62 protein-coding genes (1 of these 62 cut by a window edge) are annotated in these 54,736 nt (G+C 64.5%); 40 read left to right on the forward strand and 22 right to left on the reverse strand.

The window, feature by feature from the left end:
- The 7 genes from L630_RS21295 to guaA all read left to right on the forward strand — a co-directional run.
- Window positions 1-417, forward strand: a 417-nt coding sequence (locus tag L630_RS21295; protein WP_024849578.1) for a transposase, incomplete at its 5' end; no start/stop codon positions are given.
- Between the two features lie 250 nt (window positions 418-667).
- The gene (locus tag L630_RS0110150) at window positions 668-1,285 is read left to right on the forward strand and encodes a L,D-transpeptidase (protein WP_024848144.1); all 618 of its coding nucleotides are present in this window, start codon (window positions 668-670) and stop codon (window positions 1,283-1,285) included.
- Window positions 1,286-1,363: 78 nt separating this feature from the next.
- On the forward strand, window positions 1,364-2,650 hold the full coding sequence (locus tag L630_RS0110155) for an RsmB/NOP family class I SAM-dependent RNA methyltransferase (RefSeq protein ID WP_024848145.1): 1,287 nt from the start codon (window positions 1,364-1,366) through the stop codon (window positions 2,648-2,650).
- Between the two features lie 56 nt (window positions 2,651-2,706).
- Window positions 2,707-3,159, forward strand: a complete 453-nt coding sequence (locus tag L630_RS0110160; RefSeq protein ID WP_024848146.1) for a TspO/MBR family protein — start codon at window positions 2,707-2,709, stop codon at window positions 3,157-3,159.
- Between the two features lie 66 nt (window positions 3,160-3,225).
- Complete coding sequence (locus L630_RS0110165; RefSeq protein WP_024848147.1) at window positions 3,226-3,684, forward strand: PaaI family thioesterase; 459 nt, start codon at window positions 3,226-3,228, stop codon at window positions 3,682-3,684.
- A complete protein-coding gene (locus L630_RS0110170) occupies window positions 3,668-4,315 on the forward strand; it encodes a 5'-methylthioadenosine/S-adenosylhomocysteine nucleosidase (protein WP_024848148.1) in 648 nt (215 codons plus the stop codon). The genes L630_RS0110165 and L630_RS0110170 overlap by 17 nt, the downstream gene beginning before the upstream one ends.
- Before the next feature lie 39 nt (window positions 4,316-4,354).
- Entirely contained in the window at window positions 4,355-5,929 is a 1,575-nt protein-coding gene (gene guaA, locus L630_RS0110175; RefSeq protein ID WP_024848149.1) for a glutamine-hydrolyzing GMP synthase, read from the forward strand.
- Window positions 5,930-6,004: 75 nt separating this feature from the next.
- On the opposite strand, the gene L630_RS0110180 is transcribed toward guaA, so the two are convergent.
- The 8 genes from L630_RS0110180 to L630_RS0110215 all read right to left on the reverse strand — a co-directional run bounded on the left by L630_RS0110180 (window position 6,005) and on the right by L630_RS0110215 (window position 13,228).
- Complete coding sequence (locus tag L630_RS0110180) at window positions 6,005-7,516, reverse strand: altronate dehydratase family protein (RefSeq protein WP_024848150.1); 1,512 nt, start codon at window positions 7,514-7,516, stop codon at window positions 6,005-6,007.
- 14 nt (window positions 7,517-7,530) lie between these two features.
- Window positions 7,531-7,878 carry a cupin domain-containing protein gene (locus L630_RS0110185; RefSeq protein ID WP_024848151.1) on the reverse strand — a complete coding sequence of 116 codons (348 nt, stop codon included), beginning with the start codon at window positions 7,876-7,878 and terminating at the stop codon, window positions 7,531-7,533.
- Window positions 7,879-7,880: 2 nt separating this feature from the next.
- Window positions 7,881-8,642 (reverse strand): 2-dehydro-3-deoxy-D-gluconate 5-dehydrogenase KduD, encoded by a 762-nt coding sequence (gene kduD, locus L630_RS0110190; RefSeq protein ID WP_024848152.1) that lies wholly within the window; start codon window positions 8,640-8,642, stop codon window positions 7,881-7,883.
- Entirely contained in the window at window positions 8,639-9,472 is an 834-nt protein-coding gene (gene kduI / locus L630_RS0110195; RefSeq protein WP_024848153.1) for a 5-dehydro-4-deoxy-D-glucuronate isomerase, read from the reverse strand. The genes kduD and kduI overlap by 4 nt, the downstream gene beginning before the upstream one ends.
- Window positions 9,473-9,492: 20 nt before the next feature.
- A complete protein-coding gene (locus L630_RS0110200; protein ID WP_034329921.1) occupies window positions 9,493-10,275 on the reverse strand; it encodes a FadR/GntR family transcriptional regulator in 783 nt (260 codons plus the stop codon).
- Window positions 10,276-10,285: 10 nt separating this feature from the next.
- Entirely contained in the window at window positions 10,286-11,566 is a 1,281-nt protein-coding gene (locus L630_RS0110205; protein ID WP_024848155.1) for a TRAP transporter large permease, read from the reverse strand.
- A 3-nt stretch (window positions 11,567-11,569) separates the two neighbouring features.
- On the reverse strand, window positions 11,570-12,184 hold the full coding sequence (locus tag L630_RS0110210; RefSeq protein WP_024848156.1) for a TRAP transporter small permease: 615 nt from the start codon (window positions 12,182-12,184) through the stop codon (window positions 11,570-11,572).
- Between the two features lie 66 nt (window positions 12,185-12,250).
- Window positions 12,251-13,228: a TRAP transporter substrate-binding protein gene (locus L630_RS0110215; RefSeq protein ID WP_024848157.1), complete on the reverse strand. Its 978-nt coding sequence runs from the start codon at window positions 13,226-13,228 to the stop codon at window positions 12,251-12,253.
- A gap of 342 nt (window positions 13,229-13,570) precedes the next feature.
- On the opposite strand from L630_RS0110215, the gene L630_RS0110220 reads away from it, so the two are divergent.
- From L630_RS0110220 to L630_RS0110270, 11 genes are all read left to right on the forward strand, one after another.
- On the forward strand, window positions 13,571-14,611 hold the full coding sequence (locus L630_RS0110220; protein ID WP_034329948.1) for a Gfo/Idh/MocA family oxidoreductase: 1,041 nt from the start codon (window positions 13,571-13,573) through the stop codon (window positions 14,609-14,611).
- Window positions 14,612-14,699: 88 nt separating this feature from the next.
- Window positions 14,700-15,056 (forward strand): ArsC family reductase, encoded by a 357-nt coding sequence (locus tag L630_RS0110225; protein WP_024848159.1) that lies wholly within the window; start codon window positions 14,700-14,702, stop codon window positions 15,054-15,056.
- A 16-nt stretch (window positions 15,057-15,072) separates the two neighbouring features.
- Window positions 15,073-16,221, forward strand: a complete 1,149-nt coding sequence (locus L630_RS0110230; protein WP_024848160.1) for a YbfB/YjiJ family MFS transporter — start codon at window positions 15,073-15,075, stop codon at window positions 16,219-16,221.
- Between the two features lie 115 nt (window positions 16,222-16,336).
- Window positions 16,337-17,002, forward strand: coding sequence for a tetratricopeptide repeat protein (locus L630_RS0110235; RefSeq protein WP_024848161.1), 666 nt, complete (start codon window positions 16,337-16,339; stop codon window positions 17,000-17,002).
- Window positions 17,003-17,022: 20 nt separating this feature from the next.
- Window positions 17,023-18,459 carry a ribosome biogenesis GTPase Der gene (gene der / locus L630_RS0110240; protein ID WP_024848162.1) on the forward strand — a complete coding sequence of 479 codons (1,437 nt, stop codon included), beginning with the start codon at window positions 17,023-17,025 and terminating at the stop codon, window positions 18,457-18,459.
- Between the two features lie 190 nt (window positions 18,460-18,649).
- Window positions 18,650-19,828 (forward strand): cell wall hydrolase, encoded by a 1,179-nt coding sequence (locus L630_RS0110245; RefSeq protein WP_024848163.1) that lies wholly within the window; start codon window positions 18,650-18,652, stop codon window positions 19,826-19,828.
- Window positions 19,829-20,032: 204 nt separating this feature from the next.
- Window positions 20,033-20,434, forward strand: a complete 402-nt coding sequence (locus L630_RS0110250; RefSeq protein WP_024848164.1) for an AtpZ/AtpI family protein — start codon at window positions 20,033-20,035, stop codon at window positions 20,432-20,434.
- 36 nt (window positions 20,435-20,470) lie between these two features.
- Complete coding sequence (locus L630_RS0110255) at window positions 20,471-21,220, forward strand: F0F1 ATP synthase subunit A (protein ID WP_024848165.1); 750 nt, start codon at window positions 20,471-20,473, stop codon at window positions 21,218-21,220.
- Between the two features lie 65 nt (window positions 21,221-21,285).
- The gene (locus L630_RS0110260; protein WP_024848166.1) at window positions 21,286-21,513 is read left to right on the forward strand and encodes a F0F1 ATP synthase subunit C; all 228 of its coding nucleotides are present in this window, start codon (window positions 21,286-21,288) and stop codon (window positions 21,511-21,513) included.
- Window positions 21,514-21,578: 65 nt separating this feature from the next.
- On the forward strand, window positions 21,579-22,154 hold the full coding sequence (locus tag L630_RS0110265; RefSeq protein ID WP_024848167.1) for a F0F1 ATP synthase subunit B: 576 nt from the start codon (window positions 21,579-21,581) through the stop codon (window positions 22,152-22,154).
- 4 nt (window positions 22,155-22,158) lie between these two features.
- Window positions 22,159-22,638, forward strand: a complete 480-nt coding sequence (locus L630_RS0110270; RefSeq protein ID WP_024848168.1) for a F0F1 ATP synthase subunit B — start codon at window positions 22,159-22,161, stop codon at window positions 22,636-22,638.
- Window positions 22,639-22,971: 333 nt separating this feature from the next.
- Here L630_RS0110270 and L630_RS0110275 read toward each other — a convergent pair whose 3' ends face one another.
- Window positions 22,972-23,649, reverse strand: a complete 678-nt coding sequence (locus tag L630_RS0110275; protein WP_024848169.1) for a ribonuclease HII — start codon at window positions 23,647-23,649, stop codon at window positions 22,972-22,974.
- 138 nt (window positions 23,650-23,787) lie between these two features.
- Window positions 23,788-24,942: a PA0069 family radical SAM protein gene (locus L630_RS0110280; RefSeq protein WP_024848170.1), complete on the reverse strand. Its 1,155-nt coding sequence runs from the start codon at window positions 24,940-24,942 to the stop codon at window positions 23,788-23,790.
- Window positions 24,943-25,085: 143 nt separating this feature from the next.
- On the opposite strand from L630_RS0110280, the gene L630_RS0110285 reads away from it, so the two are divergent.
- A complete protein-coding gene (locus tag L630_RS0110285; RefSeq protein WP_024848171.1) occupies window positions 25,086-25,586 on the forward strand; it encodes a glycosyltransferase in 501 nt (166 codons plus the stop codon).
- On the opposite strand, the gene moaB is transcribed toward L630_RS0110285, so the two are convergent.
- The 6 genes from moaB to L630_RS0110315 form a co-directional block, all read right to left on the reverse strand.
- Window positions 25,583-26,140 (reverse strand): molybdenum cofactor biosynthesis protein B, encoded by a 558-nt coding sequence (moaB, locus tag L630_RS0110290; RefSeq protein ID WP_024848172.1) that lies wholly within the window; start codon window positions 26,138-26,140, stop codon window positions 25,583-25,585. The genes L630_RS0110285 and moaB overlap by 4 nt on opposite strands.
- Window positions 26,141-26,151: 11 nt before the next feature.
- Complete coding sequence (locus L630_RS0110295) at window positions 26,152-27,018, reverse strand: 4-(cytidine 5'-diphospho)-2-C-methyl-D-erythritol kinase (RefSeq protein WP_034329927.1); 867 nt, start codon at window positions 27,016-27,018, stop codon at window positions 26,152-26,154.
- A 12-nt stretch (window positions 27,019-27,030) separates the two neighbouring features.
- Window positions 27,031-27,216: a hypothetical protein gene (locus L630_RS0110300; protein WP_024848174.1), complete on the reverse strand. Its 186-nt coding sequence runs from the start codon at window positions 27,214-27,216 to the stop codon at window positions 27,031-27,033.
- Between the two features lie 76 nt (window positions 27,217-27,292).
- Complete coding sequence (locus tag L630_RS0110305; protein WP_024848175.1) at window positions 27,293-28,150, reverse strand: S49 family peptidase; 858 nt, start codon at window positions 28,148-28,150, stop codon at window positions 27,293-27,295.
- A gap of 111 nt (window positions 28,151-28,261) precedes the next feature.
- Window positions 28,262-29,065 carry a methyltransferase gene (locus L630_RS0110310; protein WP_024848176.1) on the reverse strand — a complete coding sequence of 268 codons (804 nt, stop codon included), beginning with the start codon at window positions 29,063-29,065 and terminating at the stop codon, window positions 28,262-28,264.
- Complete coding sequence (locus tag L630_RS0110315; protein ID WP_024848177.1) at window positions 29,062-29,286, reverse strand: DUF2007 domain-containing protein; 225 nt, start codon at window positions 29,284-29,286, stop codon at window positions 29,062-29,064. The genes L630_RS0110310 and L630_RS0110315 overlap by 4 nt, the downstream gene beginning before the upstream one ends.
- A 155-nt stretch (window positions 29,287-29,441) precedes the next feature.
- Here L630_RS0110315 and L630_RS0110320 point away from each other — a divergent pair, with 155 nt between their 5' ends.
- The 4 genes from L630_RS0110320 (at window position 29,442) to glyS (ending at window position 35,726) form a co-directional block, all read left to right on the forward strand.
- A complete protein-coding gene (locus tag L630_RS0110320; protein ID WP_024848178.1) occupies window positions 29,442-30,458 on the forward strand; it encodes a polyprenyl synthetase family protein in 1,017 nt (338 codons plus the stop codon).
- Between the two features lie 127 nt (window positions 30,459-30,585).
- A complete protein-coding gene (locus L630_RS0110325) occupies window positions 30,586-32,571 on the forward strand; it encodes a tetratricopeptide repeat protein (protein ID WP_024848179.1) in 1,986 nt (661 codons plus the stop codon).
- Between the two features lie 103 nt (window positions 32,572-32,674).
- On the forward strand, window positions 32,675-33,604 hold the full coding sequence (locus tag L630_RS0110330; RefSeq protein ID WP_034329930.1) for a glycine--tRNA ligase subunit alpha: 930 nt from the start codon (window positions 32,675-32,677) through the stop codon (window positions 33,602-33,604).
- Between the two features lies 1 nt (window position 33,605).
- Window positions 33,606-35,726: a glycine--tRNA ligase subunit beta gene (gene glyS, locus L630_RS0110335; protein WP_024848181.1), complete on the forward strand. Its 2,121-nt coding sequence runs from the start codon at window positions 33,606-33,608 to the stop codon at window positions 35,724-35,726.
- 397 nt (window positions 35,727-36,123) lie between these two features.
- On the opposite strand, the gene L630_RS0110340 is transcribed toward glyS, so the two are convergent.
- Window positions 36,124-36,537 carry a hypothetical protein gene (locus L630_RS0110340; protein WP_024848182.1) on the reverse strand — a complete coding sequence of 138 codons (414 nt, stop codon included), beginning with the start codon at window positions 36,535-36,537 and terminating at the stop codon, window positions 36,124-36,126.
- A 74-nt stretch (window positions 36,538-36,611) separates the two neighbouring features.
- Complete coding sequence (locus L630_RS0110345) at window positions 36,612-37,031, reverse strand: hypothetical protein (protein WP_024848183.1); 420 nt, start codon at window positions 37,029-37,031, stop codon at window positions 36,612-36,614.
- A gap of 121 nt (window positions 37,032-37,152) precedes the next feature.
- Here L630_RS0110345 and L630_RS0110350 point away from each other — a divergent pair, with 121 nt between their 5' ends.
- The 3 genes from L630_RS0110350 (at window position 37,153) to L630_RS0110360 (ending at window position 40,314) form a co-directional block, all read left to right on the forward strand.
- Window positions 37,153-38,136, forward strand: a complete 984-nt coding sequence (locus L630_RS0110350; RefSeq protein WP_024848184.1) for an L-threonylcarbamoyladenylate synthase — start codon at window positions 37,153-37,155, stop codon at window positions 38,134-38,136.
- Window positions 38,136-39,545: an FAD-binding oxidoreductase gene (locus L630_RS0110355; RefSeq protein ID WP_024848185.1), complete on the forward strand. Its 1,410-nt coding sequence runs from the start codon at window positions 38,136-38,138 to the stop codon at window positions 39,543-39,545. Before L630_RS0110350 ends, L630_RS0110355 begins: the two co-directional genes overlap by 1 nt.
- 202 nt (window positions 39,546-39,747) lie before the next feature.
- The gene (locus tag L630_RS0110360) at window positions 39,748-40,314 is read left to right on the forward strand and encodes a DUF6101 family protein (RefSeq protein WP_024848186.1); all 567 of its coding nucleotides are present in this window, start codon (window positions 39,748-39,750) and stop codon (window positions 40,312-40,314) included.
- 36 nt (window positions 40,315-40,350) lie between these two features.
- Here the strand turns inward: L630_RS0110360 and ubiA are convergent, their stop codons facing one another.
- Window positions 40,351-41,334, reverse strand: a complete 984-nt coding sequence (gene ubiA / locus L630_RS0110365; RefSeq protein WP_024848187.1) for a 4-hydroxybenzoate octaprenyltransferase — start codon at window positions 41,332-41,334, stop codon at window positions 40,351-40,353.
- Window positions 41,335-41,450: 116 nt separating this feature from the next.
- On the opposite strand from ubiA, the gene purD reads away from it, so the two are divergent.
- Window positions 41,451-42,734: a phosphoribosylamine--glycine ligase gene (gene purD, locus L630_RS0110370; protein WP_024848188.1), complete on the forward strand. Its 1,284-nt coding sequence runs from the start codon at window positions 41,451-41,453 to the stop codon at window positions 42,732-42,734.
- On the opposite strand, the gene L630_RS0110375 is transcribed toward purD, so the two are convergent.
- Window positions 42,735-42,971, reverse strand: a complete 237-nt coding sequence (locus L630_RS0110375) for a hypothetical protein (RefSeq protein WP_024848189.1) — start codon at window positions 42,969-42,971, stop codon at window positions 42,735-42,737.
- Between the two features lie 178 nt (window positions 42,972-43,149).
- Here L630_RS0110375 and L630_RS0110380 point away from each other — a divergent pair, with 178 nt between their 5' ends.
- Both L630_RS0110380 and L630_RS0110385 read left to right on the forward strand, forming a co-directional pair.
- Complete coding sequence (locus L630_RS0110380; protein WP_024848190.1) at window positions 43,150-44,925, forward strand: acyl-CoA dehydrogenase; 1,776 nt, start codon at window positions 43,150-43,152, stop codon at window positions 44,923-44,925.
- Window positions 44,926-44,951: 26 nt separating this feature from the next.
- Window positions 44,952-45,704 carry a crotonase/enoyl-CoA hydratase family protein gene (locus L630_RS0110385; protein WP_024848191.1) on the forward strand — a complete coding sequence of 251 codons (753 nt, stop codon included), beginning with the start codon at window positions 44,952-44,954 and terminating at the stop codon, window positions 45,702-45,704.
- Window positions 45,705-45,707: 3 nt separating this feature from the next.
- Here the strand turns inward: L630_RS0110385 and pdxH are convergent, their stop codons facing one another.
- Entirely contained in the window at window positions 45,708-46,322 is a 615-nt protein-coding gene (pdxH, locus tag L630_RS0110390) for a pyridoxamine 5'-phosphate oxidase (protein ID WP_024848192.1), read from the reverse strand.
- A 110-nt stretch (window positions 46,323-46,432) separates the two neighbouring features.
- Here pdxH and L630_RS0110395 point away from each other — a divergent pair, with 110 nt between their 5' ends.
- From L630_RS0110395 to L630_RS0110410, 4 genes are all read left to right on the forward strand, one after another.
- Window positions 46,433-46,798: an RT0821/Lpp0805 family surface protein gene (locus L630_RS0110395; RefSeq protein ID WP_024848193.1), complete on the forward strand. Its 366-nt coding sequence runs from the start codon at window positions 46,433-46,435 to the stop codon at window positions 46,796-46,798.
- An 87-nt stretch (window positions 46,799-46,885) separates the two neighbouring features.
- Complete coding sequence (locus L630_RS0110400; RefSeq protein ID WP_024848194.1) at window positions 46,886-47,842, forward strand: J domain-containing protein; 957 nt, start codon at window positions 46,886-46,888, stop codon at window positions 47,840-47,842.
- A 63-nt stretch (window positions 47,843-47,905) separates the two neighbouring features.
- A complete protein-coding gene (fabI, locus tag L630_RS0110405; protein ID WP_024848195.1) occupies window positions 47,906-48,724 on the forward strand; it encodes an enoyl-ACP reductase FabI in 819 nt (272 codons plus the stop codon).
- The gene (locus L630_RS0110410) at window positions 48,721-49,311 is read left to right on the forward strand and encodes a histidine phosphatase family protein (protein WP_024848196.1); all 591 of its coding nucleotides are present in this window, start codon (window positions 48,721-48,723) and stop codon (window positions 49,309-49,311) included. The genes fabI and L630_RS0110410 overlap by 4 nt, the downstream gene beginning before the upstream one ends.
- Before the next feature lie 3 nt (window positions 49,312-49,314).
- Here L630_RS0110410 and L630_RS0110415 read toward each other — a convergent pair whose 3' ends face one another.
- A complete protein-coding gene (locus L630_RS0110415) occupies window positions 49,315-49,581 on the reverse strand; it encodes a DUF1344 domain-containing protein (protein ID WP_024848197.1) in 267 nt (88 codons plus the stop codon).
- A 189-nt stretch (window positions 49,582-49,770) separates the two neighbouring features.
- Here L630_RS0110415 and aroC point away from each other — a divergent pair, with 189 nt between their 5' ends.
- The 7 genes from aroC to L630_RS0110450 all read left to right on the forward strand — a co-directional run.
- On the forward strand, window positions 49,771-50,868 hold the full coding sequence (aroC, locus tag L630_RS0110420; protein ID WP_024848198.1) for a chorismate synthase: 1,098 nt from the start codon (window positions 49,771-49,773) through the stop codon (window positions 50,866-50,868).
- Between the two features lie 25 nt (window positions 50,869-50,893).
- Window positions 50,894-51,994 carry a 3,4-dihydroxy-2-butanone-4-phosphate synthase gene (gene ribB / locus L630_RS0110425; protein ID WP_024848199.1) on the forward strand — a complete coding sequence of 367 codons (1,101 nt, stop codon included), beginning with the start codon at window positions 50,894-50,896 and terminating at the stop codon, window positions 51,992-51,994.
- 77 nt (window positions 51,995-52,071) lie between these two features.
- On the forward strand, window positions 52,072-53,007 hold the full coding sequence (locus L630_RS0110430) for a hypothetical protein (protein WP_024848200.1): 936 nt from the start codon (window positions 52,072-52,074) through the stop codon (window positions 53,005-53,007).
- A 71-nt stretch (window positions 53,008-53,078) separates the two neighbouring features.
- Window positions 53,079-54,008 (forward strand): histone deacetylase family protein, encoded by a 930-nt coding sequence (locus L630_RS0110435; RefSeq protein ID WP_024848201.1) that lies wholly within the window; start codon window positions 53,079-53,081, stop codon window positions 54,006-54,008.
- A 3-nt stretch (window positions 54,009-54,011) separates the two neighbouring features.
- Complete coding sequence (locus L630_RS0110440; RefSeq protein ID WP_024848202.1) at window positions 54,012-54,266, forward strand: exodeoxyribonuclease VII small subunit; 255 nt, start codon at window positions 54,012-54,014, stop codon at window positions 54,264-54,266.
- A gap of 67 nt (window positions 54,267-54,333) precedes the next feature.
- Window positions 54,334-54,591 carry a type II toxin-antitoxin system Phd/YefM family antitoxin gene (locus L630_RS0110445; RefSeq protein WP_024848203.1) on the forward strand — a complete coding sequence of 86 codons (258 nt, stop codon included), beginning with the start codon at window positions 54,334-54,336 and terminating at the stop codon, window positions 54,589-54,591.
- Window positions 54,592-54,671: 80 nt separating this feature from the next.
- On the forward strand, window positions 54,672-54,736 hold the beginning of the coding sequence (locus tag L630_RS0110450) for a pirin family protein (RefSeq protein WP_024848204.1). It continues 856 nt past the right edge of the window; 65 of the gene's 921 nt are visible here — the first part of the coding sequence; the start codon lies at window positions 54,672-54,674; its stop codon lies off the right edge, out of view.

The following is a 54,736-nucleotide window of genomic DNA, read 5'->3' on the forward strand; positions in this document are numbered from 1 at the left end:
AAGGAAGCCGACGGCTATCGCTGCCCTGAAGGTCAACTACTCGGCTATGCCACCACCGGCCGCAACGGCTACCGGCACTACCGGTCCGACCCGGCACAGTGCAGGACCTGTCCGCTGCTGGCCTCCTGCACGTCGAACGCCAAGGCGGTCCGCACCATCACCCTGCATGTGTGGGCGGACGCCCGCGAACGGACGGACAGTTACCGCAAAACGGCGTGGGGCAAGGCGATCTACAAGCGACGCAAGGAGACGGTGGAGCGCTCGTTTGCCGACGCCAAACAGCTGCACGGGCACCGTTATGCGCGCTTGCGGGGGCTGATGAAGGTGACCTGGCAATGTCTGCTGGCGGCGGCCAGCCAGAACATAAAGAAGATCGCGCTGGCGCTCACCCGCCAGCCACGCCTGGCGGGGGCATGAGGCCCTCTCGCCCCTTCATTATCTTCACTTCGTCAGGCACCGGCAGCGCCCCCGCGCTCTGTCATCCCGCCCAAACGAAAAACCCGCCAAAAAATCGGCGGGTTTGTCAGTGGTCTGAGGGCGCGGAGAAATCCGCGCCCTTTTCCTTTCGAGAATGTGACTACATCCGGGCCCGCCAACCTATCGCGGCTGGAAAGATTTGGTTAACCATAAGTCTTTACCAGTTGCCGCAAAGGAATGGAGGGGACGGATGGCAATTTCACGCAGAGGTTTCTTGATCGGGCTGCCGCTGTTTGCGGCTGGCTGCTCGGTTACCGAGTACAGTGCCGATATTCGAAACTATGCTGCGGTTCCGCACCCGCAATTCCCGCTCGCGGCTCTTTCGCCCGAGAAGATCAAGCCTGAACTTCGCCGCCGCGTCGTTGACTACAAGACGAGCCACAAGGCCGGTACCATCGTCGTCAACACCCCGGAACGCCGCCTTTACTACGTGTTGGGCGACGGCAAGGCGATGCGTTACGGCATTGGCGTCGGCCGCGAGGGCCTCGCGCTGAGTGGCAATGCCTATGTCGGCCGCAAGGCCGAGTGGCCGAGCTGGACGCCGACCGGCAATATGATCGCGCGCGACCCGCGCAATCGCCAGTACGCCGGCGGTCTGCCGGGTGGCCTCAACAATCCGCTTGGCGCCCGCGCGCTCTATCTCTACCGCGGCGGCAGGGACACGATGTTCCGCATCCACGGCACCAACCAGCCGAATTCCATCGGTCTTGCCGTATCGAGCGGTTGCGTGCGCATGCTCAACCACGACGTTATCGACCTCTACGAGCGCGTGGCTGTTGGCACGAACGTGGTGGTCATCCAGGCCTGAGACGACCCTTCGCTTGTCTTCACCGCCGGGTCCCGGTAGCAAGGGCTATTCGGGACAACCGGCGTGAAGGCGTGACACATGCGACTGGGCGGAAGACTTGCGGCAGCCATCGAGGTTCTGGGCGACATCGAGAGCCGCCACCGCCCGGCAGCTGACGCGCTAAAGGACTGGGGCCAGTCCCACCGCTTCGCCGGCTCCGGCGACCGCGCCGTAATCGGTAACATCGTCTACGACGCGCTGCGCAGAAAGCGCTCCGCCGCCTGGCTGTTCGATTCCAACGAGCCGCGCGCACTCGCAATCGGCGCGCTCATGCTCCAGTGGGGCATGAGCGCCGATGAGGTGAACGCGACCCTTGACGGCGACCGCTTCGCGCCCGAGCCGCTGAGCGCGGCAGAGCTCTCCGCCATTGCCTCCCGCAACCTTGCCGATGCGCCTGCGGCGGTCCAGGCCGACTGCCCGGACTGGTGCGCGCCGCTCGCTGAGGAAGCATTTGGCGACGAGTGGATTTCGGAACTGCAGGCGCTTTCGGGCCGCCCGCCGCTCGACCTTCGAGTCAACACGCTGCATTCCTCGCGCGAGCAGGTGCTTGAAGCGCTGGCGGACGCCGGCGCTGCTCCTGCCGATTATCCTCCCGATGCTGTTCGCATTCCGCCGATTGACGGCGACGGCCGACACCCGAACGTCCAGGCGTCCGATGCATTCAAGGAAGGCTGGTTCGAGGTGCAGGACGTTGGCTCGCAGATGGTCGCCGCCATGGCTGGCGTAACGCAGGGCATGCAGGTGCTCGACTACTGCGCCGGTGCGGGTGGCAAGACGCTCGCGCTGTCGGCCGCGATGAAGAACACCGGCCAGATCTTCGCGCACGATGCCGAGCGCCAGCGTCTCAATCCGATCTTCGAGCGCCTGCGCCGCGCGGGCTGCCGCAATGTCCAGGCGGTTGCCGGCGAAGAGGGCTTGCGTCCGCTAGAAGGCCAGATGGATCTCGTGCTGGTCGATGCGCCTTGCACGGGCTCCGGCACCTGGCGCCGACGCCCTGACGCAAAATGGCGGCTCACCGAGAAGCAGCTCGAAACGCGCGTCGGCGAGCAGACGGCGATCCTTGAGGACGTGAAGCGGTTCCGGAAGCCCGGCGGCAGGATCGTCTACATCACCTGCTCGTTCCTCCCGCAGGAAAACAGCCACCGCATCGCCGGCTTCATCGAAGCCAACCCCGAGTTCGAGGTCATCTCGCCGGAAAAGCTCTGGCAGGACACGTTCGGCGCGAGCCTCGACAGGGCCCGGTTCGGCACGCATGGCGTGACGCTCAGCCCCGCGCGCACCGCAACTGACGGCTTCTTCTTCTCGGCGCTGCAACGGAAGGCCTGACAGGAACCATGCGACCCCGGCTCCGTTCTACCGGAGCTTGCATTTGAAGGGGTCACATGAAACGCATTCTTCCGATCATTCTGTTTCTCATCCTCGTCGTCGGCGGTGGCTGGCTCATCGGCATGGAGACCGCGCCGGGCGAATGGTACGAGTCGCTGAACAAGCCTGCCTTCAACCCGCCGGGATGGCTGTTCGGGCCGGTCTGGTCGATCCTCTATATCCTGATTGCCATCGCCGGCTGGCGCACCTGGATACGCCGCGACACGCATGGCGCGATGACGATCTGGTGGGTGCAGCTTGCGCTTAACTTCCTCTGGTCGCCGCTGTTCTTCTCGCTGCAGTCGCCGGTTGCGGCACTTGTCGTCATCATCGCGCTGCTGCTTTCAATCATCCTGTTCATGCGCACGGTGTGGAACGAAGACCGCGTCGCTGCCTGGCTATTCGCGCCCTATCTTGCGTGGGTCGCCTTCGCGACGCTGCTCAATGCGTCGATCGTCGTTCTGAACTGACTTTCCCGCACTGCACAAATCTGCGATTGCTAATCCCTGGCGTTCTGGAAGGGAGCAGGGATCTGGATGTCAGTCAGGTTTGAGCCTTTCGGCGACTATGAATCGCGCGTGCGGGCTTCCTATGCCCGCCAGAAGATCATGGGTGCCATTGGCGCGGAGCTTACGCGGGTCGAGGCGGGCACCGTCGAGATCGAGATGGACTATCGTCCGGAGCTGACCCAGCAGCACGGTTTCCTGCATGCGGGCATCATCTCGACGGCGCTGGATTCGGCCTGCGGCTACGCGGCCTATTCGCTGATGCCGGAAGACGCGGCGGTCCTCACCATCGAGTTCAAGGTGAACCTGTTGTCGCCCGGCCGCGGCACCCGCTTCCTGTTCCGCGGCTCGGTGACCAAGCCCGGCCGGACCATCATCGTCGCCGATGGCCAGGCCTATGCATATGACGCCGACGGCGACGCCAAGCTGATTGCAACCATGACCGCGACTATCATGGCCGTGAGCGGACGAGATGACATTGCCGGTTGAACCCGTCACCAGCCTCGGCGGCAGGCGCGTCCTGTTCGTCATGGCTGCCGAGCCCGAATATGGCCCGCACCTCAAGGCCCGCTTCCAGCCGCTGATGACCGGCGTCGGCCCGGTCGAGTCGGCAATCGTCGTTTCGGCGGCGCTGACGCGGCTCGAGGCGAAGGCCAGCGTGCCCGATCTCGTCGTCTCGCTGGGCTCGGCCGGAAGCCGGGTACTCGAACAGGCGGAGGTCTATCAGGTCGCCTCGGTTTCCTACCGCGACATGGATGCTTCGGCCCTCGGCTTCCCGAAGGGACAGACGCCGTTCCTCGATCTGCCGGTGACGATCGAGCTGTCACACCGGATCGACGGCATACCCGCCGCGAGCCTGTCGACGGGAGCGAACATCGTTTCGGGCGCAGCATATGACCGCATCGACGCCGAGATGGTCGATATGGAGACCTTCGCGGTGCTGCGCGCCTGCCAGCGCTTCAACGTTCCGCTGATCGGCCTGCGCGGCATCTCGGACGGGGCGGAGGAGCTGCGCCATGTCAGCGACTGGACCGAGTATCTGCACGTCATCGACGAAAAGCTCGCAAATGCGGTGGATATGCTCGCCATTCAGCTGGAACAGGGCAGCCTTGCATTCTGACAGCTTGCACAATCGCTCCAGTTTCTTTATGCGCTCGCCATGAACTCCACCGCTCATCCCGACACAATCCTTATCATCGATTTCGGCAGCCAGGTGACGCAGCTCATTGCGCGCCGGGTACGCGAGGCTGGCGTTTATTCCGAGATCGTCCCGTTCCAGAATGCCGAAGATGCGTTCCATCGCATCCAGCCGAAGGCGGTGATCCTGTCGGGCAGCCCGGCATCGACCATCGACATCGGCAGCCCGCGCGCGCCGCAGGTGGTGTTCGAGGCCGGCATTCCGGTCCTTGGCATCTGCTATGGCGAGCAGACCATGTGCGCCCAGCTGGGCGGCAAGGTCGAAGCCGGCCATCACCGCGAGTTCGGCCGCGCCTTCCTGGAGATCCAGGAAGACAGCCCGCTGTTTGAAGGCATCTGGGCGAAAGGCACCCGTCACCAGGTGTGGATGAGCCACGGCGACCGCGTCACCGCGCTCCCGGAAGGTTTCAAGGTCATTGGCACCTCGACCGGCGCGCCGTTCGCGGCCATCGCGGACGAGAAGCGCCGCTTCTACGCGGTCCAGTTCCACCCGGAAGTCGTGCACACGCCGGACGGCGCGAAGCTGCTGTCGAACTTCGTCCACCGTATCGCCGGCCTTGCCGGCGACTGGACGATGGCTGCCTATCGCGAGCAGGCGATCGAAGCGATCCGCAAGCAGGTCGGCGATGGCCGCGTGATCTGCGCCCTTTCGGGCGGCGTCGACTCCTCCGTTGCAGCCGTCCTGATCCACGAGGCGATCGGTGATCGCCTGACCTGTATTTTCGTCGACCACGGCCTGATGCGTAAGGGCGAGGGCGAGCAGGTCGTCTCCATGTACCGCGAGCACTACAATATCCCGCTGGTGCATGTGCAGGCGCAGGACCTGTTCCTGTCGCAGCTCGAGGGTGTCTCCGACCCCGAGGTCAAGCGCAAGACGATTGGCCGCCTGTTCATCGAAGTGTTCGAGGAAGAGGCCAGGAAGCTGGCGGATGCCGGCAAGCCGGCCGACTTCCTGGCTCAGGGCACGCTCTATCCGGACGTCATCGAGAGCGTCTCCTTCACCGGCGGCCCTTCGGTAACGATCAAGTCGCACCACAATGTCGGCGGCCTGCCCGAGCGCATGAAGATGAAGCTCGTCGAGCCGCTGCGCGAACTGTTCAAGGACGAGGTCCGCGCGCTCGGCAAGGAACTCGGCCTGCCGGATCACTTCATCGAGCGCCACCCGTTCCCGGGTCCGGGCCTCGCCATCCGCTGCCCGGGCGTCATCACCCGCGAGAAGCTGGAGATCCTGCGCGAGGCGGATGCGATCTACCTCGATGAGATCCGCAAGGCTGGCCTCTACAACACCATCTGGCAGGCGTTCGCCGTGCTGCTTCCGGTCCAGACCGTAGGCGTGATGGGCGACGGCCGCACCTACGAGTTCGTCTGCGCCCTGCGCGCGGTGACCTCGGTCGACGGCATGACCGCCGACTTCTACCACTTCGACATGGAATTCCTCGGCCGCGCCGCGACCCGCATCATCAACGAGGTGCGCGGCATCAACCGTGTCGTCTACGACGTCACGTCGAAGCCGCCCGGGACCATCGAGTGGGAGTAATCCCGGTCATCGGGATTCTCTGAACGGAATTCTGGCAGCCGCTTCGGACAGATGCGGCTGCCGGCCCGGCGCTGCTCACATCGTCGCGCCGACCTGCCAGGGCACGAACTCGCTGTCGCCGTAGCCCAGCTCTTCCGACCGGGTCCTTGCACCCGATGCGACGCGAATGATCTCCTCGAAAATCTGACGGCCTTTTTCCTCGTGGCTCACGCCATCGAGGATGTCGCCGCAGTTGATGTCGATGTCGTCACGCATCTGCTCGTAGAGGAAATTGTTGGTCGAAAGCTTGATCGACGGCGTCGGCTTGCAGCCGAAGGCCGAGCCGCGGCCGGTGGTGAAGCAGAGGATGTTGGCGCCGCCAGCGACCTGCCCGGTCGCCGAGACCGGGTCGTAGCCGGGCGTGTCCATGAAGACGAGCCCGCGCTGCGTGACGGCTTCCGCGTATTCGAACACGCCCATCAGATTGGTCGAGCCGCCCTTGGCGGCCGCGCCGAGCGACTTTTCGAGGATCGTCGTCAATCCGCCGGCCTTGTTGCCCGGGGAGGGGTTGTTGTCCATGCGCATGTTGTTGCGGGCCGTGTAGTCTTCCCACCAGCGGATGCGCAACACGAGTTTTTGGCCGATTTCGGTCGTTTCCGCGCGCCGCGTCAGAAGGTGTTCGGCGCCGTAGATTTCCGGTGTCTCGGACAGGATCGCCGTGCCGCCCTGCGCGACGAGAAGGTCGACTGCGACGCCGAGGGCCGGATTGGCGGTAATGCCCGAATATCCGTCTGAGCCGCCGCACTGGAGCGCGAGCATTAGTTCGGAAGCCGGTGCGTCTTCGCGCTTTACGTCGTTGACGGCAGGCAGCATGTCGATGATCGCCTGCACGCCCTTTTCCACCGTCTTGCGCGTGCCGCCGGTCTCCTGGATGACGAGGGTGCGGAAGGTGGTGCTTTCCTCGATGCCGTAGGCCTCCTTCCAGCGCGGGATCTGGAACCCCTCGCAGCCGAGGCCGACCATCAGCACGCCGCCGACATTGGGGTTGGTGGCGTAGCCCCACTGCGTGCGTTTCAAGAGTTCGTAGTCCTGGCCCTGGTGGTCGATGGCGCAGCCGGTGCCGTGCACCAGCGAGATCACGCCGTCGATATTGGGATAATCCTTGAGGACGCCGCTGCGCTCGACCTCGCCGGCAATGTGCCGCGCGGCGGTGGCCGAGCAGTTCACGGAGGTGAGCACCGCGATGTAGTTGCGCGTGCCCCACTTGCCGTTCGCTCGGCGGTAGCCGCGGAAGGTCCTGAGTTCCGAGGTTGGCGCGCGGTTGGTCAGCCTGCGACCCCGGCTGAACTGGTAGTCGCGGGCAAAATCGTGCAGGCCGACATTGTGCTCGTGCACCCATTCCCCCGGCGCGATCGGCTGCGAGCCAAAGCCGATGATTTGGCCGTACTTCACGATCTCTGCGCCCTCGGGGATGGCGACAAGCGCCATCTTGTGGCCGCGTGGGATGCGCTGCGTGGCGGCGATGCCCTGTACCTCGTCGCCGGCCGCGCACGCCTCGATCAGAACGGCGACATTGTCACTGGCGTGCAGTTTCATCGAGCGGGGCATGGCGCCTTTCCGGGTTACGATGATTTCAGGAAGTCGGCGCGGTGTGGCGTGAAATTGTCGATCAGCCGCCCCTTGGTCAGCGCCTTCACGCCGTGCTCGATGCCGGATGGGACGATGTAGCTGTCGCCGGCGCTGAGCGTTTCGGTGCGCCCGTCGATCGTCACCTCGAAGGTGCCTTCGACGACGTAGCTCGACTGCACGTGCGGGTGCGAATGCATCCAGCCGACGCCTCCTTGTTCGAAGGCGAACTCGACCATCATCAACTCGTCCGTGTAGCAGACGATCCGCCGCCGGTTGCCGTCCGGCGTGTCTTCCCAGACGCCGTCGGCGGCCCGCACGAAGATGTCGGTGCTTTTCGTCATCGCTACCTCGCCAGCCAGCCGCCATCGACCGGGATCACCGCGCCGTGCATGTAGTTGGATGCGGGTGCCAGCAGGAACACGGCTGCGTGGCCGATGTCGTCCGGCACGCCCCAACGGCCCGCCGGGATTCGCTCGAGGATTGCCTTCGAACGGGCGGGGTCGTTGCGCAGCGCCTCGGTGTTGTTGGTCTCGATATATCCCGGCGCGATCGCGTTCACGTTGACGCCCTTCGCCGCCCATTCGTTGGCGAGCAAGCGCGTGAGGCCGAGCACGCCGTGCTTGGATGCCGTGTAGGACGGCACGCGAATGCCGCCCTGGAAGGAGAGGAGCGAGGCGATGTTGACGATTCGACCCGGCCGGCCCGCCTCGATGCAGGCCTTGCCGTAGGCCTGGCTCAGGAAGAACAGCGACTTCAGGTTGACGTTCATCACCTCGTCCCAGTCGTCCTCGGTGAAGTCGATCGCGTCGGCGCGGCGGATGATGCCGGCATTGTTGACGAGGCCGTCGAGCGGCCCCTTCGCCATGATGACCTGAAGCAGCTTCACCGCTGCCTTCGTGTCGCTGATGTCGACCTTCTCGGCCTCGAAGGCAACGCCCTGCGCCTCGACCAGCCGCTGCGTCTCGTCCATCGACGAGCGGCCAATTCCGACGACTGAGCCACCGGCGCGGGCGATCGCGACGGCGATTCCCTGACCGATGCCGGTGTTGGCGCCGGTCACAGCAATGCGCTTGCCCTCCAGGCTGAAGGCGGAAAGGTCGGTCATCGCATGTCCCCCAGCGCCACCGGGTCTACGTCAGTGTAGTCGACATTGTCGCCCGCCATCGCCCAGATGAAGGCGTAGTTGGACGTGCCGCAGCCGGAATGTATCGACCATGCCGGCGACAGCACGGCCTCCTCGTTAGCCATGATGATGTGGCGCGTCTCGGTGGGCTCGCCCATGAAGTGGAACACGCGCGCCGCCTCGTCGAGGTCGAAGTAGAGGTACGCCTCCATGCGCCGGTCGTGGACGTGCGCGGGCATCGTGTTCCAGACCGAGCCCTTCGCAAGTTGCGTCATGCCGACGACCAGCTGACAGGTTTCGATCGTGGTCGTGAACTGGAAGATTGAGCGCTCGTTGGAGGTTTCCTGCGAGCCGAGGTCAAGGCGCTTCGCGCTGTCTATGGTGATGCGGCGCGTGGGATAAGAATGATGCGCCGGCGCCGACAGCAGGTAGAATTTTGCCGGCCTTGCCGGATCGTCCGACGCGAAGGTCACCTCCTGCCCGCGCCCGACATAGATCATGTCCCGCGCACCGAGCTGGTGTGATTCGCCTCTCGCCGTCACCGTGCCGCTGCCGCCGATGTTGACCGCGACCATCTCGCGCCGCTCGAGGAAGCTCGCGGTGCCGCAAGGCTTGATCGTTTCGAGGGGCAGAGGAGTGCTGCCCGGCATCGCCCCGCCGACGATCATGCGGTCATAGTGGGTGTAGACGAGCTTGACCGTGTCCTGCACGAACAGGTTGCCGATGTGGAAATTACGGCGCAGGTCTTCCGTGCCCATTGCGGCAGCCGCGACCGGATCGATGGCGAATCTGGAGCTGAATTCTGTCGGCATGTCTCTCTTTCGATTGTCACTCAGAAGCTGCGGATGCGGGCAGCGGGTGGGGGAGCCGGGGCGTAATTTTCCTGCTGGCCGCTGAGGCGGGCCCGGTAGCGGTCGCGTGCGGCCAGGAGATGCGCGCGCATCGCCGCCCGCGCCGCTTCGGAATCACCGGCTGAGATGGCCTGCAGGATGCGAAGGTGCTCCATCTGCAATCCGGTCAGGTACTCGTAGGAAAGCACCTCAACTGAATACCAGGGCGAGTTGCGGTCGCACGGAATGGTGCGGTCGCCGAGCGCGTCGAGGATCTCGACATAGAACGGGTTGTTGGTGGCCGCAGCGATCTCGCGGTGGAAGGCAAAGTCCGCCTTGCCGGTCGGCTGGCCGGCCTGCAGGAGGCGCTCGAACTCGAAGAAGGCTTCCTGGATGCGTGCCTCCTGCGAGGGGTTGCGCCGCTGGGCGGCGAGCCCCGCGCTCTCGATCTCGATGCCCATGCGCACTTCGAGCACATTTATCGCCTGGCTGATCTTGTAGCCGGCATCGGCCGCCATCGCTTCGAGCTTGCGGGTCGGGTGATCGCGCACGAAGACGCCCGAGCCGTGCCGTGGCTCGACCAGCCCGTCCGCCGCAAGTGCCGCCACCGCCTCGCGGATGACGGTGCGGCTGACACCGAAGAGCTGCGTCATGCGGGTCTCTGACGGCAGCTTGTCGCCGACGCGAAAGTCGCCGCCGAGGATCTGCTCGCGCAGTGTCTGGGCAACGTTCTCCGAAAGCTTCGGTTTGCGTCTTCCCGTCAGTTCGCGGACATCCTCGGCCATCATGCTTTCCTTACTTGAACACGCCCGGCAGCCAGAGCGACAGCGCGGGGATATAGGTCACAAGCAGGAGTACCGCGATTCCGGCGCTGTAGAAGGGCCAGATGGACCGCATCGCTTCCCAGACGGATATCTTGCCGACCGCGCAGGCAACGAACTGCACGCCTCCGACAGGCGGGGTGTTGAGCCCGATGCCGTAGTTAAGGATCATGATGACACCGAAGTGGACCGGGTCGATGCCGTAGGCGGTGGCAATCGGCAGGAAGATCGGCGTGGTGATGATGATGGTCGGCCCCATGTCCATGAATGTGCCGAGGATCAGCATGATCACGTTGAGGAGCAGCAGGATCATGATCGGGTTGTCGGAGAGCGTCTGCATCCAGCCAACCAGCGTTGCCGGCACGCGCAGGAATGCCATAAGCCAGGAGAACGAGGCCGCGCAGCCGATGATGAGCAGCACCATCGCCGTGGTGCGCACCGCGCCCATCGTGGCGTGGACGAAGTCGTTCCACGACAGCTGGCGGTAGACGAAAATTGTGACCAGCAGCGCGTAGATGACGGCGATGCAGGAGCTTTCCGTTGCGGTGAAGATGCCGGAGCGCACGCCGCCGAATATGATGGCGATGAGCAGCAGGCCGGGCAGCGCGACGGCAAGCAACTGCACCGCAATGGTGAAGCCGGGGAATTTCTCCGTCGGATAGCCGCGCTTGCGGGCGACGAAATAGGCCGTCAGCATCAGCGCCGCAGCAAACATCAGGCCGGGAATGATGCCGGCGGTGAAGAGGTCTGCAATCGAAATCTTTCCGCCCGCCGAGATCGAGTAGATGATCATGTTGTGCGACGGCGGCAGCAGCAGTGCGATAAGCGCCGCCATGGAGGTAACGTTCACCGCATAGTCGGCACCATAGCCGCGCGCCTTCATCTGCGGGATCATCAGGCCGCCGACGGCCGCTGCCTCCGCCACCGCCGAACCTGAAATGCCTCCGAACAGCGTCGAGGTGACGATGTTGACCTGGCCGAGGCCGCCGCGCAGGTGGCCGACGAGTGCCGCCGCGAAGGCAACGATGCGTCCGGCTATGCCGCCGCGCACCATCAGGTCACCGGAATAGATGAAGAAAGGGATGGCGAGCATCGAAAAGACGCTCATGCCGGAATTCATGCGCTGGAAGACCACGACCGGGTTGAGGCCGATATAGGCGACCGTGGCAAAGCTCGCGACGCCGAGGCAGAACGCGATGGGGGTGCCCACGAGCATCAGCAGGACGAAGGTGCCGAAGAGGATCCAGAGTTCCATGGATCAGTCCCTCCTTGCCGTTGCCAGGCCGCCGTCAGGCGCCAGGCCGGCTGCGTCGCCGCGCACGTCATCGATGTTTTCGAGTTCTACCGCGACTTCGGAGGGGGCGATGTCGTCCAGCACCTCATCGACTGGCCGGCCGCGCACGCGAAGGACGATGCGCTCCAGCGCAAACAGGATGACAAGGACGCCGCCGACAACGAGCGGAGCGTAGTCCCAGCCGCCCGAGATGCCGAGCGCGGGCATGGTGGTGTTTGCTGTGAGCCGCACGAGGCCGATGCCGTACCAGACCATGCCGATGCCGAAGGCGAAGATCACGAGGTCCGAGATCATCCGCAGCCATTTCTTGGCGGACGGCGGCAGCATGTAGAGCAGGACGTCGAAGCCGAGATGGTTGTTCTCCCGGACGCCGACCGCGGCGCCGAGGAAGATGAACCAGCTCATCAGCATCACCGCGCCGGGCTCGGTCCAGCTTGGAGAGTCGTTGAGGACGTAGCGGCAAAACACCTGCCAGGCGACCATGCCGGTCATTACGACGAGGCCGAAGCCGGCGAGGTAGAGCGCCAGCGTGTTTACCTTCGTCAGCAGCGGTGCGGCCGTATTCTGTTCAATGCGCATCGGATCTCCACACGGATGGTGGGGTCTCGCCGGCGCGCTCGGTGCGCAGCCGGCGAGACGCGGCTGCTACTGAACGGCCTGCACGTCGGCGACGAGCTTCTTCAGGACCTCGTCGGTGATGTGCTTGTCGTAGACCGGCTTCATCGCGTCGATGAAGCCTTGCTTGTCGACCTCGTTGATCTCCACGCCCGCCTTTTCCACGATCGCGCGCGACTCCGCGCTCTTGGCCGACCACAGCTCGCGCTGCTTGGCGACGCTCTCCTTGGCGGCCTGCTTGAAGATCTCCTGATCCTCAGGCGTGAGCTTGTCCCAGGCGTCCTTGTTCATCACGAACACTTCCGGAAGGATCGTGTGCTCGTCGAGCGAGTAGTATTTCGCGACCTCGAAGTGCTTCGCGGTGTCGTAGCTTGGGAAGTTGTTTTCCGCGCCGTCGATGACGCCGGTCTCGATCGACGAGTAGACCTCGCCATAAGGCATCGGCGTCGCGTTTGCGCCGAGCGCGGCGGTCATGTCGACGAAGATGTCCGACTGGATGACGCGGAACTTGAGGCCCTTCATGTCCTCGACCGTCTTGATCGGCCGCTTGGAGTTGTAGAACGAGCGCGAACCCGCGTCGTAGAAGGCGAGCACGACGAGGCCGGCCGGCTCGAACGCGGCCTTGATCTGGTCGCCGATCGGGCCGTCCATGACCTTGTGCATGTGCTCTTCGCTGCGGAAGATGTACGGCAGCGCCGGGACGATCGATTCCTTCACTGTGCCGTTGAACGGGGCCATCGACACGCGGTTCAGCTCGATCACGCCGGAGCGGACCTGCTCGATCGTGTCCTTTTCCTCGCCGAGCTGCGCCGAATGGTAGACCTCGACCTCATAGCGGCCGTCGGTGCGCTCCTTCACCAGCTGGCCGAAATACTTCACGCCTTCAACGGTCGGGTAGCCGTCCGGATGGGTGTCCGAGGACTTCAGCACGGTCTGCGCGGCAGCCGTGCCGAGCGAGATGAGTGAGGCGATCGCCACTCCTGCCAGCAGTTTGCTCACATGCAACATTGGTATCCTCCCAGTGGTTGAGCCATCGGCTCGGTGCTTGCTCAGATTTCCGCAGCAATGCCCGGCGAAGATCTCGTTGGGGTGACGAAAGTCGCTCACAGGTCAGGGCTCGCAGCCGCTGGTTCCTGTGCCATTTCCGTCATGGATATTCTTGAGACGAGCTCGGCTCGGGCAGTTCCTCCTTCTGCAGGGAAATTGGTATGACTCCACAAAAAACATGTCAACATACATGTTTCACATAGTTGTATGATGAATTAGTCTTAAACCCTGTACTTGAAGATCTTGCGCCGCGCGGGGAGTTCTGTTCGCGGCGAAGCGCAGGTGTTCCGGAAGACGAGGGGAATTGCAGTGAAGCGAGTGGGTGTGATCGGTCTGGGAATGGCGGCAGCGCCGCATGCGCTGAGCCTTGCTGACCTTAAGGATCGCGTTGAGGTTGCCGGCGTCTACAGTCCGAGCGTCGAGCGCCGGGCGGCGTTTGGCCAGCGCTTCGGCCTGCCGGTCGTGGACAGAGCCGACGGACTGTTCGACGATCCGTCGGTCGACTATCTCGTGCTGCTGACCCCTCCCAACACGCATCTCGAACTCGTCCAGCGCGCGGTGAATGCGGACAAGCACGTCCTGCTCGAAAAGCCGCTGGAGGTGTCGCTCGAGCGCTCGCGCCAGCTGGTGGGCATCGCGGAGCAGGCGGGCATTCGCCTCGGCGTCGTGCTGCAGCGGCGGTTCCGTAAGTGCATCACCGAGCTGAAGGCGATGCTCGACCGGGGCGAGCTCGGCGAGATTTCCTCCGTCTCGGCGAAGCTGAGCAACTGGCGCCCGCAGACCTACTATGACGAGCCGGGACGTGGCACGCTTGCCCGCGACGGTGGCGGAGTGCTGCTCACCCAGGCGATTCACACCATCGACCAGATGATCGCGCTCGCCGGGCTGCCCGACCAGGTGGCGGGCCTGGCGGTCACCAGCGGGGTTCACCGGATGGAGACGGAAGACCTTGTCCACGCTATGCTGCGCTATCCGAACGGTGCTATCGGCACGCTGAGCGCGACCACGGCTGCTTTCCCCGGCTTTCCCGATGTCATCGAAATCATCGGCACGACCGGCACCGCGCGGCTGGAGGGTGATTGCGGTCAGGTGTTCCTGATGGACGGTCGAACCATCGAGCTTGCCGACGAGGCAGGTGACGGCGGGACCGGCGCGGACCCGATGGCTTTCTCACACCACAACCACCGCTCGGTGCACACGGACTTCCTCGATGCACTTGATACCGGCCGCCCGCCGAAGGTGTCGGGCGTCGAGGCGCTTAAGGCGCATCTGCTGATCGATGCCGTGTTGCGCTCGGCCCGCGAAGGGCAGTTCGTGCCCTGTGTGCCGAAGAAGGTGGCCTAACGGAATTCCGCTGGGAAATGCGACCTAGCCCGGTGCAATCCTGCCGGGCAGCCGCTATCAGGAAACATCACAATCTGGACCAGCGGCTATGAGCGTCACGATCTACGGCATCAAGAACTGCGACACGATGAAGAAGGCCTTCACCTGGCTGCAGAACAATGGCGTCGACTACGCCTTCCACGACTACAAGTCGAAGGGCGTTGCGCGCGAGCAGCTTGAGCGGTGGTGCGCCGCCGCCGGCTGGGAGAAGGTGCTGAACAAGGCCGGCACGACCTTCAAGAAGCTGCCGGACGAGAAGAAGGCGCATCTCGACGAGGCGAAGGCCATCGAGCTGATGCTGGCGCAGCCGTCGATGATCAAGCGCCCGGTTCTCGAAAAGGACGGCGCGATCAAGATAGGCTTCAAGCCGGAGCAGTACGCGGCGCTGTTCGGAACGGCAGCCTGAGTCCGGCTGCCGCATCATGGCGAAGGCAGGCCGCAGCCCATTGATCTATGCCCTTGGCGGAATGGTGACCATGGCCGTGGCCATGGGCATCGGCCGCTTCGTATACACTCCGATCCTGCCAGGCATGATGGACGAGCTGGGGCTTTCGGCATCCGCCGCGGGATGGATCGCGTCTTCTAATTATGCGGGCTATCTGCTCGGCGCGTTTCTCGCGGCCGGCAATTGGGGACAGGGGCGCGAATATCCCGTGGCGCTGCTCAGCCTGCTGGCGACCGCGATACTCACCGGCGCGATGGCATATACGAGCAACGTTCCCGCCTTCCTCGTCATCCGCTTCCTGGCGGGGCTTGCGAGCGCGTTCGCATTTGTTTTCCTGTCGACGATCGTCTTCGGGCGTTTGGCAAAGGCCGGCCGCCCCGATCTCCAGGCTGTCCATTTCAGCGGCGTCGGCGTTGGCATCGCCACCTCCTCGCTGATGATCGCGGCACTCGGCGTTGCTCAGGCGGGGTGGCAGGCGAGCTGGATCTGGGCTGCTATCCTCGCCGCGGTGGGCTTCGTTGCCGTCGCGCTTCTGATCGATCGCGAACCCGCTTCGGCAACCCGTGTGCAGGCAGAGCCACCATTGCCTCGCACGCCCGCGATGGTACGCATCATCGTCGGCTACGGCCTGTTCGGCTTCGGCTACATCGTCACCGCAACCTTCCTCGTTGCCATCGTCCGCCAGGGCCAGATGGGCTCGCTGTTCGAGGCTCTGGTGTGGTGTGCCACCGGGCTGGCGATCATCCCCTCGGTTCTGGTGTGGAACCTGATCGCCAAACGGACTGGTCGCGTCGCCGCATATTCGCTTGCCTGTCTCGTCGAGGCGCTGGGTGTCATTGCGAGCGTCGCTATCGGCGGGCATGCAGGCCCGTTGATCGGCGGCGTTCTGCTTGGCAGTACCTTCGTGGCGATCACCGCGCTTGGTTTGCAGGTGGCGCGTGAGATTGCCGTCGCCGCACCCCGCCGGGCGGTCGCGCTGATGACCGCTGCCTTCGGCCTCGGCCAGATCATCGGACCGGTCGTCGCGGGATTCATCACCGACCGGACGGGAACGTTTACATTCGCGTCGCTGATTGCCGCCGCGACCCTTGTTGCAGCCGCTTTGGTCGTGGGAAGGCGCGGCTGACTGCCGCCTTTTTCCGATCAGGCCTTCCATGCGACCAATTTTCAGCTAAAACGCATGCCAAAGCTGTCGGGATCGTCATTCCCGACACGAGCATCTCCAACGCCGCCGGTGAACAATGTCCGACGACAGTTTCTTTCGTGAAGTAGACAGCGAGCTTCGCCAGGACCAGGCGAAGGCTCTGTGGGATCGCTTTGGCTCGTACATTATCGGCGGGGCGATCGCGATCGTTGTTGGCACTGCAGCCTTCGTGGCATGGGATCACTGGACGACCAACAAGGCGAATGCCTCGGGCGACATCTACCTGCAGGCGCTGGCGCAGGCCCGCGAGGGCAAGACCGACGAGGCCAAGGCTTCGCTCGAGAAGCTCGAGGCCGAGGGCTATGGCGCCTACCCGGTGCTGGCCCGCCTGCGCACGGCAACGCTGCTTTCCCAGTCCGGCGACTTCAAGGGCGCCGTTGCCGGCTTCGATGCGGTTGCAGCCGATACGTCGGTTCCGACGTCGATCCGTGACATGGCGCGCCTGCGAGCGGCATTCGTCCTCGTCGACCACGGCACCTATGCCGAGGTTGCCCAGCGCGTCGAGCCGCTCACGGCCGACACCAACGCTCTGCGCCATTCGGCACGCGAAGCGCTGGCGCTGTCTGCATGGAAAGAGGGCCGCGCTGCGGATGCGGCGACCCTGTTCGACCAGATTACCGAAGATGAAGCGACGCCGATGAACCTTCGCCGTCGCGCAGAAATGATGTCCGAGCTGATCCGCGGTTCGGGATCTGCATCCTGACCGCCCCGGAGGGGCCTCGAATGAGCTTCACCGTAGCGATCATTGGCCGGCCTAACGTCGGCAAGTCCACCTTGTTCAACCGGCTGGTCGGCCGCAAGCTCGCGCTTGTCGACGACACCCCGGGTGTCACGCGCGACCGCCGCGTCCATCCGGCCAAGCTGTATGATCTCAACTTCGACGTCATCGACACCGCCGGATTCGAGGACGCGGATGCGGCTTCGCTTGCCGGCCGCATGCGTGCGCAGACTGAGCTGGCGATGGACGAGGCGGACCTGATCCTCTTCGTCGTCGACGCGCGCAGCGGCATCGTCCCCGACGACCGCACCTTTGCCGACATCGCCCGTCGAACATCCAAGCCGATCGTGCTCGTAGCCAACAAGGCCGAGGCGCGCAGTGCCCAGGGCGGCATGCTGGAGGCTTGGGAGCTTGGCCTTGGCGAGCCGATCCCGATTTCGGCCGAACACGGCGAAGGCATGCCGGACCTGCGCGAGGCAATCGTCGACGCGCTGGGTGCCGAGCGCGTGTTTGCCGATGAGGAAGAAGACGAGGAAGTCGCAAGGGCTGCCGGCGAACCGCTGGTCGGCGAAGACATTGCCGATCCGGATGACGAGTCGGTTCCCGAATATGACGCGACCAAGCCGTTGCGCATTGCGATGGTTGGCCGCCCGAACGCCGGCAAGTCGACGCTCATCAACGCCTTCCTCGGCGAGGAGCGCCTGCTGACCGGCCCCGAGGCCGGCATCACGCGTGACTCGATTTCGGTCGACTGGGACTGGCGCGGCCGCCGGATCAAGCTGTTCGACACCGCCGGCATGCGCCGCAAGTCGCGCGTGCAGGAAAAGCTGGAAAAGCTGTCTGTCGCGGATGGTCTGCGCGCGATTCGCTTCGCCGAGGTGGTCGTCATCGTCCTCGACGCGACGATCCCGTTCGAGAAACAGGACCTGCAGATCGCCGACCTCATCATCCGCGAGGGCAGGGCGCCGGTCATCGCCTTCAACAAGTGGGACCTGATCGAGAATCGCCAGGAGCTGCTGGCCGAGCTGCGCGAGAAGACCGAGCGGCTCTTGCCGCAGGTGCGCGGCATTCAGGCCGTGACTGTTTCTGCCGAGACTGGCAAGGGCCTCGACAAGCTGATGGAGGCGATCGAGAAGACGCACCGCGTCTGGAACCGCCGCGTCTCCACCGGCAAGCTCAACCGCTGGCTCGAAGGCGTGCTGGCGCATCATCCGCCTCCGGCGGTCGCTGGCCGCCGCCTCAAGGTGAAGTATATCACCCAGGTGAAGACGCGCCCGCCGGGCTTCGTCCTGTCGTGCTCGCGGCCGGACGCGATGCCGCAGTCCTACATCCGCTACCTGACGAACGGGCTGCGCGACACGTTCGACATGCCGGGTGTGCCGATCCGCATGGTTCTGCGCGCGCCGGACAATCCATTCGCCAGTAAGGCGAAGAAGCGATAGCGGTTCATTACTGCAAGCTTTTGAAGAAGACGGGGTCGCTCAGGCGTCCCCGTTTTCGTTACGGCACTTCGGCGACTGCAAGATGACGCTGTGTAATGGCCGATGTGATCGCCCGTGTCCGGCTGAATTAACCAACCATCAAGGTTAATGCCGCAAATTTTCCACTCAGTCGCGTGAGTGGAGAGTACCGGTGTTGCGTTATGAGGCTAAGCGCGGGCGACCCCGCGCCGGATCGCGTTCCCTTGCTGCCCCCCTGTTGGTCGGCCTCGGCATCTGGATCGCGTCGCCGACCCATCTTTCCTATCAGGACATGGCGAGCTACATCGCCGGCCTCGAAACGTCGGGTGCCCGGTGGAACGGCTATGTCGAAGCGGCCGCAGCCGGATCGGTCCATGCGGCCGAGATGCGCTTCACCGACGATACCGCTACCGGCTCGATCTCAGGCGCCGGCCTCAATGCCCCCGGCGTCGGCAAGGTCGCCTTTCGCGGCAAGACGGAAGTTGCCGACACGCCCGACGAGGACCGGATCAACCGTGAGGAAAAGCGCTCGCGTGTCGTTCATGTCGCGCCGGTCGCGCCACCAAAATTCTTCAACGCCGGGTCGATCTTCGAACGCACCAGCCTGCTCCTGACGCCAACTCAGGAGCCGGAGATCAAGATGACCTTCGTTGTACCCGAGATCGCGGGCAAGGAAGTCCAGATCGCCAGCGCCTTCCATGTCCGCGAGGACGAAAAGGTCGATCCTGGCGTTCCGGCGTTCCTTGCCAACCTCGTCAACAACGACAAGCCGGATATTCTGGCCACCGCCTATGCGCCGCCGAAGCCGGACTATGCCAAGGCCTCGCCCTTCGCGAGCATCCTGAAGGAAGAACAGGACCCCTATGCCGGGCGGTATATTCCGCCGGTAGGGGAGGGCGACCACGAGTGGATGAAGAATCCGCTGCCGCCGGAGGTCTTCTCCGAGAAGGAGCAGAAGTGCCTCGCCGAAGGAATCTACTTCGAATCGCGCGGCGAAGACGTGAAGGGCCAGGCCGCCGTGGCGCAGGTGATTCTCAACCGCGTCCGCAATCCGGCCTACCCGAACACGATCTGCGGCGTCGTCTATCAGAACAAGGACTGGCGCAACCGCTGCCAGTTCTCCTTCGCCTGCGAGGGCCGCAAGCTGAAGATTACCGACCGCCGTCATTACAAGATGGCGCAGGAAGTCGGCATGGCCGTTACCGCCGGCAAGGTCTTCCTGCCTGAAGTTGGCTCGGCCACGCACTACCACGCGACGTATGTGAAGCCGGGCTGGGCGCGCACGATGGAGAAGGTGAAGAAGATCGGCCTCCACATCTTCTACCGCACCTATGGGGGCGGCTGGAGCTGACGATTGAGGGCGGATTCTTCTGATTCCGCCCCCGCGCCAGCCAAGGCGCATTGTCGCACATACCTAATTTCCTGATTTTATTGGGTGAATATCAGGCGTGCATGGCGAATCCACCGGCTTGACTGGGGGGAGGGCCCTAACTATGTTGCGCGCGACTTTAAAAGCGGAGAGACGGTAGACGTTCTGTCCGGGCAGGAGGTTGTAATGGCCGGTTTCGACAGGCCAGAAGACGAGGGCAAAGCCCAGCCTGGCGGAGCGGGAAAACCGGCTGTTCGCGACGAAGAACTTGAGCGTCGTGGTCGTGATCTGGAAGCTGCTATAGCGGCACGCCGCGCGGCAGACGATGCGAAGGTGAAACCATCGGCAGGGTCCCGCGACATGGCGGGCTTCGGCCAGGCGATGAAGCTGTCCAGCGAGTTTATCGCGGGGGTGGCGGTCGGAGCCGGGATGGGTTGGCTGATCGATCGGCTCGCGGGCACGTCGCCCTGGGGGCTGATCATCTTCCTGCTTCTCGGTTTCTGTGCAGGTGTGCTGAACGTGCTGCGGGCGGCTGGCAAGATTGCCGAGCCGAAGCCGGGTGTGATAGGCCGCAAGGAAAATGAATAGCGCCGTTGGCGCGTGACGTAATCGAGGGGCTCGACATTGGCCAACGATCCGATCCACCAGTTTCATATCTCGAAATTGATTCCGATTGAGGTCGGCGGGATCGATCTCTCCTTCACCAATTCGTCGCTGTTCATGGTCGCGACCGTCGCGGCCGCCAGCGCGTTCCTCTACTTCACGACCGGCGCTCGCAGCATGGTTCCGAGCCGCGGCCAGTCGATGGCGGAGCTCTCCTACGAGTTCGTCGCCAATATGCTGCGCGACTCGGCGGGCACCCACGGAATGAAGTTCTTCCCGCTGGTGTTCTCGCTGTTCATGTTCGTGCTGTTCGCGAACATGCTGGGCATGTTCCCGTACTTCTTCACCGTCACCAGCCAGATCATCGTGACCTTCTCGCTCGCGGTTGTCGTGATCGGTACCGTCATTCTCTATGGCTTCTACAAGCACGGCCTCAAGTTCCTCGGCCTCTTCGTGCCGAGCGGCGTTCCCGGTTTGCTTGTGCCGCTGGTTGTGGCGATCGAAGTCATCTCGTTCTTCTCGCGTCCGGTCAGCCTCTCGGTTCGTCTGTTCGCCAGCATGCTCGCCGGTCACATCACGCTGAAGGTCTTCGCGGGCTTCATCGTGTCGCTGGCCGCTCTTGGTCCTCTGGGTATTGCTACCGCCGTGCTTCCGCTTCTGATGACGGTCGCGCTGACGGGCCTGGAGTTCCTCATCTCGTTCATTCAGGCATATGTGTTCGCAATTCTGACCTGCATGTACCTGAACGACGCGGTTCACCCGAACCACTAATACCTTTCACCGGCGGCGCCGCCGCCCGCAGAAAACCGCAATCTGGAAATCAACAGGAGTTTGACATGGAAGCGGAAGCAGCACGTTACATCGGCGCAGGTCTGGCTTGCTTTGGCATGGCTGGCACGGCTCTCGGCCTCGGCAACATCTTCGGCAACTACCTCTCGGGCGCCCTGCGCAACCCGGCAGCTGCTGACGGCCAGTTCGGCCGCCTGATCTTCGGCTTCGCGGTGACGGAAGCTCTCGGCATCTTCTCGCTGCTGATCGCTCTGCTCCTGCTCTTCGCCGTCTAAGACAAGAAGCTGAAACGGTCGGCTGCGTCATCGCGCGGCCGACTTAATTCTGACAGGGGAAGCCCATGTTTGTGGCGCCTGCATTCGCGCAGGAATCGACTAGCGATCACCAGCTGCAGACCGAGCTGGAGGTCGAGACGCACGAGGGAACCGGTGTGTTTCCTCCGTTCGATTCCACATACTTCGCCTCACAGATCGTGTGGCTGGCGATCACGTTTGGTCTGTTCTACCTCTTCCTGAAGAAGGTGCTGGTTCCGCGCATCGGCGGGATCATCGAAACCCGTAATGGCCAGATCGCGCAGGATCTTGAAGAAGCTGCGCGCATGAAGGCCGAAGCGGACGCCGCGGTTGCTGCCTACGAGCAGGAACTTGCCGATGCCAAGGCCAAGGCAAACGCCATCGGCCAGCAGGCACGCGACGCTGCCAAGGCCGACGCCGAGGCAGAGCGCAAGAAGGTCGAGGCCGAGCTTGAGTCCAAGCTCGCCGGCGCAGAGGCCCGCATCGCCCTGATCAAGGACGAGGCCATGCGCGACGTCGGCCAGATTGCCGAGGATGCGGCTTCCGCCATCGTGCAGCAGCTCGTTGGCTCGGCTGCGGACAAGTCCGCCGTCGCCGCCGCGGTCAAGGCTGTAAGGAGCTAGGATCATGGACGCTACATTCTGGGCAACAGTAGGTCTCGTCCTGTTCCTCGCACTGGTGATCTTCGCTGGCCTGCCGGCCATGATCACCAAGTCCCTCGACGCCCGTGCGGATCGCATCCGCAACGAGCTGGAGGAGGCGCGCAAGCTCCGCGAGGAAGCCAAGAAGCTGCTGGCCGAATACCAGCAGAAGCGCAAGGAAGCCGAGCAGGAAGCGGCCGACATTGTCGCTGCTGCGAAGCATGAGGCCGAGACCCTCGTCGCCGAGGCCAAGGCCCGCACCGAGGAGTACGTCACGCGCCGTACCGCACTTGCCGAGCAGAAGATCGCTCAGGCCGAGCGCGACGCGGTTGCCGAAGTTCGCACCAGCGCAGTTGAGATTGCGGTTGCTGCGGCTGGTAAGCTTCTCGCTGAATCCGTCGACACCAAGACGGACGCTGCGCTCTTCCAGGCTGCCCTGGCAGACGTCAAGGCACGGCTGAACTGACGGGTTTCAAACCGAACATGAACGAGGCCGCCTTCGGGCGGCCTTCAGTTTGTTGACAAACCCTCGACGCACCTTTCCGGAGCCCGAGATTCACGGAACGTCTCAGATTCAAAGTGAGAACGGATCGGAATCAACAAGCCTGATTTGAAGGCTCGCGGAACTTTGTCAGCAGTCTGGAGGCCGCCTTCGGGCGGCCTTTTTCTTTTGTGCGGTTGGAGCTGATTAGGGGGAGGCAACGGGGACGAAGCTGCGCCGTAAATTCAGGCACGCAACGCCGGGCACGCGAAAGCCCCCAGGAAAATCCTCGATTGAACAGGCGAAAAAAGCGCGGCGTCAGCTGCCGGTGAGCTCGAGTTCCTGCTGCAGCCGGAATGGCGCAAAGGAAAGGCGGTGCAAGCGCGGCAGCGGTCCGGCGGTGGTGATCGCCGTACGGTGGCGGGCGGTCGCATAGCCCATGTGGATCTCGAAGCCGTAGCGCGGGTCGTGCTGGCCGACGCGACACATGATGCGGTCGCGCATGACTTTGGCGACAATCGAAGCGGCTGCAATCGACTGCGAGCGCTGGTCGCCCTTTACGACCGCGCGGCCCATGCAGGGTAGGCCGGGCGGCACGTCGCGGCCGTCGGCGAGAACCATCTTCGGCTGCGTGCAGAGCGTTGCCACCGAGCGGCGCATCGCCTCAAGGCTCGCCTTGCGGATGTCGCCGCAGTCGATCGAATGGGCGCAGATCGACGTGAAGGAGACCGACACGGCGCGCGCCAGAATTTCGGCGAAGACCGCTTCACGTTCGGCCGAATCCATACGCTTCGAATCGTCGAGACCGTCGGGGATGTTGTCGGGGTCGAGAATGACCGCCGCGGCGACGACCGGGCCGGCAAGCGGCCCGCGTCCGGCTTCATCCGTGCCGGCGACCGGCCAAAAACCTTCGCGGAGGGCAGAAATCTCCAACGAAAAATCCGGCCTGACGGGCAGGTCGAAAAGTGTCGGAGAATCGGAAGCGAGACGAGACATTGTGCGGGAATGTCTGGCATCCGCTCCGATTCTCCGCAAGCCCTTCCGTGGCCCAGGGGCAGGGTCGGAAGGATTTCCGCTGGTGCGAGGACAGTGCGGCGGTCCCCAGCGGAACTGGAAAAGGCGGCTGGCCGCGGATCAGAACAGCGTCAGCTGCTCGCCGGGGCCGCCCGGAGCCTTGAAGAGGTCAGTGCGAAGCCTTAGGCGCTCCGCGTTGAGCCCGAGGCGCTTGGCGGCGATCTCGAAGCGGCGGCCGATCTGCCACGCATAGGGGCCGGAGCCTTTCATGCGCTTGCCCCACTCAGCGTCGTAATCCTTGCCGTCGCGCATGGAGCGCACCAGCGACATCACGTGCCGGTAGCGGTCCGGATAGTTGCGCAGCAGCCAGTCCTTGAAGACCGGCGCGACCTCCAGCGGCAGGCGCAGGATGATGTAGCCCGCCTCGCGCGCGCCAGCCTGATGCGCGGATTCGAGAATGCGCTCGATCTCCTGGTCGTTGAGGGCCGGGATCACGGGGCCGATCATCACCGAGGTAGGGATGCCTGCCTCGCGCAGGGCGCGAACCGCTTCCAGCCGTTTCGGAGGCGTCGAGGCGCGCGGCTCCATCACCCGGGCGAGCTTGCGGTCGAGCGAGGTGATGGACAGCGCGACCTTGGCGAGACCCTTCTCGGCCATGCGCGAGAGGATGTCGATGTCGCGCGTGACCAGCGCCGACTTGGTGACGATGCCGACCGGGTGGTTGTGCGCCTCGAGCACCTCCAGCACCTCGCGCATGATGCGCCACTGCCGCTCGATCGGCTGGTAGGGGTCAGTGTTGGTGCCGATGGCGATGGTCTTCGGCTCATAGCCCGGCTTCGACAACTCGCGCTCCAGCAGCCGTGCCGCGTCCGGCTTGGCGAACAGCTTGGATTCGAAATCGAGACCCGCCGACAGGCCCATATAGGCATGGGTCGGCCGCGCGAAGCAGTAGACGCAGCCATGCTCGCAGCCACGATAGGGGTTGATCGAGCGGTCGAAGGAGATGTCCGGCGAGTCGTTGCGGGTGATGATGGTGCGCGGACGCTCCACCTGCACCGTCGTCTTGAACGGCGGCAGCTCTTCGAGCGTGTTCCAGCCGTCGTCGAAGACGTGGCGGGTCAGCGCCTCGTAGCGGCCGGTCGGATTGACGCCGGCGGCGCGGCCGCGCCTGCGGTCGAAGCCGATGCGCAGGCCGCTTTCGTCAATCACGGCGTTGGCTGCCGCGGCGCCGCCCTGTGCGAAGGCTGCTGCATCTGCCTGACGGATCGGTTCCATGCGTCGCTCCCGGTGTCGTGCAAACGACTCGTCGTCGCTGAATTCATTCCTATGGTTCGAACGTATGTTCCGGAGGAGAACAAATCAAGAACTTTGTTCGCGCCGTCTGGTGCGGACGCTGCGTTTGGCGTATTGGGGCAGCTATGCTGTCCGTGTTGATCGAAACGCACAACGACGAGGAAGCTCTGGCGCGCACGCTCACCTCACTGGTGCCGGCTGCGGTTGAGGGAGTCGTGCGCGAGGTGATCGTCTGCGATCGGGGATCGACGGACCAGACGAAGCTGGTTGCCGAGCATGTCGGCTGCAGCTTCCTGGAAGGTGCGGATGTGGCGGCGGGTGCCCGCCGCGCCAAGAGCGAATGGCTGCTTCTGGTCGAGCCGGGCGCCAAGTTGGTGGACGGCTGGATCGAGGCAGCGATAGCCCATGTCGAGGCGGGGCGCGGCGCCGGGCGTTTCACCCGCTCGCGTCATGCGCGACGCGGATTGCTGGATCGGCTGCTCAAGCGCCGGCGGCCTCTGGAAGAAGGGCTGGTAATTGCCCGCCGCGACGTGCTGGCAATGGCGGGCGATGTATCGGCGCAGGCAATTGCGCGCGCGGCGCGTTCGAGGATCCTCGCGGCCGAAATCGTTCCGGCCGTGGTCTAGGCGCTCTTGCCGCCGCCGCGCTTCAGGTGCTCATCGAGCCGCGGCATGATCTCCACGAAATTGCAGGGCATGTGCCGGTAGTCGAGCTGGGCCGAAAGGATGTGGTCCCAGGCATCGCGGCAGGCGCCGGGCGACCCCGGCAGCACGAAGACGAAGGTGGCGTTGAGCACGCCGCCGGTCGCGCGCGACTGAATCGTCGAGGTGCCGATCTTCTCGTAGGAGACGCGGTGGAAGATGGCGGAAAAGCCATCCATTGTCTTCTCGAAGATCGGCTCCAGCGCTTCCGGCGTTACGTCGCGGCCGGTGAAGCCAGTGCCGCCGGTGGTGATGACGACGTCGATGGCGGAGTCCTTAGACCAGGCGACGACCTTTTCGCGGATCGCCTCGATGTCGTCGGTGACGATGTCGCGCGCAACTAGCTTGTGACCGGCTTCCTCGATCCGGGCGGCAAGCGTGGCACCCGACTTGTCTTCCTCCAGTGAGCGGGTATCGGAGACGGTGAGGACGGCAATGCCGACGGGGATGAACGGACGGCTCTCGTCGATGCGTGCCACGGCCTGGCCTCCTAGATCGTGCGCGTTGCCCTGACGTACCATGCAGGATGAGCGGCCGCGAGCCTTGCGGCTGCTGCTTCCGCCTCCGCCTGGCTCGGGAACAGGCCGAAGCAAGTCGCGCCGGAGCCCGACATGCGGGCGAGCGCCGCGCCTGCATCGCGCAGCGCATCAAGCGTTTCGCCGACTTCCGGAGCAAGGCTGCGGGCTGGTGGTTCGAGATCGTTGCGGGTCCAGCCCGCCAGCCATTCTACGATTTCCTCAAAACTGGCGTCATCGGGCACGGGCGGAAGTGGCGGGTTGTCCTTGCGCTGAAGCGCGCGAAAAGCAGCGGGGGTGGAAATCGCTACGCCGGGGTTGACCAGCACCATGGCCAGCGAGGGGAGGCGTGCCGGCTCGATCTCCTCGCCGATGCCACGAGCCACCAGCGTATGCGCTCTGACGCACATCGGCACGTCGGCGCCGAGCTTCAGCCCAATCGCGTCGAGATCTTCCGAATCGGGCAAAATCCCCCACAAGCGGCACAGCGCCCGCAGTGTCGCTGCGGCATCGCTCGATCCGCCGCCGATGCCGGAGGCGACCGGCAGGTTCTTTTCGAGATGGATCGCGACGGGGGTAGGGGGGACGGCGATGGCCGTCAGCTCTCGCATGCGGTCGCGCGCCCGGATGACGAGGTTGTCTGGGCCGGTGTCCAGCCCTGCGCCGAATGGCGCACTGATGGTGAAGGTGTCGGTATCAGCTGGTTCCACCGTGATGCGGTCACCCGCCTCGGTGAACACGACGAGCGAGTCGAGAAGGTGGTACCCGTCGGCGCGCTGGCCGGTGATGTGCAGCGCAAGGTTGACCTTGGCCGGGGCGTGTTCGGCAATCGCGTCGGCCATGATGGGAATGCGTCAGTCCTTGCTCAGATGATAGTCGCCGGTGACTGGGTCCTTCACCAGCGTTCCGTGCGAGCCGGTGCGCATTTCGGCCTCGGCGCGGCGAGCGCGGGCAGTGACACGCTCGGCCTCGCGCACGAATGCGCGGTAGCCGACATAAGCCACGATGCCGACGACGGCAAAGAATACGAGCTGGGGCATTGTCCGTGTCCTTCCTGCGATCGGTTGTCGTTGCCGTTGTCTGCGACCGGAAGTGTAGCGTGTTTCCTGCGGGCCTTCAAAGCCCGTAGCGGGACCACATCGCACGTTCCTCGGCTGCGTCAGCCAGTCCATGTGCCGCTGCGGCGGCGATTTCGGGAGCCTCGCTGCCAAATACGCCAAGCTTGCGGCCAAACAGGCTGCGCGCCGGAGAAATCAGTTGCAGCTTCGCCTTGTCGCCGTAGCGCTGCTTGATGAAGGAGCGCATGTCGCCGAGCCCGTCGATCAGGCCGAGCTCGAGGCCCTTCTTCGCCGTCCAGAACATGCCGGTGAAAAGGTCCGGGTGGTCGGCGAGCTTTGCGCCGCGCCGTTCCTTCACCATGTCGATGAAGGTCTCGTGGATTTCGAGCTGCAGCTGCTTCAGCCGCTCGACGTCCTCTGGCTTTTCCGGCTGGAACGGGTCGAGGATCGCCTTGTTCTGACCAGCCGTGTGGACGCGGCGCTCGACGCCGATCTTCTTCAAGAGTTCCTGGAAGCCGAAGCCTGCGGAGACGACGCCAATTGAGCCGACGATGGAGGAGGGATCGGCGATGATCTCGTCACCGGCCAGCGCGATCATGTAGCCGCCGGAGGCCGCGACGTCCTCGACGAATACCAGCACGCGCTTGTTCTTCTCCTCGGCGAGGTCGCGGATGCGCTTGAAGATCAGCCGCGACTGCACCGGCGAGCCGCCTGGCGAGTTGAGCGAGATCGCCACCGCCGGAGCGTCCTTGATGGCAAACGCCTTCTCGATCAGCCCCGCAGTCGTTGCCAGTGAGAGAGTGGGCCGGAACTGGTTGCCGCCGGGCATGATTGGGCCCTGCAGGCGGATCACCGGGATGGTGGTTTCGCCCTTGCGCATGGAGGCGGGGAGGAAGCGGCTGAACAGTCGTTTCAAGTGGCGGGTCTCCAGTATGTCGCTTCGCATGTAGGTTGTTCACGTCGCCGCGCAATATCCCGCGCGCGATTCAGGCTGAAGTAGAATACCGAGATGTGGGGGAAGGACGGTTCAGTCGTCGAACAGCGATGCCCGGCCGTTGTTGACGTCGTCGGCGCGGGTGCTGAAGTGGTCGCCGGTTGCGTCGTGAATCACCAGCGGCGGCATCAGCGACAGGGGCGCACGCGAGGCGCGCACGGCACGAATCACGATGCGGATCGCAGGCTCCGTTGCCCGCGGCAGGATCGGCACGATCTGCGCCGCGCCGAAGCGGCCGTCCATCGCGTCGAGAATTTCGGTGAGCGAGCGCGGGCGCGCAATCAGCGCGAGCCCGCCGCGCGGCTTGACGATGGCGGCGGCGGTGCGCAGCCAGCTTTCGAACAGGCCATCGACCATGACATGCGCGCCGCGGCGCAGCTCGTCGGGGGAGGGCCGGTCCGCCCGCTCGTTGAAGGGCGGGTTCATGATCGCGAAGTCAAAACTGGAATCGTCGAGTCCGGCCGCGATCCGCGCTTGGCCGGTGAGGGTGACGTCGGTGACGACGACTTCAGCGCGGCCGGCGATGTGGTCATTGTCGGGATGGGCGATAGTTTCGCGGGCGCAACCGGCCAGCTCTTCCTCGCGCTCGACCAGCACGACCCTGGCATTCGGACAACGCGAGGCAACGGCGAGGCCGGCCGCACCTGCACCTGCACCAAGGTCGACCAGCCGGCCGGAAAAGCCGGAGGGAACCGCCGCAGCCAGCATCATCGCATCCGTGCCTGCCCGATGGCCGCGCCGCGGCTGGATCAGGTAGAAGTCGCCGCGATGGAACGCGTCGATCGTCCGGCCGCTTCGCGCGGCCGGCTCATCTTGCGTGGCAGGCAGTCCGTTCATTCGCCTTTCAGCTCTTCTTCAATTCCGGCGTCCTTCAGCAGAAGGCGTGCCTCTTCGAGATCATCCTCGCTGACCATCACGCGACGCGGCAGGATGCCAAGCGAGCCTTCGATCACGCTCATATTCTGGTCGGCGACGAAATAGGAGAGGCCAGAATCACGCAGCAATGCCTCGACGAAGGAGAGCATCACCGGGTCGTTGGTTCGCATCAGCTCGATCATGACGATGACCCTCTCAGGTGGCGCAGTCAATGTAAACGGAAATTGGCCGCCGCTTACCCCGCGCCAATTCGCCCCTTGCCGCAAAATGCTTGCCTCCCTAGAGTCCCGCGACTAAATGGCGGCAGCGACGGCCGTTTGTACGGGAGACCCGAGTGGTGGGCGTAGTAGTGAACATTGATGACGGCAAGCGCGCGAGCGCCTCGATCGAGGGGCTGATTGCGCTGACCAAGGAAGACATGGGCCGCGTCAATGAGTTGATCCTGTCCAAGGCTGGCTCGGACGTCACCATGATCCCCGAGGTGGCCAACCACCTGATCTCGTCAGGCGGCAAGCGCCTGCGGCCGATGCTGACGCTCGCTGCCGCGCAGATGTTCGGCTACGAGGGCGACGGCCACGTCAAGCTCGCGACCAGCGTCGAGTTCATGCACACGGCGACCCTGCTGCACGACGACGTCGTCGACGAAAGCGACATGCGCCGCGGCAAGCGCACCGCCCGCATGATCTGGGGCAACCAGGCGAGCGTGCTGGTCGGCGATTTCCTGCTCGGCCAGGCCTTCCGCATGATGGTCGATGTCGGCTCGCTCGATGCCCTCGACATCCTCTCGACCGCTGCCTCGGTCATCGCCGAGGGCGAGGTGCTGCAGCTCAGCGTCGCCAAGAACCTCGAGACCACCGAGGACGAATATCTCGCCGTCATCAAGGCCAAGACCGCCGCGCTGTTCTCGGCTGCGGCTGAGGTCGGCCCGGTCGTGGCCAATGCCACCAAGTCCGACCGCGCGGCGCTGCGCTCCTATGGCACCAATCTCGGCCTTGCCTTCCAGCTCATCGATGACGCACTCGACTATGCGGGCGACAGCTCGAGCCTCGGCAAGAATGTTGGCGACGACTTCCGCGAAGGCAAGGTGACGCTGCCGGTGATCCTGTCGTTCCGCCGCGGCTCGGCCGAGGAGCGCGAGTTCTGGAAGAGCGCGATCGAGAACGCGCAGACCGACGACGAGCAGCTTGAGAAGGCGCTCAAGCTGATGAAGAAGCACAACTCCATCGCCGACACGATCGGCCGGGCCCGCCACTTCGGCGGTATCGCCCGCGACGCGCTCGCCCCGCTGAAGGACACGCCGCAGAAGAAGGCGCTGCTCGACGTCATCGACTTCTGCATCAGCCGCGTCAATTGACAGCCGCAGCTCCTAGCCTGATCGTGAACGGACGCGGATTGAACCTCGTCCGCAAAAAGGACATGCTTGCCTGTCAGTGGGTGCTTCGGCGGCGCTCTGATCGCACAAGCTATCGGGAAGGAATGCAATGCGGCTCAAGACTGGAAGCCTGATCGCAGCGGCTGGCATGGCCGTGAGCCTCACGCTGGGCGCGCTGCCTGCGTGGGCGGCCCAGGACGAGACGGTCAAGGTCAACACGCTCACCGGCGCGTATCTCGCCGCCCGCATTGCCGAGAGCGACAACGACCTCGACGCCGCGATCGCCTACTACAAACGCGCGCACGCCTTCGATCCCGACGACCAGACGATCCAGCAGAGCCTGCTGCTCGGCTACATCTCGCAGGGCAATTTCAACGAGGCGCTGCGCTTTGCGCAGATGCTGAAGGAAACGCCCGAGGTCGAGCGATTCTCGCGCCTTGCGCTGGCCATCGACGCCATCCGCAAGGACAAGTTCGGTGAGGTCGAGAACTGGCTGAAGCTTTCGCTCGCCTCCGACCTCGACCGCCTGATCACCGGGCTCATCACCGGCTGGGCAAAGCTTGGTGCTGGCAATGGCCAGGAGGCGCTTGCCCACGTCAAGGGCATGGCCGGTCCCGACTGGTACGACCTCTTCGTCGGCTATCACCGCGCACTCATCGCCGAGCAGGCGGGTGATGTCGAAACTGCCCGCAACACCTTCCAGCAGGTCGTGGCGGATGCCGAAGCTGGCAGCGCCGCACCTGAAGCGTATCTCCGTGCCATCGAGGCGCAGGCAGGGTTCTTGGCCCGCCAGGGCGACAAGGAAGCTGCGTTGGCCGCACTTGCCGTCGCCGATGGCTTTGCGCCGGGCCGGGTCACCATCGACGCGCTGCGCGCCAAGATCGAAGCGGGCGAGAAGCCTGAGATGATGGTTCCCGACGTTCGTTCGGGTGCCGCCGAGGTGCTGCTGAACCTTGCCACCGCGCTCAACCGCAGCGGCGGCGAATCCTTCGTGCGGCTCTACCTGCAATATGCGGCGGCGCTGCGCCCCGACAGCGACGCGATCCAGATCCAGCTTGCCGGCATCGCCGAGCAGCAGAGCGACGCCGAGACGGCGATCGCGCACTATAAGAAGATCCCGGCCAGGTCGCCGATGAAGGCGATCGCCGAGCTGCAGCTCGGCCTCAACCTTGCCGATCTCGAACGCTTCGAGGAAGCCGAGAAGCATCTGAAGCAGTCACTCGTCCGCAATCCCGATGAGCTGCGCGCCTATCTCGCACTCGGCGGTGTCTATGCGCGGCAGGAAAAGTACCGCGAAGCAGCCGGCCTCTATGACCAGGCGGTCGAGCGCATCGAAAAGCCCACCCGCGCCGACTGGAACATCTTCTACCAGCGCGGCATCGCCTATGAGCGGCTGAAGGAGTGGGACAAGGCGGAGCCCAATTTCAAGAAGGCGCTCGAACTCTACCCGGACCAGCCGCAGGTGCTGAACTACCTCGGCTATTCTTGGGTCGACATGAACATGAACCTCGCGGAAGGGCTGAAGCTGATCCAGCGCGCGGTCGACCTGCGCCCGAGCGACGGCTACATCGTCGATTCGCTCGGCTGGGCCTATTACCGCCTTGGCCGCTACGAGGATGCCGTGCGCGAACTCGAGCGCGCTGTCGGCCTGATGCCCAACGACCCGGTGCTCAACGATCACCTCGGCGACGCCTACTGGCAGGTGGGCCGCAAGCGCGAGGCGACCTTCCAGTGGCGTCATGCGCTGACGATGGAGCCGGACGAGAAGGTCAAGGCCGACGCCGAGCGCAAGCTGCGCGAGGGCCTGCAGATTTCGAATGAAACGTCCGACCAGAACGTGATGGTTGCCGAAGGTCCGGGCGGCGAGGTCAAGCAACTGGCCGAGGCTGCTGCACCCGCTGCGCAGCAACCGAAGGCTCCTGCTGAGGCTTTCCATACGGTGCAGCCGGGCCAGAGCCTCTGGGACATCGCGGTGCAGCGTCTCGGCAATGGCGAGCGCTTCCGCGAGATCATCGAGCTCAACCCGCAGCTCAACGGCAACCCGAACCACATCTTCCCGGGACAACGGTTGACGCTGCCGGACGCGACACGCTGACCGCAGGGCGCTTCTTGACGCTACCTTGCAGCCGCTCTAGGACGGGCCACCGTCCCGCTCACGGCCGCGAGGAAGTTCAGTGAACGCCCAATTGCCCGACCACATGCACCCCAGCCGCTCCTTTCAGGGGCTGATCCTGACGCTGCACAACTACTGGGCCGACTACGGCTGCGTGGTTCTCCAGCCCTACGACATGGAGGTCGGCGCGGGTACGTTCCACCCGGCGACGACCCTGCGTGCGCTCGGCCCCAAGCCCTGGAACGCTGCCTACGTGCAGCCGTCCCGCCGCCCGAAGGACGGCCGCTACGGCGAGAACCCGAACCGCCTGCAGCACTACTACCAGTACCAGGTCATCCTGAAGCCGAACCCGTCGAACCTGCAGGAGCTCTATCTCGGCTCCCTGAAGGCGATCGGCATCGACCCGCTGATGCACGACATCCGCTTCGTCGAGGACGACTGGGAAAGCCCGACGCTGGGCGCCTGGGGTCTCGGCTGGGAATGCTGGTGCGACGGCATGGAAGTGTCGCAGTTCACTTACTTCCAGCAGGTCTGCGGCATCGAGTGCGCGCCGGTTGCGGGCGAACTGACCTACGGCCTCGAGCGCCTTGCCATGTATGTTCAGGGCGTCGACAACGTCTACGACCTCAACTTCAACGGCCGCGAAGGCGCCGAGAAGGTCACCTACGGCGATGTCTTCCTGCAGGCCGAGCAGGAATATTCGCGTCACAATTTCGAGCACGCCAACACCGAGACGCTGTTCCGGCACTTCATCGATGCCGAGAACGAGTGCAAGGCGCTGCTCGCCGCCGGCGCCGAGCGTCCGGGTGGCAAGCCGCACCAGATGGTGTTTCCCGCCTACGACCAGTGCATCAAGGCCTCGCACGCCTTCAACCTGCTCGATGCGCGCGGCGTGATCTCCGTCACCGAGCGCCAGAGCTACATCCTGCGCGTGCGCAATCTCGCCAAGGCCTGTGGCGAAGCATTCCTTGAGACCGAGGCCGGCGGCTTCGAACCGACCACAGAGGCTGCGTAAGATGCCTGATCTTCTGCTTGAACTTCGCTCTGAGGAAATCCCGGCACGCATGCAGCGCAAGGCTGCCGCCGACCTGAAGAAACTGGTCACCGACGGTCTCGTGAACGCCGGCCTCACCTACGAGGCCGCCACCGAGTACTGGACGCCGCGCCGCCTGACCCTCGACATCCGTGGCCTCACCGCGCGTTCCAAGGACGTGCACGACGAGATCAAGGGTCCGTCGACCTCCGCGCCGGAACAGGCCATTCAGGGCTTCCTGCGCAAGGCGGGCCTGTCGTCCCTCTCCGAGGCGCATGTCCATTCCGACCCGAAGAAGGGCGACTTCTACGTTGCCCACATCGTCAAGCCGGGTCGCGCGGCCGAAGAGATCATCGCCGAGCTGGTCCCGAGCGTGATCCGCAACTTCCCGTGGCCGAAGTCGATGCGCTGGGGCGCTGCGTCCGCAAAGCCCGGCAGCCTGCGCTGGGTGCGTCCGCTGCAGTCGATCGTCTGCACCTTCGGCCCGGAAAATTCCGAGCCGGTGGTGGTCGACTTCGAAGTCGATGGCATCCGCTCGGGCAACGTCACCTACGGCCACCGCTTCCACGCGCCGGACGCGATCACGGTCCGCCGCTTCGACGACTATGTCAGCAAACTGGAAGCCGCCAAGGTCGTGCTCGACGCCGAGCGCCGCAAGCGCATCATCCTTGATGACGCCAAGAACCTCGCCTTCGCGGCAGGCCTTGAGCTGGTCGAGGACGAGGGCCTGCTCGAGGAAGTCTCGGGCCTCGTCGAGTGGCCGGTCGTCTTGATGGGCGAGTTCGAGGAAGCCTTCCTTGAGATCCCGGCAGAGGTCATCCGCCTCACCATCCGCGCCAACCAGAAGTGCTTTGTTACCCGCCCGCAGGGCGCGAGCGAGGGCCTGTCCAACCGTTTCATCCTGATCTCGAACATTCTGGCCAAGGACGGCGGCAAGGAAATCGCCTACGGCAATGGCAAGGTGGTGCGCGCGCGTCTGTCCGATGCGGTCCACTTCTGGAACACCGATCAGGCCGGCCTGCCGGACCTCAACCAGCTGGCCGAGCCAGCCGCGAAGTTCGGCCTTGACCTCAAGAAGCCGCTCGACCAGCGCATGGCGCGCCTCGACAAGCTGAACGTGACCTTCCACGCCAAGCTCGGCACGCAGGGCGAGCGCGTCGCGCGCATCGCGAAGCTGGCTGAAGAGCTCGCGGAAGTTACCGGTGCCGACAAGGCGTTGGTGCGCCGCGCCGCCGTGCTCGCCAAGGCCGACCTGCAGACCGAGGTCGTCGGCGAGTTCCCCGAGCTTCAGGGCGCGATGGGCCGCAAATATGCGCTGCTGCAGGGCGAGCATCCGTCCGTCGCCGCCGCGCTCGAAGAGCACTACCGCCCGCAGGGCCCGTCCGACGTCGTGCCGACCGATCCGGTCTCGATCACCGTTGCGCTCGCCGACAAGCTCGACACGCTGACGGGCTTCTGGGCGATCGACGAGAAGCCGACGGGTTCCAAGGACCCGTACGCGCTTCGTCGTGCGGCTCTGGGCGTCATCCGCATCATCATCGAGAATGGCGTGAGGCTGCCGCTGCTCAGCGTCACCAATGGCGACGCTGACCTGCTGTCGTTCTTCCACGACCGCCTGAAGGTCTATCTGCGCGACAAGGGCGCGCGGCATGACCTGATCGACGCGGTGATCTCGCCGGAAGCCGACGACCTGCTGCTGATCGTCAGCCGCGTCGCCGCACTCGGCATCTTCCTCGACTCCGAGGACGGCAAGAATCTGCTCGCCGGCACCAAGCGCGCCGCGAACATCCTGGCCGCCGAGGAGAAGAAGGGCACCGTCGTCAACTCGGACGTCGATCCGGTGGCGTTCCGCAACGACGCGGAGCGCGCGCTGTTCACCGCGATCAACCATGCCGAGAGCGAGGCCGCCAAGGCCGTCGCGCTGCAGGATTTCGCCGGTGCCATGCAGGCGCTGTCGGTGCTGCGCGCGCCGGTGGACACCTTCTTCGAGGCGGTGCTGGTCAACGACGAGAACCCGGTCGTCCGCGCCAACCGCTTGGCGCTTCTCGCCCGCATCCGCAACGCCACCGGCCAGGTCGCGGACTTCTCGAAGATCGCCGGATAAGGCAGAGGGGGCCTGCTGCTGGCGAACGAGCTGGCGGCAGCGTCGGTGTACCCCCACCCCTAACCCCTCCCCACAAGGGGGAGGGGAGCTTTGGGCACTCGATTTTCGGAGGGCTCCGTCGTACCGACACATCCCGCGCGAGGCATGCGACGGCGGGAGCGAACGCTCCTGCCACAGATGCTCCTGCCGCGAATGCTTCTGCCAGGCTCGTCGTTTCAGGTGGAGTGCTGACGCCCATGTCTCCCTCCCCCTTGTGGGGAGGGTAAGGGTGGGGGTGCTTGTCGCTCCTCGCCCGCATCCGCAGCGCCACCGGCCAGGTCGTCATCCTCGGCCTTGAGCCGAGGATCCATGCCTGAACACCGATCGAAGGTGGGGCGGCCGAGGTCTGCTGCCTGAGCTAATTAAATATCCAAACAGCCAACCCAACCGCCAATATGGTCAGCACCGGCGTCGACATGCCGAGCTTTGGCAGCCACGCCGGTGGCGGCGTGCCGGCCTTGAGCGAGCGGCGCAGGGTGACGGTCACGACCAGGATGATGATGAGCAGGACAAGGGCGACCAGCATCTTCAGGTCGAACAGCGGGCCGAGGTGGCTCATGTCATAGCGGTGGGCCCACAGGCCAAGGCCGCTCAGCCACAGAAGGATGATGCCGGTGAGGCCCACCCGGCCGAACATCGGCCGCAGCCGCGCGAGCTCCGGCGTCGGCGTGCGGCGGACCTGCCGGACGACGATCATCTGGCCGATGCCGGAGGCAGCCCCGAGCATCAGGCCGAAGATGTGGATGAACTTCAGCAAGAAATCGATCGCCATGGGCGCAGCCTTTCCTGCCCGTTCAGAGGATGGTGGCGGCGAAAGGCTGGAGCGTCAAGCAGCGGATGTGATTGCTACTGACGTGCCGCGAGGTTGAGGTCAGCCGTTTCCTCGCCCGCCGGCGTTTCCGGCGCAACGGCATCCGGCTCCCGGATCTCCCCGTCGCGAATGCCGAGCGGACCCTCGGAGCTCAGCCACGCCGGGCTTTCCTCTTTCGGCTCGGCTTCAGGGATCGCGCTGACATCCTCTGCGCTTGCCGGAATGGCGTCGGCATCTGCGGCGGCGACCGATGGCGTGATCGGGATGATCTCGGTATCAGCCTCGGCCGGCGATGCGACGGCCGCATCGATCGGCTCAGGCGAGGCCGAGCCGCGCATGACGATCGATGGCGTAGCGGCCTGATCGGCGGCGGGCAGGCTGATGATGGAAGAAGCTGCGGCGGTTCCGGCGCTCAGGATGAGCGCAGGCATGATGGCACTGACGACACGAAACATGACAAGCCCCCCAATTCCTCGCGGAAATGGTACAGGGCGCGGATTAACAAATCGGTGACATCGCGGCACTTGCAGCAAAGGAGCGCGCGCGATAGGCAATGCCGACCCCACGGAGCGTGAATTGGCCGAAATCCTTTCGCCTGAACGGGCACTGCAGCCCGCGCTGGAAATCCTGCGAGCCGGTGAACCGGTCGCGATCCCGACCGAAACCGTCTACGGCCTTGCCGCGGATGCGACCAACGGCGAGGCCGTCGCCCGCATCTTCGAGGTGAAGGGCCGCCCGCGCTTCAACCCGCTGATCGTCCACGTCGCCGACATGGAGATGGCGGAGCGCATCGCCGTGTTCGACGACGTCTCGCTGAAGCTCGCCGAAAAATTCTGGCCGGGGCCGCTGACGCTCGTCCTGCCGCTGAAGAATGGCCACGGCATCCACCCGCTGGTTTCGGCCGGGCTCGAAACGGTGGCGCTGCGCATGCCGCGCGGCGTGGCGGCCGAATTCATCCGCGCGCTGGGCCGGCCGCTCGCAGCACCTTCTGCCAACTCGTCCGGCAAGATCAGCGGCACGACCGCCGAGGCGGTGAACGCCGATCTCGGCGGAAAAATCCAGCTCATCATCGACGGCGGCGCGACCGACGTCGGCGTGGAATCGACTATCGCCAAGGTGACGGAAGAGGGCGTGCGCATCCTGCGTCCCGGCGGCGTGACGGCGGATGAGCTGGCAGCCGTGACCGGTCTGCTGGTGCTGCGTGGCGGTACCAAAGGCATTGAGGCGCCGGGCATGATGTTTTCACACTATGCGCCGGATGCCGGCGTGCGCCTCAACGCGACCGAGCTGCGCGAGGGCGAGGCGCTGCTTGCCTTCGGTCCGGACCGCATTGACGGCGCCGACAAGGCGATCGCGACGCTCAACCTTTCCGAACAGGGCTCGCTGGGCGAGGCAGCGGCCAATCTCTACAGCCATCTCCAGGCGCTCGACCGTTCGGGCGCGGCCGTCATCGCGGTCGAGCCGCTGCCCGAGGACGGGCTTGGCGAGGCGATCAACGACCGGCTGCGCCGCGCCGCCGCGCCGAGGGGCAGTCAGACCGACTCAGGGAGTCAGCAGTAATGGATGCCAGCCTGATCGAGCGTTTCGTCGCCATCGTCGGCGAGAAATACGCGCTGCGTGACGAGGCGGACATCGCGCCTTTCGTCACCGAGCGGCGCGGCCTCTGGGGCGGTAAGACGCCGCTGGTGCTGCGGCCTGGAACGGTCGAAGAGGTCAGCGCCATCCTGAAGCTGGCAACCGAAACCGGAACCCCGATCGTGCCGCAGGGTGGCAATACCGGCCTTGTCGGTGCACAGATGCCGGACCAGACCGGTACGGAAGTGGTTCTTTCCATGTCCCGCTTCGACAGGATCCGCGAGATCGACCTTGAGTCGAACACCATCACCGTCGAGGCGGGCGTGACGCTGCAGCGCGTGCGCGACGCAGCCGAGGAAGCCGGAAAGCTGTTTCCGCTGTCGCTTGCCTCGCAGGGCACCGCGCAGATCGGCGGCAACCTTTCTTCCAATGCTGGCGGCACCGGCGTGCTCGCCTATGGCAATACGCGCGACCTTTGCCTTGGCGTGGAGGTGGTGCTGCCCACGGGCGAGGTGTTCGACGACCTGCGCAAGCTCAAGAAGGACAATACCGGTTACGACCTCAAGGATCTGTTCGTCGGCGCGGAAGGAACGCTCGGCATCATCACCGCCGCGGTGATGAAACTGTTTCCGAAACCGCGCGGCCGCGAGGTCGCCTGGCTCGGCGTTGCGAGCCCCGCCGATGCGCTGAAATTGTTCGGAATGGCGACAGACAGGGCAGGGCAGAGCCTTACCGGTTTTGAGCTGATGATCCACGCCTCGCTCGACTTCGTGCTGAGGCACGTTCCGGGCGCGACGCATCCGCTTTCCTCTCCGCATCCCTGGTATGTGCTGATGGAAGTCTCGTCCGGCCGCTCGGTCGAGGATGCGCGCACGCTGATCGAAGAAATTCTGGCCGAGGGATTTGAGGCCGGTCTGATCGCCGATGGCGTGCTAGCGGAGAGCCTGACGCAGGCAAACGCACTGTGGAACCTTCGCGAAAACATGTCGGAGGCGCAGAAGCCGGAAGGCGCCTCGATCAAGCACGACGTGTCGGTGCCGGTGGCAAGGATCCCGAGCTTCATCGAAGAGGCCTGGGCGGCGGTGACGCGCCTGGAGCCGAATGCGCGGCTCGTCTGCTTCGGCCACATGGGCGACGGCAACCTGCACTACAACATCTCGCAGCCGGTCGGCATCAGGCCTGCCGACTTCCTCGCGCGCTACCGCGTTATTAACGACGCGGTGCACGACGTCGTGCGCGCCTACAACGGATCGATCTCCGCCGAGCACGGCATCGGCCGCATGAAGCGCGATGAGCTGATCGCAACCGCGCCGCCGGTCGCGACCGACCTGATGCGCCGGATCAAGAAATCCTTTGATCCTGCGGGGATCATGAACCCGAACAAGGTGATTTAATCGGGTATTTACTGAGGTTTCGAAGGTCTTACACCGGGTTGCAAAGCGATAACCATCGGACGAAGCCACAAAACCTTAACCCTGCTTTTTAAGCCGTCTGACACAGGGCGCCCCCTAGTCTCGCACCTACAACGAGGTGGGAAAACCACCCGCGAGAAGACCGGAAAACCGGCTCTCAGGAAGAGACAGGAAGGCAAAGATAGTGTCACACACACAGCTCAAGCCCGTTTGGGCCGAGGCCGACTTTCGGCTTGACCCGTTCCGGTTGCCGCACGCGGCATCCTTCAGAATGATGGACGCCCACGGCGACGTGACGTTCACCGTCTCCAGCCGTGGCGCCACCATCCGCCGGGTTCTGGAAACAAGCGGCCTGCCGGTCTCGATCGCGCTGCCGGCACGCGCCTTCCGCGGCGTTGCCGCCCGCGCCATCGAGGATGGCGAAGGCAATGTCACGGTCACGCTGGAACTGATGCATGCGGACCCGATGCTGTCGGTCCCGCTGCTGGTCGCCCACGACCTCGACAACGTTGCCGCCGACTGGCGCGCATGGTCGGAGGCGTTCAAGCTGCCGATGCTGCTGGTCGAGGCCGATGGCGTCGCCCGCTCGCTGGACGAAAACGCTGGGCAGATCAGGAAGGCGCCGCCGGCGACACGCCGCCAGGGTCGCGTTCACCTGCAGCGCCGCCCGCGCTTCCTCGCCCGTCGCAAGACCGGCGCGCTCGGCGTTCGCCTCATCATCAATGGGGAAGAGATCATCGCGCGCCGCTAGCAGAGGCGCGCGACTACCGAAGCATCGGCCAGAAGATCAGAAATTCTGGCTGATGACCGGCCAGGCTCCGCCGATGACGAGGCCGAGGAAGATCAGCCAGCCGACGACCGAGTTGGACTTGAACAGCTTCAGGCACTGGTCGGGATTGTCGATGTCGAGCACGCGGATCTGCCGGATCATGTGCGCGGCCGCGGCAACGAGGCCAGCCAGCGCCGGCATCGGCACTTCGGCATTGGCGAAGGCGACGACGAAGAACAGCAGGGCAAGGCTGTAGAGGCCGATAAGCCACTGCTTGGTGTTCTCGGCAAACAGGCGCGCGGTGGAGCGCACGCCGACCAGCGCGTCGTCTTCCTTGTCCTGGTGGGCGTAGATCGTGTCGTAGCCGATCACCCACAGGATCGAGCCGAAATAGAGCAGCAGCGCTGCGAGGTTCAGCGAGCCGAAATGGGCGGCCCAGCCCATCAGCGCCCCCCACGAGAAGGCGAGGCCGAGGAAGAACTGCGGCCAGTCGGTGAAGCGCTTGGCGAACGGGTAGATGGCCACCGTCAAGAGCGACGCGATGCCGACCAGAACGGCGAACCAGTTGAACTGCAGCAGCACGACGAGGCCGAGCAGGCACTGCAGGAACAGAAAACCCCAAGCCTGCTTCTTGCTGACCTTGCCTGCGGGCAGCGGGCGCGAGCGGGTGCGGGCGACCTTTTCGTCAATGTCCTGGTCGACGATGTCGTTGTAGGTACAGCCGGCGCCGCGCATCAAGATCGAGCCTGCCATGAACAGGAACAGGTGCCAGACGGACGGAAGTACGTCCGCGAGCGCCACTCCCGGCTTCGCATAGGCGGCAGACGCCATTGCAGTCGACCACCAGCACGGCCACATCAGCAGCCACCAGCCGATCGGCCGGTCCCAGCGCGCGAGCTGGGCATAGGGCCAGAGCCCGCGCGGCAGCAGGCGATAGACCCAGTGACCGGAAGGGGCGTCGGCGACGCGTCCCTGCGACTCTTTGGACTGAATGTTTTCCATGCGGACGGAGTGGCAGCGACACAACGCGCCGTCAAGAGATGAGGCTTGCGCCTTGACCCTGACGCCTCCCGGCCCTACCGGAAAGCCGCGATCAATAACGATGAGGAATCGCCGCGATGAACGTACTGCTGATCGGCTCTGGCGGGCGCGAGCACGCACTGGCATGGAAGCTTGCGGCATCGCCGCTGCTGACGAAGCTTTACGCCGCACCGGGCAATCCCGGCATTGCGCAGGAAGCGGAATGCGTTTCTCTCGCGGTTGACGATCACGCGGCCGTCGTTGCGTTCGCGAAGGAAAAGAACATCGACCTCGTCGTCGTCGGTCCCGAGGCGCCGCTGGTGGCTGGCCTTGCCGACGAGCTCGAGGCGGCCGGCATCCGCGTCTTCGGCCCGTCGAAGGCTGCGGCGCAGCTGGAAGGCTCCAAGGGCTTCACCAAGGACCTGTGCGCCCGCTACGGCATTCCGACGGCCGCCTATGGCCGCTTCAACAACGCGCCGAAGGCGAAGGCCTATGCCCGCCAGGTCGGCGCGCCGATCGTCATCAAGGCCGACGGCCTCGCTGCCGGCAAGGGCGTGACCGTCGCCATGACGCTCGATGAAGCGCTGGACGCGATCGACGCCTGCTTCGAGGGCGCGTTCGGTGCTGCCGGTGCGGAAGTCGTCGTCGAGGAGTTCCTTGAGGGCGAGGAAGCAAGCTTCTTCTGCATCTGCGACGGCACCACGGCGCTGCCGTTCGGTTCGGCGCAGGACCACAAGCGCGTCGGTGAGGGCGACACCGGCCCGAACACCGGCGGCATGGGCGCATACTCTCCCGCTCCGGTCATCACCGCCGAGTTGGAAGCGCGCGTCATGCGCGAGATCATTGAGCCGACCATGCGCGGCATGGCAGAGATGGGCGCGCCGTTCCGTGGCATGCTCTTCGCCGGCCTCATGATCACTGAGGAAGGCCCGAAGCTCATCGAATACAACACCCGCTTCGGCGATCCCGAATGCCAGGTGCTGATGACGCGCCTGAAGGACGACCTGCTGACGCTCGTGAATGCCGCCGTCGACGGCCAGCTTTCGCACATGTCGGTGCGCTGGCGCGACGAGGCTGCGCTGACGGTTGTCTTCGCCGCCGAAGGCTACCCGGCCTCGCCGAAGAAGGGCACCGTCATCTCCGGCATTGAGTCGGCTGAGGACGAGAACGTGCAGGTTTTCCATGCCGGCACCGCGCGCGACTCGGAAGACCGTCTTGTTGCCAATGGCGGCCGCGTGCTCAACGTCACGGCCAAGGGCGCGAACGTTACCGAGGCTGCCGCACGCGCCTATGCGGCGCTCGACAAGATCAGCTGGGAAGGCGGCTTCTGCCGCCGCGACATCGGCTGGCGCGCGATCGAGCGCGAGAAGGCTGCCGGCTGATCAGCGCCGGTAGACCGGATCCATTTCGAAGGGATTGGGCGCCGGCTCGTCAGGCAAGGTGCCTTCCTCCCGCCGCATCAGGTAGTGCTTCAGCGAGCACTGCGGTGAACACAGCACGCCACGGTCGCACCAATAGGCCGGGCCGTTATCGATGTTGCCCTCATAGTATTGGAAGTTCTCTGACCCATAGGGCAGGGAGCATTCGATGCACAGGTGCTTTTCGGGGCGTGCCAGCATGGAAGTTCCTCTAGGATAGCGACAATAGTGCCCCAGGCTTCCGTTGCGCAATGCTTGATTGATTTGACGTTTACGTCAGAAGAAAATAGTCAACTTCCTCGACTGGCTGGTGCGCCGTCACGCTTGCAGGACGGCACCGTCCTCTCCGCCACCTGTCCCGACCGAAAGGAAGTTCCGAATGTATCGAGCCCCCGTTGATGAGATCGCCCACACCCTGAAGCACGTCGCCGGCCTGGCGAAGGCGGTCGAGGCAGGGCAATTCGGCGACCTTTCCGAGGATCTGGTGGATGCGATCCTGGCCGAGGCCGGCCGATTCGCCACCGAGGAAATCTTCCCGCTGCGCGAGGCGGGCGACAAGCATGGGGCGGTGCTGAAGGACGGGGCAGTCACCACTCCGCCGGGCTGGAGGGACCTCTACCACCGCTGGATCGAGGGCGGCTGGAACGCGCTCGCCGCTCCGGAGGAGTATGGCGGGCAGGCTCTGCCGACCATGTTGTCGGTCGCGGCCCTCGAGATGTGGAACTCCGGCTCGATGGGCTTTGCCATCGGTCCGACGCTGACGATGGGCGCGATCGAGGCTCTGGAGAAGCACGCCTCGGAAGAGCTGCGCGCCAAGTATCTCGAGAAGCTCGTCTCCGGCGAGTGGATGGGAACGATGAACCTGACCGAGCCGCAGGCGGGTTCGGATCTTGCAGCCCTGCGCGCCCGCGCGGAGCCGGTCGGTGACGGCACCTACCGCATCTTCGGCCAGAAGATCTTCATCACCTACGGTGAGCAGGACTTTACCGACAACATCGTCCATCTGGTGCTTGCACGCCTGCCCGATGCCCCGGCCGGCACCCGCGGCATCTCGCTGTTCCTCGTCCCGAAGTTCTTCGTCAACGAGGACGGCTCGCTGGGCGAGCGCAACGACGTCTTCTGCGCCTCGATCGAGCACAAGCTGGGCATTCACGGATCGCCGACCTGCACGATGATCTACGGCGACGGCTACGTGAAGGACCGTGAGCCGGGTGCGATCGGCTGGCTGATCGGCGAGGAGAACAAGGGTCTCGCCTGCATGTTCACGATGATGAACAACGCACGCCTCGCCGTCGGCATGCAGGGCGTTGCGATCGCGGAAGCCGCCTTCCAGAAGGCGCTTGCCTACGCGCAGGAGCGCCGCCAGGGCAAGGCCGCGGGCTACAAGGGCGAGGGCATGGCGCCGATCGTCTATCATCCGGACGTGCAGCGTAACCTCCTGACCATGAAGGCGCTGACGCAGGTGGCCCGTTCGATCTCCTATTCCTGCGCCCATGCGATCGACATGGCCCGCATCAGCGAGGGTGACGCCGCCCGCCATTGGCAGGAGCGCGCCGGCCTGCTGACGCCGGTCGCCAAGGCGTTCTCGACCGACATCGGCGTCGACGTCGCCTCTATCGGCCTGCAGATCCATGGCGGGATGGGCTATGTCGAGGAGACCGGTGCTGCCGCGCTTCTGCGCGACTCGCGGATCGCGCCGATCTACGAGGGCACCAACGGCATCCAGGCAGTCGACCTCGTCGTCCGCAAGCTGCCGCTTTCCGGCGGCGCTCAGGTGCGCGGCTACATCTCGGAACTCCGCGCCGACATCGAGGCCCTACGCAGCTCGAATGCCGAGGGCTTCGGCCGTACGGCCGAGAAGTGCGCTGCTGCCATCGACCAGCTCGAGGAAGCAACCAACTTCCTGCTCGACGCACAGGGCTCGGGGCGCATGGACTCCGCGCTGGCGGCCGCCACGCCGTACCTGCGCCTGTTCGCGCTGGCGGTGGGCGGTGCTTACCTGATCCGCGGTGCGCTCGCCGATCAGTCGGCGCAGCGCGTCGCGCTCGCACGCTTCTTTGCCGAGAACCTGATCGACGAGACCGAGGCGCTCAAGAGCCGCGTGATCGAAGGTGGTGACAGCCTCGCCGAAGCCGGCGCGGCGCTGATCGCCTGACCAGAATAGCGGCTCAGGGAGGGGACATGAGCGAGCACATCATCGTCGAACGTCGAGGCGCGGTTCAGCTGATCCGCATGAACCGCCCCGACAAGAAGAACGCGATCACCAGCGCCATGTATGCCTCGATGACGAAGGCGCTGGTGGACGGCGATGCCGACGACGAGGTGTGGGCGCATCTCATCCTCGGCGTGCCGGGCATCTTTTCAGCCGGCAACGATGTCGCCGACTTCATGGCGGTCGCGATGGGCGATGATGGCCCGCTCGACGCGTTTGGCTTTCTCATCGCCCTGGCGCGATTGCAAAAGCCACTGGTTTCCGGCGTCGACGGCATTGCCGTCGGCATCGGCACCACCATCAACCTGCACTGCGACCTGACCTTTGCCACGCCGCGTACGGAGTTCCGCACGCCGTTCGTGGACCTTGGCCTCGTGCCGGAGGCGGGGTCGAGCTTGATCGCGCCGATGGTGCTCGGGCGGCAGAACGCGTTCGCCCTGCTGGCGCTGGGCGAGGGAATTTCGGCCGAGAAGGCGAAGGCCGCCGGCCTGATCTACGACGTGGTTCCGGAGGAAGAACTCGAGGCAACCGCCTTTGCCGCTGCCGAGCGGATTGCGCAGAAGCCGCCGCAGGCGCTGAAGATCGCCCGCGACCTGATCCTGGGCGACCGCGAAGTGCTCGTCGCCCGCATCCGCGAGGAGGGCGAGCATTTCCGCGAGCGCCTGAAGTCGGATGAGGCCCGCAACGCCTTCATGGCGTTCATGAGCCGCAAGAAGGGCTGACCCTTACGGGTACAGCCTCGTCTTCTTCCAGCCGTCGCCGTCGCGCTCGAAGATGACGCGGTCGTGCAGGCGGAACTGGCGGTCATGCCAAAACTCGATCGACACCGGCTTGATGCGGAAGCCCGACCAGTAGGGAGGGCGCGGGATCGAGCCGATCGCGTACTTCGCCGTGTATTCGGCCACTGCCTTCTCGAGCGCAAAGCGGCTTTCCAGCGGGCGTGACTGCTTCGACGCCCAGGCACCGATGCGGCTGCCGCGCGCACGCGATTCGTAGTAGGCGTCAGCTTCCTCGTCGCTGACCTTCTCGACGATCCCGCGCACGCGCACCTGCCGGCGCAGGCTCTTCCAGTGGAAGCACATCGCCGCCTTCATCGAGGCGAGGATCTCGCGGCCCTTGTTGCTCTCATAGTTGGTGTAGAAGACGAAGCCGCGCTCGTCGAAACCCTTCAGCAGCACCATGCGCACATTTGGCAGGCCGTCCGGATCGACCGTCGCGAGCGCCAGTGCATTGGGGTCGTTCGGCTCGGATGCGGTGGCGTCCTCAAGCCATTTTGCAAAAAGCTTGTAGGGTTCCGCGCTTTCGGTGAAGTCACCATCTATTAAGCTTGTTTCCGCCATGCTAGCACCCTGTATGCGATTGTCATGAACGGGGAGATTGCCTATTGGCGCGCCCGAAGCAAGGGTCCGATAGAAGGCGCAGCCGGCTTTTCCTTTGGGTCAGCCTGTGCATGACCTTGCCCCTGGCCGCATGCGGCAGCAAGGGCTTCTCCCTCGAAAGTGCAGTTCCGGACACGCTGACGACAGGCACCGTCAGCGGCGCGCTCTCGCCAGCCTCCGATGAGTGGACCATCCGCAACGCGGTCTCGTCGGCGATCGTCGGCGAAATCGGCGAGAATGGTCTTGGCTGGGCCAATGTGGCTTCCGGTTCGCGCGGCACGATCCGAAATCTCACCGAAAGCCGGGACGGCGATACGCTCTGCCGCGATTTCACAACGACTCTGGAAAGTTTTGAGGGCGTGTTCCTCTATGATGGGCGCGCCTGCATGGAGCGATCCAAGGTCTGGACCCTGCACAGGTTCGAGAAGGTCGGCTAGTTTGCATGAATAAGGCACTGGAATCCGTGTCTTATCGTCCACATATTAACCGCGACAAATACCTTCCTTCCCGGCAGACAGGATACAATGCGCGATCCCTATGACGTTTTGGGCGTTGCGAAGAACGCCTCTGCAAAGGACATTAAGTCCGCTTTCCGGCGGCTGGCCAAGAAGTATCATCCGGACCAGAACCCGGATGATCCGAAGGCCAAGGACCGCTTCGCCGAGGTTAACCAGGCCTACGAGATCCTCGGCGACGAGACCAAGCGCGCGCAGTTCGACCGGGGCGAGATCGATGCAACCGGCAAGCCTCGCTTTGCCGATTTCGGTGCTGGCGGCGATCCATTCGGCGGCTTCCGCCGCAGCGGGCCCGGCGGCGCGCATTTCGAGTTTCGCTCGTCCGGTCCGGGCGGCGGTTTCGACGCGTCGGACATCTTTTCCGAGATTTTCGGCAGTGCCTTCGGCGGTCGTGGTGCGGGCCCCGGCGCCGGCATGGGCGCTGGCGGTGCGAAGCGCCGTGCCAGCGCGGCCGGCGGCAACGACATCAACGTCACGCTCGACGTGACGGTCGAGGACATTGCGACAGCCGCCAAGGTTACCGCGAACTTTCCGGACGGCCGCAAGGTCGGCATCAAGCTGCCCGCCTATGTCGAGGACGGCCAGACCATCCGGCTCAAGGGCCAGGGCGAATCATCGCCGCTTGGCGGTCCGGCAGGCGATGCGCTGGTGAAGGTGAGGCTGCGCCCGCACCCCCTTTACCGCGTCGAGGGCCGTGACCTGCACGTCGACGTTCCCGTGTCGCTAACTGATGCCGTTCTCGGTGGCAAGGTGCCGGTCGAAACCCCGCATGGCCGCTTCGCAGTGGCGGTGCCGGCATGGTCGAGTTCGGACCGCAAGCTGCGTCTCAAGGGCAAGGGTCTGCCGCTCAAGACGGGCGGTCACGGCGACCTCTATGCCCATGTCCAGATCATGCTTCCGGAGGGAAACGCCGAGCTCGAAGCCTTCGCGCGGCGCGCCCAGTCGAGCAGCGCAAATAGCGCATAGCTTGAAGCCTGAACGCGCCTGTGCGATACGGCTCCCATTCTTGAACGATGCGGAGTACGTCTCATGGCGGCAGGTAACGGCCTGATGGCAGGAAAGCGCGGCCTCATCATGGGGGTCGCCAACAACAGGTCGATCGCTTGGGGTATCGCCAAGGCGCTGACCGAGCAGGGCGCGGAACTCGCTCTTACCTACCAGGGCGAAGCATTCCGCAAGCGGGTTGAGCCGCTCGCCGCCGAACTCGGCGCCTATATTGCCGGCGATTGCGATGTCACGGTCGAGGAAAGCATCGACGCTGTCTTCGACAACCTCGAGAAGAAGTGGGGCAAGATCGACTTCCTGGTCCACGCCATCGCCTTCTCGGACAAGGACGAGCTCGATGGCCGGTACGTCGACACCACACGTGCGAACTTCCAGCGCACCATGGATATCTCCATCTACTCGTTTACCGCGGTCGCCCAGCGCGCGGAGAAGCTCATGCCGGATGGCGGCTCGCTGCTGACGCTGACCTACTACGGCGCCGAGAAGGTGATGCCGCACTACAACGTGATGGGTGTCGCCAAGGCGGGCCTGGAGGCGAGCGTGCGCTATCTCTCGGTCGACCTCGGCGGCAAGGGCATTCGCGTCAACGCGATCTCGGCCGGCCCGATCAAGACGCTGGCGGCCTCGGGCATCGGCGACTTCCGCTACATCCTGAAGTGGAACGAGTACAACGCGCCGCTGAAGAAGACCGTCTCGATCGAGGAAGTCGGCAGTTCGGCGCTGTACCTGCTGTCCGACCTTTCGAAGGGCGTGACCGGCGAAATCCATCACGTCGATGCCGGCTACCATGTCGTCGGCATGAAGGCGGTCGACGCACCGGATATTTCCACCGTCAAGGAATGACCCCTCCAGCGATCTTCTTCGTCAGGCACGGGCAGACAGACTGGAATGCCGAAGGCCGCCTGCAGGGGCAGGCCGACACGCCGCTCAACGAAACCGGCCGCGAACAGGCGGCCGGCAACGGCAGGAAGCTGCTTCAGCTGGTCAAGGACCCGGCGGCGATCGACTTCGTCGCCAGCCCGCTGTCGCGTACCCGCGAGACGATGGAAATCCTGCGCGCCGCAATGGGCCTCGACCCGAAGGCCTATCGCACCGAGCCCCGCCTCGTCGAACTCCACTTCGGCGACTGGCAGGGCCACACCTACGACGAGCTGGAGCTGGTCGATCCCGGCTGCTCGGCACGCCGGGACGCTGACAAGTGGCACTTCGTGCCACCCGGTGAGGCGGCGGAAAGCTATGAGATGCTTTCCGCGCGCATCCGCTCATGGTTCCAGGAAGTCAGCCGCGACACGATCTGCGTCACCCATGGTGGCGTGATCCGCTCGATCTTCCGCCTTACGCGCCAGCATTCAATCGAGGAATGCGCCGCGCTCCCAATCCCGCAGGACAAGGTGCTCCGCTACGAGAACGGCCGCCTCGACTGGTTGTGATGCCTATTCGTAGGTAACGAGGTCGGTGACGGTCTTCTGGCCGTTGATGGTGTCGTAGGCGAGGACGACCTCTGTGCCCACCTCAAGCGCCTCGACGTCAAACTCGCCCGAGAGCTTGTAGGTGTTGCCGTTGTCAAGCGTGATCGTCAGATTCTCGACATCGATGCGCGCGATCTTGCCTTCGTCGTCAGCGGCATGGGCGATCCCGCCCGCAAATGCCATCCCCGTGGCAAAAAGGGCAGCCAAAACCGTGCCTCTAAGGGTTCGCATGGGCGATCTTCCTCATGATTTCCAACGCCGCGCCGGCATGTTGGCGCAGCGGCTCTACTAACGGAAGCAGAAACATTGCGAGTGTGTCAAAAATTTTGCGCGGCCAAGGCGATACCTTGGTTCACGCGAGTTTGACGCTCACGGAAAACGCCAATAGAAGCGTCTGCGAAAACATCCGCGGATCCTCCCATGTCGCATAATACATTCGGTCACCTCTTCCGCGTTACCACGTGGGGCGAAAGCCACGGTCCGGCGCTCGGATGCGTCGTTGATGGCTGCCCGCCCGGCATCCGGTTCAAGCTTGCGGACATCCAGGCCGAACTCGACCGCCGCCGCCCGGGCCAGTCCCGGTTCGTCACGCAGCGGCGCGAGCCTGACGAGGTGAAGATCCTTTCCGGCGTCCTTGAGGACGGCGACGAACTCGTCACCACCGGTACGCCCGTTTCGATGATGATCGAGAACGTTGACCAGCGCTCCAAGGACTATGGTGAGATCGCTCGCCAGTACCGTCCCGGCCACGCCGACTATGCCTATGACGTCAAGTACGGCATCCGCGACTATCGCGGCGGTGGTCGCTCGTCGGCGCGCGAGACCGCGGCGCGAGTCGCCGCCGGTGCGCTGGCACGCAAGGTCGTGCCGGGCCTCGTCGTGCGCGGCGCGCTGGTCGGCATGGGTACCAGGGAGATCAACCGCGCCAACTGGAACTGGAACTTCGTCGAGGACCCGGAGAACCCGTTCTTCACGCCCGACCCCGAGTCGGTCGCGGTCTTCACCGAATATCTCGACGGCATCCGCAAGGACGGTTCCTCCGTGGGCGCGCTGATCGAGATCGTTGCGGAAGGCGTTCCGGCGGGGCTCGGTGCACCGGTCTACGCCAAGCTCGATCAGGACATCGCCTCCAACCTCATGTCGATCAACGCCGTGAAGGGCGTCGAGATCGGCGACGGTTTCGAGACCGCGCGCATGACCGGCGAACAGAACGCCGACGAGATGCGCATGGGCAATGACGGCAAGCCCGTCTTCCTGTCCAACCACTCGGGCGGCATTCTCGGCGGCATTTCCACTGGCCAGCCGATCGTCGCGCGCTTTGCGGTCAAGCCGACTTCCTCGATCCTGACGCCGCGCCGTTCGGTCGACAAGGACGGCAATGACGTCGACGTCCGCACCAAGGGACGTCACGACCCCTGCGTCGGCATCCGCGCGGTGCCGATCGGAGAAGCGATGGTAGCCTGCGCGATTGCGGACCACTATCTGAGACACCGCGGCCAGACCGGCCGCATCGCCTGACACCTTTTGAAACGGACTTCGCCAGATGGCATACGACCAGAAGAAGATTGTCGAGGCGCTGCGCGCCTTTGAACGTGGTGAGATCGTCGTCGTGATGGACGACGATGGTCGTGAGAACGAAGGTGACCTGATCGTTGCCGCCGTTCACTGCACCCCCGAGAAAATGGCGTTCATCGTCCGTCACACGTCGGGCATCGTCTGCGCGCCGATGACGCGCGAGGATGCGCGCAGGTTGAACTTGCAGCCGATGGTGGCTGAGAACGACGCGCCGCACTCGACCGCCTTCACCATCTCGGTCGACTTCAAGCACGGCACCACGACCGGCATTTCGGCGGAAGACCGCACGCTGACGGTGCGCAACCTCGCCAACGGCAATGTCGGCCCGTCGGACTTCGTCCGTCCCGGCCACGTCTTCCCGTTGGTTGCCCGCGAGGGCGGCGTGCTGATGCGCTCGGGCCATACCGAGGCGGCCGTCGACCTCTGCAAGCTCGCCGGCCTGCCGCCGGTCGGCGTCATCTGCGAGCTCGTCAATGACGACGGCACCGTGATGCGCGGCCCGCAGGTCCAGGCCTTCGCCGAGAAGAACGGCCTCAAGCAGGTGTCGGTCGCCGACCTCATCGCCTACCGCCAGCGCCAGGAAACGCTGATCGAGCGCATCGCGACTTTCCCGATCGAGACGACCGCAGGTCCGGCAAAGGCCTACACCTACCGTCTGCCGTGGGATGCGATGCAGCACTTCGCTGTTGTCTTCGGTGACATTCGCGATGGCGTCGACGTGCCGGTGCGCCTGCATGCCGAGGACGTCGTTGCCGACGTGTTCGGTCCCAAGAGCCGCCTCGACGGCGTGATGAAGCGGATGGCCGAGGCGCAGCGCGGCGTGATCGTCTACCTGCGCGAGGGCTCGGTCGGCGTCGGCCAGGGCGCTGCCCGCAACCGCCCGGTGGTCGGCGACGAGGCCCACGAAGAGGCTCTGCGCCGCGAGAGCGAGTGGCGCGAGATCGGGCTGGGCGCGCAGATCCTGCGGGACCTAGGCATTTCGTCGATCCAGCTCTTTGCTTCGCGCGAGAAGCACTATGTCGGCCTTGAAGGTTTCGGCATTGAGATCAGCTCGACCGAAATACTCTGACGCGCGACTACTTCACGCGACTCAATCGCTGATACTATAGTGCGGCCCCAATACCTGTGAGGGGAGGGGCTGCACTCATGTGGGACTTCGATATCGGCCGCACGCTTGGCATCATGGCCCGCACCTGGCCGTTCATTGCGCTGCGGCTGCTCGCCTACTTCGGCATTACTGTCGGTTACGTCTTCGCGATCGGAGTAGGCGCGGGCGTAGGCTACGGCGTCGGCCACATCTCCGACGAGCCTGGCGCGTTCGCGCTCTGGGGCGGCATCTTCGGCTTCGGCCTCGTCTCGATGATCGTCTACTGGATCCGCGAATACATCCTCTACGTCGTCAAGGCAGGCCACATTGCGGTCATGGTCCACCTGATCGACGGGCGCGCGGTGCCTGATGGCCAGAACCAGATCGACTACGCCCGCAAGGTCGTCACCGCCCGCTTTGCGGAGGCGAACATCCTGTTTGTGGTCGACCAGCTGGTGAAGGGAGCCATCGGGGTCATTACCGGCCTGATCGGCGGCGTTGCCTCGTTCCTGCCGGGTCTGCAGGGCATTGCCCAGTTTGTGAACACGGTGATCCGCATCTCGCTGACCTATGTCGATGAGATCATCCTCGGCTACAACGTGCGCATCGACAGCCGCACCCCGTTCGACAGTGCGCGCCAGGGTGTCGTCCTCTACGCGCAGAACGCGAAGACCATGGTGAGAAACGCCGTCTGGCTTTCGATCTTCATGTGGCTGCTCGCCTTCGTGGTGTTCCTCGTCATGCTCGCGCCTGCAGGTGCCATCCTCTACCTGATGCCCGGGCAGCTCGCCGGCTGGTCGTTCGTGCTCGCGCTGATCTTTGCCTGGGCGATCAAGGCGGCGCTGATCGAGCCGTTCGCGATCGCGGCGCTGCTGCAGGTCTATTTCCGAACCATCGAGGGGCAGGCGCCCAATCCGGAATGGGACCGCAAGCTCAGCGAGGTCTCCAGCCACTTCCGCGAATTGAAGGACAGGGCGCTTGGCGTTCCGGCCTGAGCGAACAGCAAATTGAGAGGGTTTGGGACAAGGGCGTGGTCAAACGCCGCACCTCGACCTATACCGATAGCATGACCACGCGCCTCTACACGCATCCCATCTATCTCGAGCACCTGACGCCGGCCGGACACCCGGAGCGGCCGGACCGGCTGCGCGCCATCGGCAAGCTGCTCGACGAGCCCGAGTTCGAGGATCTCGACCGCAAGGAATCGCCGCAGGCCGATGCGGGGGCGATCCTGTTCGCGCATCCGGAAGAGTACTACGACAAGATCAGGCTGCGCATTCCGCGCGAGGGGATCGTCAGGATCGATTCCGACACCACTGTCAGTCCCAAAAGCTGGCAGGCGGCGCTCACGGCGATCGGTGGCGCGCTGGCGGCGGTGGATGACGTCATCAGCAAGCAGGTCGACAACGTGTTCGTCGCCGCCCGCCCGCCGGGGCACCACGCCGAGAAGGCGACCGCAATGGGCTTCTGCCTGTTCAACAACGCGGGAATCGCGGCGCGCCATGCCCAGCGCGTTCACGGCCTCGAGCGCGTGGCGATCGTCGACTGGGACGTCCACCACGGTAATGGCACCCAGGACATTTTTTGGGACGACCCGTCGGTCATGTACTGCTCGACGCACCAGATGCCGCTGTTTCCAGGCACCGGCGCCAAGACCGAGACCGGCACCGGCGACAACATCGTCAACGCGCCGCTTTCGGCCGGCGACGATGGCGAGGTTTTCAAGGAAGCGTTCCGTAGCCGCATCCTGCCGGCGATCGACCGGTTTCAGCCGGACCTGATCATCATCTCCGCCGGTTTCGACGCGCACCATCGCGACCCGCTGGCGGAACTCAACCTTGTCGAAGACGATTTTGACTGGGCGACCGCCGAGTTGATGGGGAAAGCCGATCGCTGGGCGAACGGGCGGCTGGTCAGCCTGCTGGAAGGCGGCTACGACCTGCATGGGCTGGCGTTTTCGACCGCCGCCCACGTGCGACGCCTGATGAAGGGATAGGACATGAACGAGACCGCCAACAACGACGACATTGCCGCAATGAGCTTCGAGCAGGCGCTTGCTGCTTTGGAGCGGATCGTTGACGATCTCGAGCGCGGCGACGTGCCGCTCGACCAGTCGATCCGCATCTATGAGCGTGGCGAGGCGCTGAAGGCGCATTGCGAGAAGCTGCTGAAGGTCGCCGAGGACAAGGTCGAGAAGATCCGCCTGTCCCGCGAGGGCAAGCCCGTCGGCACGGAGCCGCTCGACGGCGAATAAAGCGGGGCGCGTTGACGCTCCCGCCTCATCGACTTACCCTTGGCGGCTGTTCGCCACGGAGGTCGCCATGACCACCACCGTCAACATGCATGATGCCAAGGCGCAGCTTGCAAAGCTGATCGAGGCCCTTGAAAACGGCGCCGAAAGCGAAATCGGGATCGCCCGCGACGGCAGGCCGGCAGTGAAGCTGGTGCCGGTCGGCGAGGCGGCGAAGCGGGAGCGAGAATTGGCGTTCCTTGCGGGCAAATACCCGCTGATCGATCTCGATCCCTCCCTGTTCATGGACGCGGATATTGCGTCCATGTTCCTCGGCGAGGGCAAGTGAGGTTTCTTCGCGGTCCTCATTTCGCCGCCCGGAAAAAATTCGTCCCGCTGCTGACGCGGCAGTAACCTGGAGGAGATGCGATGAGCTTCTTTCCCGGAAATGACCCGCAGCCTGGCGATGTGCTCGCCTGCGATGCCATCGAGAC

It is taken from the genome of Aminobacter sp. J41 (genome assembly GCF_000526635.1).
GTDB lineage: Bacteria > Pseudomonadota > Alphaproteobacteria > Rhizobiales > Rhizobiaceae > Aerobium.

Excerpts from the sequence above, each read along its gene's own strand:
- L630_RS0110150 (WP_024848144.1), top strand. The coding sequence starts at position 668 with ATGGCAATTTCACGCAGAGGTTTCTTGATCGGGCTGCCGCTGTTTGCG.
- L630_RS0110155 (WP_024848145.1), top strand. The coding sequence starts at position 1,364 with ATGCGACTGGGCGGAAGACTTGCGGCAGCCATCGAGGTTCTGGGCGAC.
- L630_RS0110160 (WP_024848146.1), top strand. The coding sequence starts at position 2,707 with ATGAAACGCATTCTTCCGATCATTCTGTTTCTCATCCTCGTCGTCGGC.
- L630_RS0110165 (WP_024848147.1), top strand. The coding sequence starts at position 3,226 with ATGTCAGTCAGGTTTGAGCCTTTCGGCGACTATGAATCGCGCGTGCGG.
- L630_RS0110170 (WP_024848148.1), top strand. The coding sequence starts at position 3,668 with ATGACATTGCCGGTTGAACCCGTCACCAGCCTCGGCGGCAGGCGCGTC.
- guaA (WP_024848149.1), top strand. The coding sequence starts at position 4,355 with ATGAACTCCACCGCTCATCCCGACACAATCCTTATCATCGATTTCGGC.
- L630_RS0110180 (WP_024848150.1), bottom strand. The coding sequence starts at position 7,516 with ATGCCCCGCTCGATGAAACTGCACGCCAGTGACAATGTCGCCGTTCTG.
- L630_RS0110185 (WP_024848151.1), bottom strand. The coding sequence starts at position 7,878 with ATGACGAAAAGCACCGACATCTTCGTGCGGGCCGCCGACGGCGTCTGG.
- kduD (WP_024848152.1), bottom strand. The coding sequence starts at position 8,642 with ATGACCGACCTTTCCGCCTTCAGCCTGGAGGGCAAGCGCATTGCTGTG.
- kduI (WP_024848153.1), bottom strand. The coding sequence starts at position 9,472 with ATGCCGACAGAATTCAGCTCCAGATTCGCCATCGATCCGGTCGCGGCT.
- L630_RS0110200 (WP_034329921.1), bottom strand. The coding sequence starts at position 10,275 with ATGGCCGAGGATGTCCGCGAACTGACGGGAAGACGCAAACCGAAGCTT.
- L630_RS0110205 (WP_024848155.1), bottom strand. The coding sequence starts at position 11,566 with ATGGAACTCTGGATCCTCTTCGGCACCTTCGTCCTGCTGATGCTCGTG.
- L630_RS0110210 (WP_024848156.1), bottom strand. The coding sequence starts at position 12,184 with ATGCGCATTGAACAGAATACGGCCGCACCGCTGCTGACGAAGGTAAAC.
- L630_RS0110215 (WP_024848157.1), bottom strand. The coding sequence starts at position 13,228 with ATGTTGCATGTGAGCAAACTGCTGGCAGGAGTGGCGATCGCCTCACTC.
- L630_RS0110225 (WP_024848159.1), top strand. The coding sequence starts at position 14,700 with ATGAGCGTCACGATCTACGGCATCAAGAACTGCGACACGATGAAGAAG.
- L630_RS0110230 (WP_024848160.1), top strand. The coding sequence starts at position 15,073 with ATGGCGAAGGCAGGCCGCAGCCCATTGATCTATGCCCTTGGCGGAATG.
- L630_RS0110235 (WP_024848161.1), top strand. The coding sequence starts at position 16,337 with ATGTCCGACGACAGTTTCTTTCGTGAAGTAGACAGCGAGCTTCGCCAG.
- der (WP_024848162.1), top strand. The coding sequence starts at position 17,023 with ATGAGCTTCACCGTAGCGATCATTGGCCGGCCTAACGTCGGCAAGTCC.
- L630_RS0110250 (WP_024848164.1), top strand. The coding sequence starts at position 20,033 with ATGGCCGGTTTCGACAGGCCAGAAGACGAGGGCAAAGCCCAGCCTGGC.
- L630_RS0110260 (WP_024848166.1), top strand. The coding sequence starts at position 21,286 with ATGGAAGCGGAAGCAGCACGTTACATCGGCGCAGGTCTGGCTTGCTTT.
- L630_RS0110265 (WP_024848167.1), top strand. The coding sequence starts at position 21,579 with ATGTTTGTGGCGCCTGCATTCGCGCAGGAATCGACTAGCGATCACCAG.
- L630_RS0110270 (WP_024848168.1), top strand. The coding sequence starts at position 22,159 with ATGGACGCTACATTCTGGGCAACAGTAGGTCTCGTCCTGTTCCTCGCA.
- L630_RS0110275 (WP_024848169.1), bottom strand. The coding sequence starts at position 23,649 with ATGTCTCGTCTCGCTTCCGATTCTCCGACACTTTTCGACCTGCCCGTC.
- L630_RS0110280 (WP_024848170.1), bottom strand. The coding sequence starts at position 24,942 with ATGGAACCGATCCGTCAGGCAGATGCAGCAGCCTTCGCACAGGGCGGC.
- L630_RS0110285 (WP_024848171.1), top strand. The coding sequence starts at position 25,086 with ATGCTGTCCGTGTTGATCGAAACGCACAACGACGAGGAAGCTCTGGCG.
- L630_RS0110295 (WP_034329927.1), bottom strand. The coding sequence starts at position 27,018 with ATGGCCGACGCGATTGCCGAACACGCCCCGGCCAAGGTCAACCTTGCG.
- L630_RS0110300 (WP_024848174.1), bottom strand. The coding sequence starts at position 27,216 with ATGCCCCAGCTCGTATTCTTTGCCGTCGTCGGCATCGTGGCTTATGTC.
- L630_RS0110310 (WP_024848176.1), bottom strand. The coding sequence starts at position 29,065 with ATGAACGGACTGCCTGCCACGCAAGATGAGCCGGCCGCGCGAAGCGGC.
- L630_RS0110315 (WP_024848177.1), bottom strand. The coding sequence starts at position 29,286 with ATGATCGAGCTGATGCGAACCAACGACCCGGTGATGCTCTCCTTCGTC.
- L630_RS0110325 (WP_024848179.1), top strand. The coding sequence starts at position 30,586 with ATGCGGCTCAAGACTGGAAGCCTGATCGCAGCGGCTGGCATGGCCGTG.
- L630_RS0110330 (WP_034329930.1), top strand. The coding sequence starts at position 32,675 with ATGCACCCCAGCCGCTCCTTTCAGGGGCTGATCCTGACGCTGCACAAC.
- glyS (WP_024848181.1), top strand. The coding sequence starts at position 33,606 with ATGCCTGATCTTCTGCTTGAACTTCGCTCTGAGGAAATCCCGGCACGC.
- L630_RS0110340 (WP_024848182.1), bottom strand. The coding sequence starts at position 36,537 with ATGGCGATCGATTTCTTGCTGAAGTTCATCCACATCTTCGGCCTGATG.
- L630_RS0110345 (WP_024848183.1), bottom strand. The coding sequence starts at position 37,031 with ATGTTTCGTGTCGTCAGTGCCATCATGCCTGCGCTCATCCTGAGCGCC.
- L630_RS0110355 (WP_024848185.1), top strand. The coding sequence starts at position 38,136 with ATGGATGCCAGCCTGATCGAGCGTTTCGTCGCCATCGTCGGCGAGAAA.
- ubiA (WP_024848187.1), bottom strand. The coding sequence starts at position 41,334 with ATGGAAAACATTCAGTCCAAAGAGTCGCAGGGACGCGTCGCCGACGCC.
- purD (WP_024848188.1), top strand. The coding sequence starts at position 41,451 with ATGAACGTACTGCTGATCGGCTCTGGCGGGCGCGAGCACGCACTGGCA.
- L630_RS0110375 (WP_024848189.1), bottom strand. The coding sequence starts at position 42,971 with ATGCTGGCACGCCCCGAAAAGCACCTGTGCATCGAATGCTCCCTGCCC.
- L630_RS0110380 (WP_024848190.1), top strand. The coding sequence starts at position 43,150 with ATGTATCGAGCCCCCGTTGATGAGATCGCCCACACCCTGAAGCACGTC.
- L630_RS0110385 (WP_024848191.1), top strand. The coding sequence starts at position 44,952 with ATGAGCGAGCACATCATCGTCGAACGTCGAGGCGCGGTTCAGCTGATC.
- pdxH (WP_024848192.1), bottom strand. The coding sequence starts at position 46,322 with ATGGCGGAAACAAGCTTAATAGATGGTGACTTCACCGAAAGCGCGGAA.
- L630_RS0110395 (WP_024848193.1), top strand. The coding sequence starts at position 46,433 with ATGACCTTGCCCCTGGCCGCATGCGGCAGCAAGGGCTTCTCCCTCGAA.
- L630_RS0110400 (WP_024848194.1), top strand. The coding sequence starts at position 46,886 with ATGCGCGATCCCTATGACGTTTTGGGCGTTGCGAAGAACGCCTCTGCA.
- fabI (WP_024848195.1), top strand. The coding sequence starts at position 47,906 with ATGGCGGCAGGTAACGGCCTGATGGCAGGAAAGCGCGGCCTCATCATG.
- L630_RS0110410 (WP_024848196.1), top strand. The coding sequence starts at position 48,721 with ATGACCCCTCCAGCGATCTTCTTCGTCAGGCACGGGCAGACAGACTGG.
- L630_RS0110415 (WP_024848197.1), bottom strand. The coding sequence starts at position 49,581 with ATGCGAACCCTTAGAGGCACGGTTTTGGCTGCCCTTTTTGCCACGGGG.
- aroC (WP_024848198.1), top strand. The coding sequence starts at position 49,771 with ATGTCGCATAATACATTCGGTCACCTCTTCCGCGTTACCACGTGGGGC.
- ribB (WP_024848199.1), top strand. The coding sequence starts at position 50,894 with ATGGCATACGACCAGAAGAAGATTGTCGAGGCGCTGCGCGCCTTTGAA.
- L630_RS0110430 (WP_024848200.1), top strand. The coding sequence starts at position 52,072 with ATGTGGGACTTCGATATCGGCCGCACGCTTGGCATCATGGCCCGCACC.
- L630_RS0110435 (WP_024848201.1), top strand. The coding sequence starts at position 53,079 with ATGACCACGCGCCTCTACACGCATCCCATCTATCTCGAGCACCTGACG.
- L630_RS0110440 (WP_024848202.1), top strand. The coding sequence starts at position 54,012 with ATGAACGAGACCGCCAACAACGACGACATTGCCGCAATGAGCTTCGAG.
- L630_RS0110445 (WP_024848203.1), top strand. The coding sequence starts at position 54,334 with ATGACCACCACCGTCAACATGCATGATGCCAAGGCGCAGCTTGCAAAG.